Annotated in this window: 54 protein-coding genes (2 of these 54 running past the window's edge); 33 read left to right on the plus strand and 21 right to left on the minus strand. The window is 72.4% G+C overall.

Annotated elements, in window-relative coordinates; translation table 11 throughout:
- The 8 genes from AB0C62_RS02865 to AB0C62_RS02900 form a co-directional block, all read left to right on the plus strand.
- Window positions 1–5,913, plus strand: partial view of a hypothetical protein gene (locus tag AB0C62_RS02865; protein WP_362969302.1) — the end only. 8,382 nt of this gene lie to the left of the window's left edge; 5,913 of the gene's 14,295 nt are visible here — the last part of the coding sequence; the start codon falls outside the window, past its left edge; the stop codon is at window positions 5,911–5,913.
- A 154-nt stretch (window positions 5,914–6,067) separates the two neighbouring features.
- Window positions 6,068–7,159: a hydrogenase expression protein HypE gene (locus AB0C62_RS02870; RefSeq protein WP_362969303.1), complete on the plus strand. Its 1,092-nt coding sequence runs from the start codon at window positions 6,068–6,070 to the stop codon at window positions 7,157–7,159.
- A gap of 50 nt (window positions 7,160–7,209) precedes the next feature.
- The gene (locus AB0C62_RS02875) at window positions 7,210–8,991 is read left to right on the plus strand and encodes a nickel-dependent hydrogenase large subunit (RefSeq protein WP_362969304.1); all 1,782 of its coding nucleotides are present in this window, start codon (window positions 7,210–7,212) and stop codon (window positions 8,989–8,991) included.
- A 25-nt stretch (window positions 8,992–9,016) separates the two neighbouring features.
- On the plus strand, window positions 9,017–9,928 hold the full coding sequence (locus tag AB0C62_RS02880) for a NifU family protein (RefSeq protein ID WP_362969305.1): 912 nt from the start codon (window positions 9,017–9,019) through the stop codon (window positions 9,926–9,928).
- On the plus strand, window positions 9,925–10,620 hold the full coding sequence (locus AB0C62_RS02885) for a DUF5947 family protein (protein WP_362969306.1): 696 nt from the start codon (window positions 9,925–9,927) through the stop codon (window positions 10,618–10,620). Before AB0C62_RS02880 ends, AB0C62_RS02885 begins: the two co-directional genes overlap by 4 nt.
- Window positions 10,617–11,258 carry a DUF6084 family protein gene (locus tag AB0C62_RS02890; RefSeq protein WP_164374715.1) on the plus strand — a complete coding sequence of 214 codons (642 nt, stop codon included), beginning with the start codon at window positions 10,617–10,619 and terminating at the stop codon, window positions 11,256–11,258. The genes AB0C62_RS02885 and AB0C62_RS02890 overlap by 4 nt, the downstream gene beginning before the upstream one ends.
- Window position 11,259: 1 nt before the next feature.
- The gene (locus AB0C62_RS02895; RefSeq protein WP_362969307.1) at window positions 11,260–12,708 is read left to right on the plus strand and encodes a hypothetical protein; all 1,449 of its coding nucleotides are present in this window, start codon (window positions 11,260–11,262) and stop codon (window positions 12,706–12,708) included.
- Window positions 12,705–13,265 (plus strand): hydrogenase maturation protease, encoded by a 561-nt coding sequence (locus AB0C62_RS02900; protein ID WP_362969308.1) that lies wholly within the window; start codon window positions 12,705–12,707, stop codon window positions 13,263–13,265. Before AB0C62_RS02895 ends, AB0C62_RS02900 begins: the two co-directional genes overlap by 4 nt.
- 97 nt (window positions 13,266–13,362) lie before the next feature.
- Here AB0C62_RS02900 and AB0C62_RS02905 read toward each other — a convergent pair whose 3' ends face one another.
- Entirely contained in the window at window positions 13,363–13,803 is a 441-nt protein-coding gene (locus AB0C62_RS02905; RefSeq protein ID WP_362969309.1) for a helix-turn-helix transcriptional regulator, read from the minus strand.
- Between the two features lie 85 nt (window positions 13,804–13,888).
- Between AB0C62_RS02905 and AB0C62_RS02910 the strand changes: the two genes are divergently transcribed.
- The 8 genes from AB0C62_RS02910 to AB0C62_RS02945 all read left to right on the plus strand — a co-directional run bounded on the left by AB0C62_RS02910 (window position 13,889) and on the right by AB0C62_RS02945 (window position 21,996).
- Window positions 13,889–14,326, plus strand: coding sequence for a hydrogenase maturation nickel metallochaperone HypA (locus AB0C62_RS02910; RefSeq protein ID WP_362969310.1), 438 nt, complete (start codon window positions 13,889–13,891; stop codon window positions 14,324–14,326).
- Window positions 14,310–15,176 (plus strand): hydrogenase nickel incorporation protein HypB, encoded by an 867-nt coding sequence (hypB, locus tag AB0C62_RS02915; protein ID WP_362969311.1) that lies wholly within the window; start codon window positions 14,310–14,312, stop codon window positions 15,174–15,176. The genes AB0C62_RS02910 and hypB overlap by 17 nt, the downstream gene beginning before the upstream one ends.
- Entirely contained in the window at window positions 15,173–17,533 is a 2,361-nt protein-coding gene (hypF, locus tag AB0C62_RS02920) for a carbamoyltransferase HypF (protein WP_362969312.1), read from the plus strand. Before hypB ends, hypF begins: the two co-directional genes overlap by 4 nt.
- 13 nt (window positions 17,534–17,546) lie before the next feature.
- Window positions 17,547–17,885, plus strand: a complete 339-nt coding sequence (locus AB0C62_RS02925) for a HypC/HybG/HupF family hydrogenase formation chaperone (protein ID WP_362969313.1) — start codon at window positions 17,547–17,549, stop codon at window positions 17,883–17,885.
- Window positions 17,882–19,000: a hydrogenase formation protein HypD gene (gene hypD / locus AB0C62_RS02930; RefSeq protein ID WP_362969314.1), complete on the plus strand. Its 1,119-nt coding sequence runs from the start codon at window positions 17,882–17,884 to the stop codon at window positions 18,998–19,000. The genes AB0C62_RS02925 and hypD overlap by 4 nt, the downstream gene beginning before the upstream one ends.
- Window positions 18,993–20,063 carry a hydrogenase expression/formation protein HypE gene (gene hypE / locus AB0C62_RS02935; protein ID WP_362969315.1) on the plus strand — a complete coding sequence of 357 codons (1,071 nt, stop codon included), beginning with the start codon at window positions 18,993–18,995 and terminating at the stop codon, window positions 20,061–20,063. Before hypD ends, hypE begins: the two co-directional genes overlap by 8 nt.
- A gap of 262 nt (window positions 20,064–20,325) precedes the next feature.
- Entirely contained in the window at window positions 20,326–20,691 is a 366-nt protein-coding gene (locus tag AB0C62_RS02940) for a DUF779 domain-containing protein (protein WP_362969316.1), read from the plus strand.
- Window positions 20,692–20,766: 75 nt separating this feature from the next.
- Complete coding sequence (locus AB0C62_RS02945; protein WP_362969317.1) at window positions 20,767–21,996, plus strand: phosphodiester glycosidase family protein; 1,230 nt, start codon at window positions 20,767–20,769, stop codon at window positions 21,994–21,996.
- Window positions 21,997–22,050: 54 nt separating this feature from the next.
- Here AB0C62_RS02945 and AB0C62_RS02950 read toward each other — a convergent pair whose 3' ends face one another.
- The 6 genes from AB0C62_RS02950 to AB0C62_RS02975 form a co-directional block, all read right to left on the minus strand.
- Entirely contained in the window at window positions 22,051–22,242 is a 192-nt protein-coding gene (locus AB0C62_RS02950) for a hypothetical protein (RefSeq protein ID WP_081223099.1), read from the minus strand.
- 104 nt (window positions 22,243–22,346) lie between these two features.
- Complete coding sequence (locus tag AB0C62_RS02955; RefSeq protein WP_362969318.1) at window positions 22,347–23,210, minus strand: phosphatidylinositol-specific phospholipase C/glycerophosphodiester phosphodiesterase family protein; 864 nt, start codon at window positions 23,208–23,210, stop codon at window positions 22,347–22,349.
- A gap of 297 nt (window positions 23,211–23,507) precedes the next feature.
- The gene (locus AB0C62_RS02960) at window positions 23,508–24,614 is read right to left on the minus strand and encodes an acyl-CoA dehydrogenase family protein (protein WP_362969319.1); all 1,107 of its coding nucleotides are present in this window, start codon (window positions 24,612–24,614) and stop codon (window positions 23,508–23,510) included.
- Window positions 24,611–25,813, minus strand: a complete 1,203-nt coding sequence (locus AB0C62_RS02965) for an acyl-CoA dehydrogenase family protein (protein WP_362969320.1) — start codon at window positions 25,811–25,813, stop codon at window positions 24,611–24,613. Before AB0C62_RS02965 ends, AB0C62_RS02960 begins: the two co-directional genes overlap by 4 nt.
- Entirely contained in the window at window positions 25,810–26,787 is a 978-nt protein-coding gene (locus AB0C62_RS02970) for an NADPH:quinone oxidoreductase family protein (protein WP_362969321.1), read from the minus strand. Before AB0C62_RS02970 ends, AB0C62_RS02965 begins: the two co-directional genes overlap by 4 nt.
- Before the next feature lie 124 nt (window positions 26,788–26,911).
- Complete coding sequence (locus AB0C62_RS02975) at window positions 26,912–27,634, minus strand: XRE family transcriptional regulator (RefSeq protein ID WP_362969322.1); 723 nt, start codon at window positions 27,632–27,634, stop codon at window positions 26,912–26,914.
- On the opposite strand from AB0C62_RS02975, the gene AB0C62_RS02980 reads away from it, so the two are divergent.
- From AB0C62_RS02980 to AB0C62_RS03000, 5 genes are all read left to right on the plus strand, one after another.
- On the plus strand, window positions 27,633–28,577 hold the full coding sequence (locus AB0C62_RS02980; RefSeq protein ID WP_362969323.1) for an NAD(P)/FAD-dependent oxidoreductase: 945 nt from the start codon (window positions 27,633–27,635) through the stop codon (window positions 28,575–28,577). The genes AB0C62_RS02975 and AB0C62_RS02980 overlap by 2 nt on opposite strands.
- 101 nt (window positions 28,578–28,678) lie before the next feature.
- The gene (locus AB0C62_RS02985) at window positions 28,679–30,217 is read left to right on the plus strand and encodes an ATP-dependent DNA ligase (RefSeq protein WP_362969324.1); all 1,539 of its coding nucleotides are present in this window, start codon (window positions 28,679–28,681) and stop codon (window positions 30,215–30,217) included.
- Window positions 30,214–30,687, plus strand: a complete 474-nt coding sequence (locus AB0C62_RS02990) for an NUDIX domain-containing protein (RefSeq protein WP_362969325.1) — start codon at window positions 30,214–30,216, stop codon at window positions 30,685–30,687. The genes AB0C62_RS02985 and AB0C62_RS02990 overlap by 4 nt, the downstream gene beginning before the upstream one ends.
- Window positions 30,688–30,796: 109 nt before the next feature.
- Window positions 30,797–32,188: an NADP-dependent succinic semialdehyde dehydrogenase gene (locus AB0C62_RS02995; RefSeq protein WP_362969326.1), complete on the plus strand. Its 1,392-nt coding sequence runs from the start codon at window positions 30,797–30,799 to the stop codon at window positions 32,186–32,188.
- 25 nt (window positions 32,189–32,213) lie between these two features.
- Complete coding sequence (locus AB0C62_RS03000; RefSeq protein WP_356434885.1) at window positions 32,214–32,453, plus strand: DUF6213 family protein; 240 nt, start codon at window positions 32,214–32,216, stop codon at window positions 32,451–32,453.
- 88 nt (window positions 32,454–32,541) lie between these two features.
- Here AB0C62_RS03000 and AB0C62_RS03005 read toward each other — a convergent pair whose 3' ends face one another.
- Complete coding sequence (locus AB0C62_RS03005; protein ID WP_362969327.1) at window positions 32,542–33,768, minus strand: acyl-CoA dehydrogenase family protein; 1,227 nt, start codon at window positions 33,766–33,768, stop codon at window positions 32,542–32,544.
- A 169-nt stretch (window positions 33,769–33,937) separates the two neighbouring features.
- Here AB0C62_RS03005 and AB0C62_RS03010 point away from each other — a divergent pair, with 169 nt between their 5' ends.
- On the plus strand, window positions 33,938–34,582 hold the full coding sequence (locus AB0C62_RS03010) for a TetR family transcriptional regulator (RefSeq protein ID WP_081223108.1): 645 nt from the start codon (window positions 33,938–33,940) through the stop codon (window positions 34,580–34,582).
- A 7-nt stretch (window positions 34,583–34,589) separates the two neighbouring features.
- Here AB0C62_RS03010 and def read toward each other — a convergent pair whose 3' ends face one another.
- A complete protein-coding gene (gene def / locus AB0C62_RS03015) occupies window positions 34,590–35,129 on the minus strand; it encodes a peptide deformylase (protein ID WP_362969328.1) in 540 nt (179 codons plus the stop codon).
- Between the two features lie 154 nt (window positions 35,130–35,283).
- On the opposite strand from def, the gene AB0C62_RS03020 reads away from it, so the two are divergent.
- The 5 genes from AB0C62_RS03020 to AB0C62_RS03040 all read left to right on the plus strand — a co-directional run bounded on the left by AB0C62_RS03020 (window position 35,284) and on the right by AB0C62_RS03040 (window position 39,914).
- Window positions 35,284–36,522, plus strand: coding sequence for a MurT ligase domain-containing protein (locus AB0C62_RS03020; protein WP_362969329.1), 1,239 nt, complete (start codon window positions 35,284–35,286; stop codon window positions 36,520–36,522).
- A gap of 19 nt (window positions 36,523–36,541) precedes the next feature.
- Window positions 36,542–37,270 carry a glutamine amidotransferase gene (locus AB0C62_RS03025; protein ID WP_081223111.1) on the plus strand — a complete coding sequence of 243 codons (729 nt, stop codon included), beginning with the start codon at window positions 36,542–36,544 and terminating at the stop codon, window positions 37,268–37,270.
- A 256-nt stretch (window positions 37,271–37,526) separates the two neighbouring features.
- Window positions 37,527–38,552 carry a 6-phosphofructokinase gene (locus AB0C62_RS03030; protein WP_081223112.1) on the plus strand — a complete coding sequence of 342 codons (1,026 nt, stop codon included), beginning with the start codon at window positions 37,527–37,529 and terminating at the stop codon, window positions 38,550–38,552.
- Between the two features lie 138 nt (window positions 38,553–38,690).
- A complete protein-coding gene (locus tag AB0C62_RS03035) occupies window positions 38,691–39,644 on the plus strand; it encodes a cytochrome c oxidase assembly protein (protein WP_362969330.1) in 954 nt (317 codons plus the stop codon).
- Between the two features lie 114 nt (window positions 39,645–39,758).
- Window positions 39,759–39,914 (plus strand): hypothetical protein, encoded by a 156-nt coding sequence (locus tag AB0C62_RS03040; RefSeq protein ID WP_107482888.1) that lies wholly within the window; start codon window positions 39,759–39,761, stop codon window positions 39,912–39,914.
- Between the two features lie 36 nt (window positions 39,915–39,950).
- Here the strand turns inward: AB0C62_RS03040 and AB0C62_RS03045 are convergent, their stop codons facing one another.
- The 4 genes from AB0C62_RS03045 to AB0C62_RS03060 are packed head-to-tail and all read right to left on the minus strand — an operon-like array spanning window position 39,951 to window position 43,994.
- Window positions 39,951–41,156, minus strand: a complete 1,206-nt coding sequence (locus AB0C62_RS03045) for a histidine kinase (RefSeq protein ID WP_362969331.1) — start codon at window positions 41,154–41,156, stop codon at window positions 39,951–39,953.
- Window positions 41,153–42,865, minus strand: coding sequence for a cation acetate symporter (locus AB0C62_RS03050; protein ID WP_362969332.1), 1,713 nt, complete (start codon window positions 42,863–42,865; stop codon window positions 41,153–41,155). Before AB0C62_RS03050 ends, AB0C62_RS03045 begins: the two co-directional genes overlap by 4 nt.
- Before the next feature lie 3 nt (window positions 42,866–42,868).
- Complete coding sequence (locus AB0C62_RS03055) at window positions 42,869–43,228, minus strand: hypothetical protein (protein ID WP_362969333.1); 360 nt, start codon at window positions 43,226–43,228, stop codon at window positions 42,869–42,871.
- Between the two features lie 10 nt (window positions 43,229–43,238).
- Window positions 43,239–43,994, minus strand: coding sequence for a response regulator transcription factor (locus AB0C62_RS03060; RefSeq protein ID WP_362969334.1), 756 nt, complete (start codon window positions 43,992–43,994; stop codon window positions 43,239–43,241).
- Between the two features lie 98 nt (window positions 43,995–44,092).
- Here AB0C62_RS03060 and AB0C62_RS03065 point away from each other — a divergent pair, with 98 nt between their 5' ends.
- The 4 genes from AB0C62_RS03065 (at window position 44,093) to AB0C62_RS03080 (ending at window position 47,604) form a co-directional block, all read left to right on the plus strand.
- Window positions 44,093–44,596, plus strand: coding sequence for an Lrp/AsnC family transcriptional regulator (locus AB0C62_RS03065; RefSeq protein WP_081223118.1), 504 nt, complete (start codon window positions 44,093–44,095; stop codon window positions 44,594–44,596).
- Between the two features lie 125 nt (window positions 44,597–44,721).
- Window positions 44,722–45,534, plus strand: coding sequence for a dimethylargininase (ddaH, locus tag AB0C62_RS03070; protein WP_362969335.1), 813 nt, complete (start codon window positions 44,722–44,724; stop codon window positions 45,532–45,534).
- Entirely contained in the window at window positions 45,531–46,781 is a 1,251-nt protein-coding gene (rocD, locus tag AB0C62_RS03075) for an ornithine--oxo-acid transaminase (protein ID WP_362969336.1), read from the plus strand. Before ddaH ends, rocD begins: the two co-directional genes overlap by 4 nt.
- Before the next feature lie 100 nt (window positions 46,782–46,881).
- Window positions 46,882–47,604: a lysophospholipid acyltransferase family protein gene (locus AB0C62_RS03080; RefSeq protein ID WP_362969337.1), complete on the plus strand. Its 723-nt coding sequence runs from the start codon at window positions 46,882–46,884 to the stop codon at window positions 47,602–47,604.
- A gap of 77 nt (window positions 47,605–47,681) precedes the next feature.
- Here AB0C62_RS03080 and AB0C62_RS03085 read toward each other — a convergent pair whose 3' ends face one another.
- The 8 genes from AB0C62_RS03085 to AB0C62_RS03120 form a co-directional block, all read right to left on the minus strand.
- Complete coding sequence (locus AB0C62_RS03085; RefSeq protein ID WP_362969338.1) at window positions 47,682–49,292, minus strand: alpha/beta hydrolase; 1,611 nt, start codon at window positions 49,290–49,292, stop codon at window positions 47,682–47,684.
- A gap of 168 nt (window positions 49,293–49,460) precedes the next feature.
- Complete coding sequence (locus AB0C62_RS03090) at window positions 49,461–50,219, minus strand: urease accessory protein UreD (RefSeq protein WP_362969339.1); 759 nt, start codon at window positions 50,217–50,219, stop codon at window positions 49,461–49,463.
- Complete coding sequence (gene ureG, locus AB0C62_RS03095; protein WP_362969340.1) at window positions 50,216–50,893, minus strand: urease accessory protein UreG; 678 nt, start codon at window positions 50,891–50,893, stop codon at window positions 50,216–50,218. Before ureG ends, AB0C62_RS03090 begins: the two co-directional genes overlap by 4 nt.
- Window positions 50,894–51,112: 219 nt before the next feature.
- A complete protein-coding gene (locus tag AB0C62_RS03100) occupies window positions 51,113–51,787 on the minus strand; it encodes an urease accessory UreF family protein (protein WP_362969341.1) in 675 nt (224 codons plus the stop codon).
- Window positions 51,787–53,508, minus strand: a complete 1,722-nt coding sequence (locus AB0C62_RS03105) for an urease subunit alpha (protein ID WP_362969342.1) — start codon at window positions 53,506–53,508, stop codon at window positions 51,787–51,789. The genes AB0C62_RS03100 and AB0C62_RS03105 overlap by 1 nt, the downstream gene beginning before the upstream one ends.
- A complete protein-coding gene (locus tag AB0C62_RS03110) occupies window positions 53,501–53,812 on the minus strand; it encodes an urease subunit beta (RefSeq protein ID WP_362969343.1) in 312 nt (103 codons plus the stop codon). Before AB0C62_RS03110 ends, AB0C62_RS03105 begins: the two co-directional genes overlap by 8 nt.
- Before the next feature lie 16 nt (window positions 53,813–53,828).
- A complete protein-coding gene (locus AB0C62_RS03115; protein ID WP_081223127.1) occupies window positions 53,829–54,131 on the minus strand; it encodes an urease subunit gamma in 303 nt (100 codons plus the stop codon).
- A 460-nt stretch (window positions 54,132–54,591) separates the two neighbouring features.
- Window positions 54,592–54,870, minus strand: coding sequence for a type II toxin-antitoxin system Phd/YefM family antitoxin (locus AB0C62_RS03120; protein WP_362969344.1), 279 nt, complete (start codon window positions 54,868–54,870; stop codon window positions 54,592–54,594).
- A 196-nt stretch (window positions 54,871–55,066) separates the two neighbouring features.
- Between AB0C62_RS03120 and AB0C62_RS03125 the strand changes: the two genes are divergently transcribed.
- Together AB0C62_RS03125 and AB0C62_RS03130 are read left to right on the plus strand one after the other, a co-directional pair.
- On the plus strand, window positions 55,067–55,702 hold the full coding sequence (locus AB0C62_RS03125) for an ATP-dependent Clp protease proteolytic subunit (protein WP_362969345.1): 636 nt from the start codon (window positions 55,067–55,069) through the stop codon (window positions 55,700–55,702).
- A 7-nt stretch (window positions 55,703–55,709) separates the two neighbouring features.
- Window positions 55,710–55,712: the beginning of a hypothetical protein gene (locus tag AB0C62_RS03130; RefSeq protein ID WP_081223130.1), read on the plus strand. It continues 303 nt past the right edge of the window; the window shows 3 of its 306 coding nt (coding positions 1–3); its start codon is at window positions 55,710–55,712; its stop codon lies beyond the right edge, outside the window.

Here is a 55,712-nt window from a genome sequence, read left to right on the forward strand (position 1 = left end):
GTCTACCGTGCCACCGCCGAGATGAGCGTCGCGGGGCGGGTCACCGACGCGGCGGGAGTGCCGCACGTCGGGCGTCCGGTCCGGCGCGACCACGAGGTGCTCGTGCTGCTGTCCGACGAGGACGTGGCCCGGCTGCACGCCGGGCCGCCGGTCCCGGACGCCGCCGACCGGACGCAGGGATCGCCCGCGCCGCTGCGGGCCACCCTGCTCGACCAGGGGGTCTCGGGCGGCGCCCTGGTGGAGATCCCGGACACCGACCCCGTCCTGCGGGCGATCGACCACCAGCTGCGCGGCGCCGCCGAGGACGCCGTCCCGGTGGCGGCCCTGCCCTTCGCGGACACCTTCTCGCCGGACGGCCTCGCCGCCCGCTACGACGAACTCGTCGGTCCCGGCGTCCTGGACCGGCACGTCGAGGAGACCCGTGCCGGACGCGTCGTCACGGAGGTGCTGGTACGCGGGATCACGGACGGCTGGCGCGACGACGGCTCGCGTTCGGACCGGCCGCTGACCCGCGACGTGAGCGCGGCCCACACGGTCAAGGGGAAGGCCGCGGGCAAGTGGTCGCTCGGCGCGGAGGCGAACTTCCGTGGCTCCGTGCGGCCCCCGGTCCCGCACATGAACGCGGCCTCGCTGGCTCCCGCCGGTGCCGTCGAGGGTGGTCGGGGCACCGGCGCCGAGTCCGGCGTGACCACGACGGTCGGCCACAAGACCTCGGGCTACGGCGACGCGAACGCCCGCTTCGGTACGCGCATGTCGTTCGAGGTGACGGTCACCCGGCGCACGGAGTGGGGACGCTTCGTCCACCTGGACCGGGGCCCGGAGACCGTCGGCCCGTTCGCGACCACGGCCTGGGTGCCGGAGTCGCTCACCGAGAGCGCGACGGCGGCCCCGCACCCCCGTCTCCCGGACACCCCCGACCCCGCCGTGGCCGCCCGGCCGGACGACCTCGAACTCGGCCTGCTCCCGCGCCGGACCGACGCGACCGACCACGCGGCCTGGCAGGCCGGTCTGGGCGAGGCCCACGACCTGGTCGGCTTCGACAACGCGAAGGCCCTGCACGACACCGCTGTCCGGGCCCAGGCCACCCCCCGGCCGTGGGGCGACGGACTGCTCGGGCAGACCGGCGCGTACTACTCGTGGGCGCTCTCGCGCGGCGCCGACGTGGCCGGGTGGGCGGCACGGTCGACTCTGCCCGAGCCGCTGGTGTCCAGGGGGACGCGGTTGCTCAACACCTTCGTGGCCGACGCGCGCCTCGGCCGGGACCACGACCTGAGCCAGGAGCAACGCCTCAGTCTGGAGGAGCAGTTCGCGATCCGTCAGACGCTCTCCGGGCAGTCCCTGCCGGCGCTGTTCCACCGACTGCAGACGGCCGACGCCCCCTACCGGGTGCCCGGCACGTCCGTCGCCCTGTCCATGGAGGCCACCGGACCCGCGGTGGAGCTGAGCCGCCGTGAATCCGCCGACGACGAACTCACCGTCGCCGTCAAGGGCGAGGACGCCACCACCGCCACCGACACCTACAACTGGACCGTCTCGCCGCTGGACTTCTCCGTCCTCACCAGCGATCCGGTGGTCGCGGTCCCGCTGAACACGGGGCGGATCGCCCGCGACCAGTCGTACGACGCGGCCCGACCGGTCACCCGGATCCCGGGCACCCCCAGCCGTCCGACCCCCGACGCGGCGCTGCCGCACGGCAGGGCGGCCACCGAACCCGGGAAGGCCAAGATCAACGGTCCGGCCGCGCTGATGCGTCAGCCCGTGCGGATCAGCGTGCACAGCCAGGACGAGCAGGGCCGTTACGGCACGCCCCGGACCGTGGCCGGTCACGTCTTCCACTGGTCCACGGTGGCGGCACCGGCCGCACCCGAACATCCCGGCACACCCACCACATCCAGCGCGGCCCCCTCCGTGCACGAGCGGCCGTTCATCTCCCCTCTCCGTGCCCCAGCGCCCGCTCCCCGGAGTCGCGTCGCGGACCTGCGCGCCGACGAACTCAGCCCCCGTGCCCCGCGCACGGCACATCCGTCACCGTCGGCCGTCCCGGAGCACGCGGCTCCCCCGGCCGAGCCGGCACCGGCTGTCATCCGCTCCGTGGGGTTCGCCTCGCAGGACGTGACCGCGCTCGGCCCCGACGAGGTCGCCCATGTGGACACCCTGGCCGCCGAGGTGGCGAAGGGCGCGGCACGGAGCGCCGCCGCCGGGCTGCGGCTGCCGGACGTGACGATCACCGGCCACGGCATCGCGTCCGTGGCGGGCCGGCCCCACTTCGGCAGGTCCGTGCAGATGGGCGCCGAACGCGCCGACGCCGTGGGCGAGTTGTTCGCCCGGCGGCTCGACGCCCATCTGCGGGGCCTCGGATCACCGCTGACGTCCGGCTCGTTGACGATCGTGCGCGAGTCACGGGGCCCCGAGCTGCCGCACGGCACCGACCCGGCGCAGGACACCCCGGCGGCCCGGAGCCGTGCCCTGGTCACCGTGACCCGCCTGCCTGGCGAACAGTCCTCCGTAGCGGCCGACATGGCGCCGGGCGACGACGGCCGGTCGCGCGAGGCCGGGCACGAGAGCCCCTCCGTGCGCGACGAGTTGCCGCCCGCCGGTGGTGAACGGCCTGCCGTGCCGGCCGAGGAGTCAGTGGTAGCGGCCGAGCGGCCCGCCGTGACGGCGGAGCGGATGTCCGTACCGGCTGAGCAGTCGGCCGAACCGGACGCGGCGCCGCCCGCATCGCGCGAGTCCTCGTCCGACCCGCGCGAACCCTCGCCCGTACCCGCGCCGTCGTCCGCCGCCGAGACCGGACGGGCTCCCGTCCGCCCCGGGCAGTGGCGTGGCCGCCGGGAACGGGCGGCGTGGGCCGTGCTGCGCACCGAGCGGTACGACCCGGCCCGCCGCCCCTGGGCGGACCGGCCGGCTCCGGGGATGCTGGCCGGACGGGACGTCGTGGTCCGGACGGCGATCGCCCGTGTCCAGGCCGACGACGGCCGCTGGGTCCGCAACCTGTCACTGCATCTGCCGGTCCGGTTCGGCGCGGGCTTCGGCGCCGACGACCTGGGCTCCTACCGGAACCGGCTCCAGTCGCTGCTCGACACCCATGTCAACGGCGGGCTGCGGCTGCCCGGTTCGGGCGACCACTTGCACATCGACGTGGAGGTGGAGCACCGCCCGGACCACCCGGAGGCCATCGAGATCAGCCGAAGCGACCGACCCGGCCGGGACTGGGACCAGTTCACCTTCCCGCTGGGCACCCGCGAGGGGATCGCCGACGACGCGAGGGCCCTCCACGAGATGCTCCACTACGCGGGGCTGCCGGACCGCTACCACGACCCGTCGACGCTCTTCCGCCGACTGGAGCGGCAGAGCGACCGGCACGGCGTCATGGCGGACATCGACACGATCGAGGTGCCCGAGGCGTACGCGCGGGCCATCGAGGCGGTCACCGACTCCGGTCCCGTCCTGCGCGACCTCCCGAACACCGGGGACGGCGCGCCCGGCCTGAGCCATGACGCCGCCCGCGAGGTGCTGCTCTCCCCGGACGCGGACCGGACAGGCACGGAACGGGCCCCGGGCGCCGCGCCGTTCGCCGGCCGCGACGACGCGTACGTGGAGAACCTGTTCCGCCAGGTACTGCACGAGAACACCCGGACGGACCACGGCCGCAACTGGTCGGGCGCGGGACGGCCCCGGCTGGACGCCACCCGCTACGCGGTGGTCCGCGACGGCGGGGCGAGGGAGACGGCGGCGCTGCCCGCGCACGCGTATGTCGTGACGGCCCGGGCGTCCGAGAGCCACATCATCCTGGATACACCGGGCGGCAAGTTCAGGTTCTCCGATCCCGAGGAGTTCGCCGCGCTGCTGGCGAACGACCCGCACCGGCCCTCCCACGCCGACATCGTGCTCGCCGTGCGCGACCTCCCGGAGGGCGCCCTGGGTCTGCCGCGGGCCCTTCACCAGGTGACCGGGAGCCGGGTCTGGACTCCGGTCGGCGGCACCCTCCAGTTGCGGCACTTCCGGACGACGACCATGAGGGGGGAGCGCATCACCCTGTTCGGGGCGAACCCCCGGTGGGAAGCGACGGGAGAGCCCGACCCGTTCGCCGCGCTGCGGGCGAACCGCCTGGTCACGGACGCGTACACGACCGACGCCTCGGACGGGACGGTGCTGTTCCAGCGGCTTCCCGAGACCCGTTTCGCGACCTTCCACGCCGCCGACCCGGCCCGGAACGACAGCCCCGCCCTGGTGCTGCCCGTCCAGCAGTTCGAGGAGGTACGCGTGGGCGACGCGTCCCGGATCGAGGTGTCGCAGGACCGCACCCTGGCCGTGGACGACAGCGGCAACCTGAGCCGGCACGCGTATGCCACCCAGCGGGCCGTCGACGACGCGAACGCCCGGCTGGCCGCCGCCGGAAGCAAGGTCCGGCTCACCGCCGATCCCGAGGTCACCCTCGTCCCGCGGCACGAGGACGGAACGCCCGGGGAGCCGCTGCTGCGGATCAGCCCGGAGTTCCTCACCCGCTCGGGCCGCTCCGACGAGGAGGCCTGCCGCGACTTCGCGCAGATGGTGTCCGGCGAGGTCCGGGCCTCCCACGCGGTGTTCCGCGTTCCCGGTTCCCGTGTCTCGACCGGCAGGATCAGCGCCCTGGACACGGCGGAGGTCACCGGCACACACCACCTCGCCGAGTCCCTCGTCCAGGTCGCCGACGGGCAGCTGGACCCCGCCCGCACCGGACCGGCGTGGGCCACGGCCCAGCTCGGCCGGGACGACCGGGACGTCGGCGGCCAGGGCGGGGCACCGCTGCCCGGCGAGGAGTACGGGCGGGCGCTGAGCTACGAGCACGTGGACGACCCGCGGCGCGACGCGCTGTCGGCGGCGGCACTGCGGATCGGGGTCAACGAGGGCGCCTGGGCCGAGGTGGGCGAGGGCTACCTCGTCCAGTCCGTCGGTGCGGCCGGTCCCGAGGGGCAGCCGTCCCTCGACGTCAACTACGCGAAGCCGGGCAGCGAGGGCGGCTCGCACTTCGGGTACCACTTCGCCTCCGTCGTGCTGTCCAGCGAGGACGGCCGGTCCCAGCTCACCCTGGAGAACCATGCCCGGGTCAGCAGGACCCGCGCCGAGATGGCGCGGGCGGTCGAGTACAACCTGAGACAGTCGGCCGACGAACTGCGCTCGGTGGGCGAGGCGTTGGGCCGCCGGGCGCGCCGTGCGGAGCAGCGCGGGGCGACCGAGGAGGCGGAGCGGCTCTCGGCGCTGGTCCGACTGGCCGACGCGCTGGTGACGGCGAAGGAGACCCGCGACCGGGGGGCGCCCGAGGAGGAGCAGGACCGCACCCTGCGCCAGGCGGCCACGCGCATGCTGAAGACGGCCCCCATGATCGAGGGCAGGGCACAGTGGTACTTCCGCTCCTACAGCCGCCGCCCCGGCGAGTCCCTGCACGAGACGCACGGCGCGCTGCTGTCCGACCACGCCTCGGCCGAGGCGAACCCGCTGACCCTCGTGGTCCTGCACGGCCACAGCCCGCCGCTGCACCGCTTCATCACCTTCGAGGCGTCGGGAGCGATGGCCGACGGCGGCCAGTTCAAGCTCGGCCAGCTCGCCGAGCACCTGGTCCGGGTCGGGCTGTGGAACCGCGACCACGGCCTGTCGCTGCCCTCGGTGCGGCTGACCGGTCACGGCGACGGTCACGCCCCGCACCGGGACGTACGGCTCACCGGCGAGATGGCGGCCCTCATCCGCGAGGACCTGCGGGGCCGGATCGCCGACCTCCTGCGGGAGCGCGGTTCCGACGCCGACCCGGACGGCTTCCCCATCTCGGTGGCGTCCGGTCTGCGCCGCGACGACGGGGTGACCCGCGGCCCCGAGGTCACCTTCGAGATCGACCACTGGGACAGCACGGACGCCTCGGTGGACGCGGGTGCGCCGTGACCGTACGACGGGCGGGCGCCATCGGCGTCCGCCCGGGTAGTGCGCGAGGACGATAGGGCCCGTTCGCACTTACCTGCGGGCTCCTCGCCGGTCACCATGAGAGAGGCAGTTTGGCCACTTTTGGCTGGATTCAGCCAATTTCCCAGGAGGGCTCATGGACGCCCCGACCGCGACGACGACCGACCCCGTCGCACAGGACGACGCGCAGGACCCGACCGACGACCCCACCGTTCACATCCTCTGGATCAACGCCGGGCTGAGCTGCGACGGCGACTCCGTGTCACTGACCGCCGCGACCCAGCCGAGCATCGAGGAGCTGGCACTCGGCGCTCTGCCCGGGCTGCCCAAGGTCGCGGTGCACTGGCCACTGATCGACTTCGAGTGCGGCCCCGTGGAGGGCGCCGACAATTTCGTCGAGTGGTTCTTCAAGGCCGACCGCGGAGAGCTGGAGCCCTTCGTACTGGTCGTCGAGGGGTCCATTCCGAACGAACGGGTCAAGCCCGAGGGCTACTGGTGCGGCTTCGGCGACGACCCGGAGACGGGTCAGCCGATCACCACCAGTGAGTGGCTGGACCGGCTCACGCCGAAGGCGCTCGCCGTGGTGGCCATCGGGACCTGCGCGACGTACGGCGGTATCCACGCGATGGCCGGCAACCCGACCGGGGCGATGGGCGTGCCGGACTACCTGGGCTGGGAGTGGAAGTCGAAGGCGGGCATCCCCATCGTCTGCATCCCGGGCTGCCCGGTGCACCCGGACAACGCCTCGGAGACCCTGCTCTACCTGCTCTACCAGGCGGCGGGCGCGGCGCCCATGATCCCGCTGGACGAGGAGCTGCGCCCGACCTGGCTCTTCGGCGCCACGGTGCACGAGGGCTGCGACCGGGCCGGGTACTACGAGCAGGGACAGTTCGCGACCGAGTACGGATCCCCGGAGTGCCTGGTCAAGCTCGGCTGCTGGGGTCCGGTGGTCAAGTGCAACGTGCCCAAGCGCGGCTGGATCAACGGCGTGGGCGGCTGCCCGAACGTCGGCGGGATCTGCATCGCCTGCACCATGCCGGGCTTCCCCGACAAGTTCATGCCGTTCATGGACGAGCCGCCGGGCGGCCATGTGTCCGCGACGGCGAGCGGTATCTACGGCTCGGTCGTGCGGCGGTTGCGGCACATCACCGAGAAGACCGTCGAGAAGGAACCCAAGTGGCGCGGGAAGGGCGAGAAGCTCACGACCGGCTACAAGGCCCCGTGGTGACCGCGGTCATCCGCTGAGCAGCACACCCGACAGGAAGGCGGCGCGGCACCATGGCGACGGCGACGAACAAGCCGGCCGGTGACGGCCTCACGGAGATGTCGTGGGACCCGATCACCCGCATCGTGGGCAGTCTCGGCATCCACACCAAGATCGACTTCAAGGCGAAGCGCGTCGCGGAGTGCTACAGCACCTCGTCCGTCTTCCGTGGGTACAGCGTGTTCATGCGCGGCAAGGACCCGCGTGACGCGCACTTCATCACCAGCCGGATCTGCGGCATCTGCGGCGACAACCACGCCACCTGCTCGGTGTACGCGCAGAACATGGCGTACGGGGTCGCGCCCCCGGCTCTCGGCGAGTGGATCATCAACCTCGGCGAGGCCGCGGAGTACATGTTCGACCACAACATCTTCCAGGAGAACCTGGTCGGCGTGGACTACTGCGAACGGATGGTCCGCGAGACCAACCCCGGCGTGCTCGAACTCGCCGAGCGCACCGAGGCCCCGCACGCCGCCGACCACGGCTACCGGACGATCGCCGACATCATGCGCTCGCTGAACCCGCTGGAGGGCGAGTTCTACCGCGAGGCCCTTCAAGTCAGCCGCTACACAAGGGAGATGTTCTGCCTGATGGAGGGCCGCCACGTGCACCCCTCCACGCTCTACCCGGGTGGGGTCGGCACGGTCGCGACCATCCAGCTCTTCACCGACTACCTGACGCGCCTCACCCGCTACGTGGAGTTCATGAAGCGCGTGGTCCCCCTCCACGACGACCTCTTCGACTTCTTCTACGAGGCGCTGCCCGGCTACGAGGAGGTCGGCCGGCGCCGGGTGCTGCTGGGCTGCTGGGGCGCCCTCAACGACCCGGAGTACTGCGACTTCCAGTACGCGCACATGGAGGACTGGGGCCGGCGGATGTTCGTCACCCCGGGAGTCGTCGTCGACGGCAAGCTCGTCACCAACAGCCTGGTGGACATCAACCTCGGCATCCGCATCCTGCTCGGCAGCTCGTACTACGAGGACTGGGCCGGCATGGGGAAGTTCGTCGAGCGGGACCCGCTGGGCAACCCCGTCGACGAGCGGCACCCGTGGAACCAGCACACCATCCCGGCGCCCCAGAAGCGCGACTTCGACGACAAGTACAGCTGGGTGATGTCACCGCGCTGGTTCGACGGCAAGGACCACCTCGCCCTGGACACCGGCGGCGGCCCGATCGCCAGGCTGTGGTCCACGGCCCTGTCCGGACTCGTCGACATCGGCTACATCAAGGCCACCGGGCACAGCGTGCAGATCAACCTGCCGCGCACCATGACCAAGCCGGAGATGGCCCTGGAGTGGAAGATCCCGCAGTGGAGCAACGCCCTCGAACGCAACAGGGCCCGCACCTACTTCCAGGCGTACGCCGCCGCGGCCGCCCTCTACTTCGCCGAGCAGGCGATGGAGGAGATCCGCGCCGGACGCACCCAGACCTGGGAGAAGTTCGACGTGCCGGACGAGTCGATCGGCTGCGGCTTCACCGAGGCGGTCCGGGGCGTGCTGTCCCACCACATGGTGATCAGGGACGGCAAGATCGCCAACTACCACCCGTATCCGCCGACGCCGTGGAACGGCAGCGTGCGCGACAGCTACGGCACACCGGGCCCGTACGAGGACGCGGTGCAGAACACCCCCATCTTCGAGGAGAACCCGCCCGAGACCTTCAAGGGCATCGACATCATGCGGGCCGTCCGCAGCTTCGACCCGTGTCTGCCGTGCGGCGTGCACATGTACGTCGGCGGCGGGCGGACCGTCGAGGAGACGCACATGCCGACCGGGCTGAGCGGACTGGCGGTCTGACCTTCCTCAGGAGAGGTGCTTGCCGATGGCCGGACAGGAGACGGGCGAGCGGATCGAGACGCTGCTCGACGAACTGGCACAGCAGGCGGGACCGGAGGCACGCGACACCGCGGACGAACTGGTGCGCTCTCTGGTGGAGTTCTACGGCGAGGGCCTGGAACGTGCGGTACGGCTGCTGGGCGCCGCACCGCACGGCGCGGACCCGCTGGCCGTGCTCACCGCCGACGAACTGGTCAGCGATCTGCTGATCCTGCACGACCTGCATCCCGAGGACACCGCGACCCGGGTGGGCCGGGCCCTCGACAAGGTCCGGCCCTATCTCGGCTCGCACGCGGGCGATGTCGAGGTGGCCGGGCTCGACCTGGAGGCGGAGGACGGCCCCACGCTGCGGCTGAGACTGCGCGGCAGCTGCGACGGCTGCCCCTCCTCCACCCAGACCGTGCGCTGGACGATCGAGGAGGCGGTCGCCCGGATCGCCCCCGAGGTCGCGCACATCGAGGTCGAGGGCGTGACCGACGAGGAGGCGCAGCCGAACCTGCTCCAGATCCTCCCGCACCGCCCGGACGACGCGCCGGGCGCCGCGGGGCCGCCGCGCAACGCGGACGACCCGGCCGGCTGGTACGTCGTGGGCCCCGGCGCTCTGCCCTCGGGGGAGCCGTCCACCGGCGTCACCGAGGTGTCCGGCCGTGCTCTGCTCCTCGTCCGGCTGCCGGGCCAGTTGTACGCCTACCGCGACCGCTGCCCGGTGTGTGCCACGAGCCTCGCCCCCGCGGTGCTCGACGGCGAGTCGCTGCGCTGCGCGGAGTGCGCGGCCACCTTCGACGTGCACCGGGCGGGACGGGGCGACCGGGCCCATCTGGAACCCGTGCCGCTGCTGGAGGAGAACGGCGAGGTGCGGGTGGCGCTGCCCGGCGAGCTGCTGGGGGCGGGACCGTGACCGCCGACGTGCTGAAGCAGTTCACCCGCCGGCCGCCCCCGGCCGGTGAGCGCTGCGACCTGTGCGGTGAGCCGCTGCCGGCCGAGCACCGGCATCTCGTCGACACCACCCGGCGATCCCTGAAGTGCGCCTGTCCGCCCTGCCACCTGCTGTTCACCCGGCCCGGCGCGGGACAGGGCCGCTTCCGGGCCGTCCCCGCCCGGTACCTCACCGATCCCGGGTTCGAGCTGGAGGAGGCGGACTGGAACCGGTTGCAGATCCCCGTCGCGCTCGCCTTCTTCTTCCGCAATTCCGACCTCGACCGGCTGGCGGCCTTCTACCCGAGTCCGGCGGGCGCTACCGAGAGCGAACTCGACCCGCAGACCTGGGACGCGGTCCTCGGGCGCAGCCGGCTCGCCGACGTCCTCGAACCGGACGTGGAGGCACTGCTGCTGCACCACGAGCGAGGCACCCCGGTCACGTGCACGCTCGTTCCGGTCGACGTCTGCTACGAACTCGTGGGGCGGATGCGGCTGCACTGGAAGGGCTTCGACGGCGGCGCGGAGGCACGGGCGGACATCGCGGAGTTCTTCGAGCGGATCACGGCGGCCGCGCGGCCGTTGGAGCCGGACCGCTCGACAGCCGCCGGCTCCGGGTCGCCCGCCACGGCGGAGTCCGGGACCACGGCCACGCACTCCGGGGGCACGCCGTGACCGATCTCCGCTTCACCTGCACCGGGGTGCGCCCCGAACCCTTCGGCGCCGGACCCACGCTGCTGTTCGGGCTCCGCATCGAGGAGGCCGACCACCAGCCGGTACACGCCGTCGCGCTGCGCTGCCAGATCCGTATCGAGCCGGCGGGACGCGCCTACGACCCGGACGAGGTCGGCATGCTGGGCGACCTGTTCGGCGAACCGGACCGCTGGAGCAGCACGCTCAAGCCGCTCCAGTTCGCCCACGCCTCCATCACCGTGCCGGGGTTCACCGGCGCGACGGAGGTCGACCTCCCGGTGCCGTGCACCTACGACACCGAGGTGGCCTCGGCCTCGTACTTCCGGGCACTGTCCCGCGGCGAGATCCCGTTGCTGCTGCTCTTCTCCGGCACGGTGTTCACCGGCCGGGACGGCTTCCGGGCCGAGCCGGTGCCCTGGCACAAGGAGACCGCGTACCGGATGCCGGTGGACGTGTGGCGGAACATGATCGAGCAGTACTTCCCCAACTCGGGCTGGCTGCGCGTCCGGCTCGACGTGCTGGACGCGCTGCGCCGCTACCGGTCCTCGCGCGCGCTGCCGTCCTGGGAAAGGGTCTTCGAGGAACTCCTCGCGAGCACCGAGGCGAAGGGGGTCGAGTGAGATGAGGAACCCCCTGGAGTACGGCTTCGAACAGGCCCGCGCGGTGGCGGACGCGGTGCTCTTCGAGGGGTACGTCCTCTACCCGTACCGCGCGTCGGCGGCGAAGAACCAACTGCGCTGGCAGTTCGGCGTCCTGGTGCCGCCGGCCTGGACCGCCACCACCGGGGAGCACGCCGTGCAGCGCACCGAGTGCCTGCTGGAGCCCCGCGACGGCGACCGGCTGCACGCCGAACTGCGCTTCCTGCACGTCCGGCGGCGTACGGTCGAGCGGCTCGACCCGGACGGCGGCTACACCGAGGTCCCCGAACTGGAGCTGCCCGACCGGGTGTTGGTGCCCTGGGACGAAGGGCACGAGGAGCGCGTCCTGGTCCACGAGACCTTCGCCGAACTGACGGGTGATCAGGCTGCCCTGCACGCGGTGCGGTTCGACCTGCCGGCCGCTGTCGAGCACGAACCGGTGACCGACGCCGAGGGCCGGACGGTGGGCCGACTGGTGCGGCACAGACAGCGGCTGACCGGTGAACTGCGGCCACGCACCGAGGAGTTGCCCGGACCTTACCGGGTGCTTCGGCTGACGGTGAGCGTGCACAACACCACCGCGGCGGAGGAGGGCGCCGGGACCGACCGGGAGACGGCCCTCGCGCACAGCATGATCGGCGCCCATCTGCTGCTCGGTGTGCCCGGCGGACGGTTCCTCTCGCTGACCGACCCGCCCGAGTGGGCCCGGCTCCTCGTCGCGGCCTGCTCGAACGACCACACGTGGCCGGTGCTCGCGGGACCGCCCGGCACCGAGGACGTCATCCTGTCCTCGCCGATCATCCTGGAGGACCATCCCGCCGTCGCCGACGAGAGCCCCGGCCCCCTCTACGACGCCACCGAGATCGACGAGATCCTCTCCCTGCGCACGGCCGCGCTCACCGAGCGGGAGAAGCGCGAGGCCCGCGGCACGGACGCACGGGCCGCGGAGGTCATCGATCTCGTCGACGACATGCCGGAAGCCGTCCGGGAACGCCTGCACGGGGCGATCCGGGGCCTGCGCGACATCACCGGACAGGACACTCCGGGCGAGCCGCCGGACGGTCCGGAGAGCGGGCTGAGCCTGCCGGAGGGCCCCGGGCACCCCTGGTGGGACCCCGCGCGGGACCCCGACGGCCCGGAGGTGCCGGACGGCGTGGTCATCGACGGCGAGACCGTACGGGCCGGCAGCAGGGTCCTGCTCACGCCCGGCGCCCGCCGCTCCGACGCCCAGGACTCCTTCCTCGTCGGCCGGCACGCCACGGTCGAGGCCGTGGTCGGCGACCTCGACGGCGAGACCCACCTCGCCGTCGTCGTGGACGACGACCCCGGAACCGACCTGCGGCGCGCCCAGGGCCGCTTCCTCTACTTCAAGCCCGACGAGGTGGCTCCTCTCGGGGACGAGCTCCAGGACGGGAAGGAGGCGGCGCCATGACCGGAAGCGACCACACGGAACCGGCCGGCGCGGCCGAGCCCGACGGCACCGGGCGGGTGCTCGTGGCCGGGGTCGGCAACGTGTTCCTCCAGGACGACGGATTCGGCGTCGAGACCGTACGGCGCCTCTCCGCGCGCATGCCCGAACTGCCTCCCGGCGTCGAGCTGATGGACGTCGGCATCCGCGGGGTGCACCTCGCCTACCGGCTGCTGGAGGGCTACCGGACCCTCGTCCTGGTGGACCTCGTCGGCCGGGGCGGCACGCCGGGCACCCTCTACACGATCGACGTCGGCCCGCAGGCCCCGTCGGAGCGTCCCGGACCGGGCCCGCTGGACACCCACGCGATGGACCCGGCCACCGTGCTGGCGCTGCTGCACGACCTGCACGCCGGAGCGGGCGGCACCCTTCCCGACGAGGTGTACGTCATCGGCTGCGAGCCCGGCGCGACGGACGAGGGCATGGGTCTGACGCCCCCGGTCGCCGCGGTCGTGGACGCCGCCGCCGACCTGGTGCTGAACCTGGTGCGCCGCGACAGCGCCGTACCGCAGAGGAGCTGACGACGATGGAGGCAGCCATGGAATGGACATGGATCGGCGTGGCCGCGGGACTCGTGGTGGCCTACGGGGTCGCCCGGAACCTGTCGGACATCCGCCGCTACTTGCGCATGCGGCGCATGTGATCCGGCGTGCGCGCGTGATCGGGCGAACCACCGCCTGCGGCACCCGGGGCCCCGCCCTCGCGGCCCGGGCGGCCGGCGACGCCGTCGAGCTGCACGTACCGCTCCAGGAAGAGGTGCAGGGTGCCGTGGAGGTCGCCGAGGCGGACGAACCACAGGGCGAGGTTCATGGCGCCCTGCTGGGTGATCGCGTAGACCCTGCGGGCGGGACCGCTCTCCGAGGCGTGCCAGTGCGAGGTGACCTCACCGCTGCTCTCCATGCCCCGCAGCAGCCGGTACACGTGGGCCGGGTCGGCCTCGGCGCAGCCGAACGCGCCCAGGCGCTGAACGAGCTCGTAACCGTGGCCTTGGCGTTCGGCCAGCAGCAGGAGCAGCACCGGGGTCAGCAGCGCGCGTCGCTCGACCTCGTGGCCAGTCATCGTCTTCTCAGAGTAGCCAGCGACGCGCTCGCCACCCACCCGGGAGCGACGCCGGGCCGGACGGCGGTCACAGGGGGTGACGGCCGTGCATGAACTGTCGATCGCCGTGGCCGTCGCCGAGCAGGTCGAGGAGGCCGTGCGGGACCAGGGCCGCGCGGTGGCGTCCCTGACCCTGCGGATCGGTGAACTCGCGGGGGTGGTGCCCGAGGCGCTGGACTTCGCGTTCGCCCTGGCGACGGAGGGGACCGCGCTGGCGGGGGCCCGGCTGCTGATCGACACTGTCGAGGGGCGCGGGCGCTGCGAGGGCTGCGGCCGCGAGGCGCCGACCGGGATGCCTCCGGTGCTCTGGTGCACCGTGTGCGGGGCGACGCTGACCCTGCTCTGCGGCCGGGAACTGGAGATCGTCCGGGTGGTGCTCGCCGACGGGCCGCCGGGCGCGGAGAGCGCGGAGGACGGGCCACGGCCCGCGGCGGCCGGGCTGCCGACACGCAACGAGGAGGCGGGCCATGTGCCGCACCGTTGATCTGCATCAGGCCGTGCTGGCGAGGAACGACGAGAACGCGCTGGCCCTGCGGGGCTATCTGGGTGACCGGGGCACGGTGGCGGTCAATCTGCTCTCCAGCCCGGGCAGCGGCAAGACGGCCCTGCTCGAACAGCTGCTCGCCCGGGCGGTGGCGGGCGGCATCACGGCCGCGGCGGTGACCGCCGACCTGGCGACGGAGAACGACGCGACCCGGCTGGCCCGCTCGGGCGCCCCGGTCCAGCAGATCCTCACCGACGGGCTGTGCCACCTGGAGGCGGGCATGCTCCGGCGCAGGCTGGAGGGCTGGATGCCCGAGGGCACCCGACTGCTGTTCGTCGAGAACGTCGGCAACCTCGTCTGCCCCGCCTCGTACGACCTGGGCGAGACGCTGCGCATCGCGCTCGCGTCGGTGACCGAGGGCGAGGACAAGCCGGTGAAGTACCCGACGGCCTTCGGCCTCGCGCAGCTGGTCGTGATCACCAAGACGGACATCGCTGACGCCGTCGGCTTCGACCGGGAGGCGTTCCTGCGCGGTGTCGAGCAGGTCAACCCCGGAGTGCCGGTCCTGGAGACCTCGGCCCGCACCGGCGAGGGGGTGGACGCGCTGCTGGCCCACGTCCTGCGCGCCGCGGACGGCGAGGAGGCGCACGTCCCCGTCCTGGCCCGGCAGCACGAGCGGTACCTGCACAGCCACGAGCACGGCGACGGGACCGGCCCGCACGTTCACGGCGGCGACGGCGGCCACGATCACGGCGACGGGCGGGGACCCGCGTCGGGCGGGGAACGCCGGCACGACGGGGTGCCCGGAGCCGCCCCGGTCCCCGCCGAGGTACGGGGCAACGCGCCGTGAGCGGGATTCCGGGACGCGAGCGCCGGCACGTCACCGTCACGGGGGTCGTGCAGGGGGTGGGCTTCAGGCCGTTCGTCTACACCCTCGCCGAGGAACACGGCCTGTCCGGCTGGGTCACCAACAACGCGGGCGGTGTCGAGGCCGAGGTGGAGGGCACGGCGGCCGCCGTGGCCGCGTTCTGCGACCGGATCGGGACCCGGCCGCCGCCGCTCGCGGTGGTCGAGTCCGTCGAGGAACGTGCCGTGCCCCCGAAGAACGACGGCTCGGTGTTCACCATCCGCCCCTCCTCCGGCGGACCGGGTCGCACGCTGGTCTCCCCCGACACCGCCACCTGCGACGCCTGCATGAGCGAGCTGGCCGACCCCGCCGACCGGCGCCACCGGCACCCGTTCATCACCTGCACGCACTGCGGTCCCCGCTTCACCGTCGTCACGGCGCTGCCCTACGACCGCGCCAACACCACCATGGCGGGCTTCCCGATGTGCGCGGACTGCGCCCGTGAGTACGCCGACCCGGCCGACCGGCGCTTCCACGCCCAGCCGATCGCCTGCCGCGCCTGCGGTCCCCGGCTCACGCTGCGCACCGGGCCCGGCGACCTCCGCGCGCCGCGCGACGACGAGGCGCTGGCCGAGGCCCGGCGGCTGCTCGCCGACGGTGCCGTGGTGGCGGTCAAGGGGATCGGCGGCTACCACCTGGCCTGCGACGCGGGCGATCCCGCGGCCGTCCGCGCCCTGCGCAAGCGCAAGAACCGGGGCGGCAAGCCCTTCGCGGTACTCGCCGACTCCCCGGAGACCGTGCGGCGCCTCGCCCACCTCGGCCCCGCCGAGGAGGAACTGTTGCTCGGACCGCGCAGGCCCGTGGTCCTGCTGCGGCGCCGGGACACCACCCTCGACGCCATCGCGCCGGGGGTCGCGCCCGGCAGCCCCGACCTCGGCCTCCTGCTCCCGTACACGCCGCTGCACCGGCTGCTGCTGGGTCTGCCGGGCGATCCGCCGGGCCCCACCATCCTCGTCATGACCAGCGGGAACCGCTCGGGCGAGCCCATCGTGACCGACGACGAGGAGGCGCTGACCCGGCTGGCGGGACTCGCCGACGCCTGGCTCACGCACGACCGCCCCATCCACGTGCCCTGCGACGACTCGGTGGTCCGGGTCTGCGCCGGCGCCGAACTGCCGGTGCGCCGATCGCGCGGCTACGCCCCCTTCCCGGTCGCGCTGCCGGTCCCGGTGCTGCCGGCGCTGGCCGTGGGCGGCGACCTGAAGAACACCTTCTGCGCCGGTGACGGCCGCTACGCCTGGCTGTCCGCGCACGTCGGGGACATGGACGACCTCGCCACGCTGACCGCGTTCGAACGAGCCACCGGACACCTCACGGACCTCACCGCCGTCGCGCCGCGCCTGCTGGTCGCCGACCGGCACCCCGGCTACCGCTCAGCCCAGTGGGCGGTACGCGCCGCCGCGGCACGCGGGCTGCCGCTGCGCCGGGTGCAGCACCACCACGCCCATGTCGCCTCCTGCATGGCCGAGCACGGTCTCGACGGCTCGGCACCGGTGATCGGCCTGGCCTTCGACGGGACGGGATACGGCGACGACGGCGCGGTGTGGGGCGGTGAGGTGCTGCTCGCCGACTACGACGGATACCGGCGGTTCGCCCATCTGCGCTACGTGCCGCTGCCGGGCGGCGACGCGGCCGTGCGCAACCCGTACCGGATGGCGCTGTCCCATCTGCGGGCGGCGGACCTGCCCTGGACGGTCGAGCTGCCGTGCGCCGCCGCCGCGACGCCCGAGGAGCGCCGGCTGCTCGCACGTCAGCTGGAGCGGGACCTCAACTGTGTGCCCACTTCCAGCATGGGCCGCCTGTTCGACGCGGTGTCCTCGCTCGCGGGGGTCTGCCACCGGGTCGAGTACGAGGCACAGGCGGCGATGGAGCTGGAGAACGCCGCCCTGGGCGACCTGACCGGCCCGCTCGCCGACGACGAGCGCGACGACGCGTACCGGTTCATCCTGAGAACGGACCGCCAGGACCCCGCGGCGCCCTTGATCGCCGATCCGGGGCCGGTCCTGGCCGCCGCCGCGGCGGACGTCCGGGACGGCGTCGCGGCCGGGCCGGTGGCCCGCCGGTTCCACCGGGCGGTGGTCGCCCTGGTCCAGGAGGTGTGCGCGGTGGCACGAGACCGCACCGGAATCCGCACGGTGGCCCTCAGCGGCGGAGTGTTCTGCAACGCCCTGCTCACCGAGGGCTGCGCAGCCGTCCTCGAACGGGACGCCTTCACCGTACTGCGGCACCGCAGGGTTCCCCCCAACGACGGCGGTCTTGCCCTCGGGCAGCTGATCGTCGCCGCCCGAGCACAGGACTAGCGAGGAGCGCGTCATGTGTCTGGCCGTACCCGGCCGAGTGCTGGAGATCGAGGAACGCGACGCGACGCGGATGGCCAAGGTGGACTTCGGCGGAGTCGTCAAGGACGTGTGTCTGGAGTACGTGCCGGACATGCAGGTCGGGGACTACGCCATCGTCCACGTCGGGTTCGCCCTGCAACGGCTGGACGAGGAGTCGGCGAAACAGACCCTGGAGCTGTTCGAGAACCTCGGGGTGCTGGAGGAGGAGTTCGGCGACGCCTGGGGCAAGGCGGCCCGGGACGCCGGCGCCGAACGCCCCGCCGGAACCGGACGGCCGCCCACGGGCGGCGTCGAGAAGGAGGCGCGGCCATGAAGTACCTGGACGAGTTCAGCGACCCGGTCCTCGCCAAACGGCTCTTCGACGACATCAGGGCCATCACCACACGGCCCTGGGCGCTCATGGAGGTCTGCGGCGGCCAGACGCACTCGATCATCCGGCACGGTATCGACCAGCTCCTGCCCGAGGAGATCCAGCTGATCCACGGACCGGGCTGCCCGGTCTGCGTGACCCCGCTGGAGATCATCGACAAGGCGCTGGAGATCGCCTCCCGGCCCGACGTGATCTTCTGCTCGTTCGGCGACATGCTGCGGGTGCCGGGCAGCGGACGCGACCTGTTCAAGGTCAAGAGCGAGGGCGCGGACGTACGCGTCGTCTACTCGCCGCTGGACGCGCTGAAGATCGCCCAGGAGAACCCCGACCGGCAGGTCGTGTTCTTCGGCATCGGCTTCGAGACGACCGCCCCGCCCAACGCGATGACCGTCTACCAGGCCAAGAAGCTGGGCATCGCCAACTTCAGCCTGCTCGTCTCGCACGTCCGGGTACCGCCGGCCATCGACGCGATCATGCGCTCGCCGGACTGCCGGGTCCAGGGCTTCCTCGCCGCCGGACACGTCTGCACGGTGATGGGCATGGCCGAGTACCCCGAACTCGCCGAGGAGCACCGGGTGCCGATCGTGGTGACCGGGTTCGAGCCGCTCGACATCCTGGAGGGCATCCGGCGCGCGGTACGGCAGCTGGAGGCGGGTGAGCACACCGTGGAGAACGCCTATCCGCGCGCGGTGACGGCCGAGGGCAGTCCCGCGGCCAAGGCCATGCTGGCCGACGTGTTCGAGGTGACCGACCGGGCCTGGCGCGGGATCGGCATGATCCCGGCGAGCGGCTGGCGGCTCTCGCCCAAGTACCGCGAGTACGACGCCGAGCACCGCTTCTCGGTCACCGGCATCGACACACAGGAGTCGACCGTCTGCCGCAGCGGCGAGGTGCTCCAGGGGCTCATCAAGCCGCACGAGTGCGCCGCGTTCGGCAAGGAGTGCACCCCGCGCAACCCGCTGGGCGCGACCATGGTCTCCAGTGAGGGCGCGTGTGCCGCGTACTACCTGTACCGGCGGCTGGAGACCCCGGACAAGGAGGCGAGTTCCGTTGGCTGACTCCGCGTCGGCTCCGGTCGACTTCTCGTCCTGGACCTGTCCCGCGCCGCTGCGCGACCACGACAGGATCGTCATGGGGCACGGTGGGGGCGGCACGCTCTCCGCCGAGCTGGTGGAGCACCTGTTCGCCCCCGCCTTCGGCGGGGACGTGCTCGCCGAGCTGGGCGACTCCGCGCACCTGACCATGGGCGGCGCCCGGCTCGCCTTCTCCACCGACTCCTTCGTCGTGCGGCCGTTGTTCTTCCCCGGCGGCAGCATCGGCGACCTGGCCGTGAACGGCACGGTCAACGACCTGGCCATGGCGGGCGCCGTACCCGCCTACCTGTCCTGCGGGTTCATCCTCGAAGAGGGCATCGAACTGTCCGTCGTGGGCCGGGTGGCCGAGGCCCTGGGCGAGGCGGCCCGCACCGCCGGCGTGGTCGTCGCCACCGGCGACACCAAGGTGGTCGACGCCGGACACGGCGACGGCATCTTCATCAACACCGCCGGGATCGGCCTGATCCCGGACGGCGTCGACATCCGCCCGCAGCGCGCGGCACCCGGCGACGTGGTCCTGGTCAGCGGGCCGATCGGGGTGCACGGCGTGGCCATCATGAGCGTGCGGGAGGGGCTGGAGTTCGGTGTCGAGATCCAGAGCGACACCGCCTCGCTGGCCGGACTCGTGGCGGACATGCTGGCCGCCTGCCGTGACCTCCACGTGCTGCGCGACCCGACCCGGGGCGGCCTCGCCACCTCGCTGAACGAGATCGCCGCGGCGTCGGGCGTCGGCATCACGCTCGACGAACGGTCGCTGCCGATCCCGGAAACGGTCGCCAACGCCTGCGCCTTCCTCGGTCTCGACCCGCTGTACGTGGCCAACGAGGGCAAGCTGGTGGCGTTCGTGCCGCCCGAGCACGCCGACGCCGTCCTCGCGGCGATGCGCGCGCATCCGCTGGGCAAGGAGTCCGTGGTGATCGGCCACTGCGTACCCGACCACCCCGGCATGGTGGTCGCGGCAACCGGCCTGGGCGGCACCCGCGTGGTCGACATGCCGCTCGGCGAACAGCTGCCGCGCATCTGCTGACCGGACACGCCCACTCCCCCGTCGCCCGCCCCGCCCGGACCCGACCACCCGCAACCGCGCACACCCGGGCCGGCCCCGGTGACGCCCCGCATCCCGCGGGCGTCACCGGGGCCGGTTCTTCGCGCCCCGCGGGTGCAACCCCGTCGCAACGTCCCGGGTGGTGTGCTGGTCCACGCCCCGCGCCGGCTCTCGCCCGGCACGCGGTCCCGCCACCCGCGGGAGAGCCGTGAGACCCGAGCCGTGACACCGACGGGAAGTACCGATGGACGACGACCACGACGTCGCGCGCGTGGGGCTGACCCCCGCGGCAGCCGACCTGCTGCGACGGCTGCACGACCTGCACGGGCCCCTGATGTTCCACCAGTCGGGCGGCTGCTGCGACGGCAGCGCGCCCATGTGCTACCCGGCGGGCGAGTTCCGCACCGGAGGCTCCGACGTGCTGCTGGCCGAGCTGGAGGTCGAGGGCGTCGAGGAACCGGTGACGTTCTGGATGTCGAAGAGCCAGTACGAGCTGTGGTCCCACACACGCCTCACCGTCGACGTCGTGCCGGGCCGGGGCAGCGGCTTCTCCCTCGAAGCACCCGAAGGAGTGCGTTTTCTGATCCGTTCCCGGGTCGTCGGCCGCTAGCCACCGGCCCGGGCACCGTCCTCTGGTGCAATCCCCCCGAGTCCTGGGAAAGTTGACGAGACATCAGGGGGCACAGTGACGCGTCGCGACGGACGGTTCAGATCGGCACTGGCGGTCTTCACGGCATGCGGAGCGCTGGCCGGCGCCGCCCTGGTGGGGGCGGCACCGGCCAGCGGCGCGGAGGACACCGGGACCATCGCGCCCGGGGTCGAGTACAGACAGCTGGACATCCCCGCCGCGAAGGGTGTGGCCCACGCGCACGTCCTGACCGTCGACCTGCGCAATCCCCACGTGCGCGTCGACCTGCTGCACCCCGGAGCCGTGGCGTCACGCGAGCCCGTGTCCCTGCTGGCCGGCGGGCAGGGAGCCGTGGCCGGCGTCAACGGCGACTTCTTCAACATCGAGGAGTCCCAGCATCCGGGTGTCGAGGCCACGGGTGCGACCGTGGGGCCCGCGATCGCGAGCGGTCACGCGCTCAAGGCCGCGGTTCCGGACGGCCAGCGGTTCGGGCCCGCGCTGCCGACGGGCACGCACACCGACGACGTGTTCGGGGTGGGTGTCGACCGCCGGGCGCGGCTGGACGGCCTGGACCTCGACGGATCCGTCCGCAGCGAGGACGGCACCTGGCCGCTCGGCGGCTTCAACCAGTACGCGCTCCCGGTCGGCTCCGTCGGCGCGTTCACCTCGGACTGGGGCGCCGCGTCCCGGCTGCGCGCCACCTGCGGCACGGACACCGAGCGTGCCGCGCCGTGCAGCGCCGACACCTACGAGGTGACGGTCCGGGGCGGCCGGGTCGCGTCCGTCGCCGACACCCCGGGCGGTGGCGGCATCGCGCCGGGCACGACCGTCCTGGTGGGCCGGGAGGCGGGCGCCGGGCTGTTGCGGACGCTGTCGGTCGGCGAGCGCGTCCTCGTGCGGCACAGGCTGGTGGCCGGGTCGTCCCGGGTGCCGTACCGCTTCGCGGTGGGCGGCTATCCGATGATGTCCGGCGGGGTGCCCCTGCCGGGCCTGGACGACAGGACCTCGGCCGTACGGACCGCCGTGGGCTTCTCCGACCACGGGCACCGGCTGCAGCTCCTCGCCCTGGACGGTGCCCCGGAGTTCCGCAGCGGACTCACCATCGCCGAAGTGGCATCCGCGATGCGGCAGTTGGGATCGCAGGACGCTTTCAGTCTGGACGGCGGCGGGTCCACCACGATGGTCGCCCGGCAGCCGGGCTCCGACACCGTCAGCGTCCTCAACCATCCGACCGGCGGCGCGGAGCGCCCCGTGCCGAACGGCATCGGGGTGTTCTCCCGCCCGTGACGCACCGGCACGTCGATGGCTCCGGGGCGGGTCCCGACGGACCGCCCCGGAGCGTCACGGCGTGAGGCTGCCGACGATGTCCGCCGTGGCGGTGAGTCCGCTGTGGATCGTCGGCGCCATGCTCGTGCTGGCCAGCAGGAACCCCAGCAGGGCGCAGACCAGTGCGTGGGAGAACTTCAGCCCGTTGCGCAGGAAGATCACCGCCAGCACCAGGAGCAGCAGCACCGCAGAGATGGAAATGGCCATCGTCAACCTCCTCCGCCACGTCCGCTTCGCGGCGTTCGGCCGCAAGTGTGGCCCAGCGGGGAGTGCGTCCGGGCGGCTGACGTGTCCGCCGAACGAGTGGTGTTCTAGGTGCGGTCGTGGGCGTCCAGGAACTCCTGGAGACCGCCCAGGTCATCGGTGTTGAGGTAGTCGACGTCGGCCGCGAGGAGTTCGCGCCACAGGGCCTCGCGTGTCGGGCCCGCCACGTCGGGCGTCGCCCAGAACCTGACCTTCTGCCGGTTCCGGTGCACGGTTGCCGTGATGGCGCGCAGCTTGGCCCGTTCGGCGTCCGGGAAGGGTCCCGCGCCCAGCCAGCTGAAGTTGAGCGTCCAGTTGTCGCTGATCAGCGGGACGAAGGAGGCGGGCGCGGCGCTGCCGAGGTCGGTGAGCCGGCCGTCGTAGAAGGCGTGCCGGACGGTCTGCGCCTCCATGGGGGCCCGGGCCGCGCGGTCCCCGGAGATCACGACGGTGACGGGCCCGGGGCGCACCCGACCGTGCGCGTAGGTCGTGAACAGGTGGCGGTGGCGGCGCAGCCGGCGGTCGAGTTCGAGGTAGGTCGAGGAGCCCTCGGTCTTGATGTCGACGAGGAGTTGCAGCGGGGCGCGGTGTCCCCGGTAGACCGAGCCGTGCTGGGCGCGGACGCGGGCGGCGAGCGGGGCGAGGTAGAGGGATTCGAGGGTGCGGGTGGGGTCGAGGTCCACGGGGTCGTGGGCGACGAGGAGTTGGTCGCCGACGAGGTAGATGTCGGCCTCGACGCTGCCGAAACGGTGGTCGAGGGCGTCGAGAAGGGGGCGCGGGTGGTCGTAGTCGTTGTGGGCGTGGGCGCGCCACAGCGGACGGGTGCGGGGCTTCGCGTCGGCGGCCAGGGCCTGCGACGCGAGCGGCGCGACCGAGGTCGCGAGGGCGGCGCCGAGGGCGCCGAGTGCTCTGCGGCGGGTGGTGAGGGCCATGCTCTGCCTCCCTTGGGGGTGCCGTACGGGACCTCAGGGAGTATGCGGTCCGGCAGCGGCCAGGAAACCCTGCCGTTGCGGGAGTTGGCCGGACCGCCGTGGCACGTTCACCTCACCGGATCCGGGCATTCCGCGGTGAATCGCGCGGTCGGTGACGCCCCGTCATCCGCCCGGCCGGTTCCCTCGGACGGGAGGACGGGCTCACGGGAAAGGCCCGCCCCGAGCGGGGCGGACCTTTCCGGACTGCTCTCGGGTTCCTCTCGGAACCGGTACTCGGGTCGGTCAGGTCAGCTCAGGTCAGGGCGCCTGGAGGTCCACCAGTTCCGCCAGTGCGGCGCGATGCGCGCCCGCCGTGCCGTACGCGATCGAGTCGGCCTTGGCGCGCTTCAGGTACAGGTGCGCCGGGTGCTCCCACGTCATGCCGATACCACCGTGCAGCTGGAGGGCCTCCTCGGCCGCGTGGACGGCGGCGGGTGCCGCGTAGGCCTGGGCGACGGCCACGGCGATGTCGCCGTCGGAGCTTCCGGTGGCCAGCGCGTCGGCCGCGTTCCTGGCTGCGGCACGGGTGTTGACGACCTCCAGCCACACCTGGGCCAGCCGGTGCTTGAGTGCCTGGAAGCCGCCCACCGGCCGGTTGAACTGCTTGCGCTCCTTGAGGTAGCGGACGGTCTCCGTCAACGACCAGTCGGCGAGGCCGAGTTGCTCGGAGGCGAGCAGTCCGGCACCGGCCCGCAGCGCGCGCCGGACCGCGCTCGGCGCGTCGTCGGTGAGCAGTCGGGCCGGCGCTCCGTCGAAAGTGACCCGGGCGAGCGGCCTGGTCGGGTCGAGGCAGACCTGGGGGGTGACCGTGACGGCGTCCGCGTCGACGGCGTACAGCCCGCCGTCGTCGGCCGGCACGAGCAGGACGTGGGCGGCCGCCGCGTCCGCGATGCCCGTCAACTCCCCCTGCAGGGTGCCGTCTTCCTGCCGGACGGTCCGATGGGCGGCGCCGGGCCCGACGCTGAGCGGGACGGCGAGGGCGCCCACCGTACGACCGGAGGCGAGCGCGGCGAGCAGCTCGGCGGTGTTCGCTCCCGTGCAGGCCAGCAGGGCCTCGGTGGCGACGACGGCGCTCGTCAGATAGGGCACGGGCGCGACCGCGCGGCCCAGCTCCTCCAGGACCACGGCGGCCTCACGGTGGGTGGCACCCTGGCCCCCCTGGTCCTCGGGCACCAGGAGTCCGGCGAGGCCCATGCCGTCGGCGAGGGCCTTCCACAGTTCGGGGTCGTGCGGGGTGGCGGACTCGCTGCGGGTGATGACGTCGGCGGCGGCGCAGCGGTCGGTGAGGAGGTCGCGGACGGCGGCGCGCAGCGCCTCTTCCTCCTCCGTGTAGAGCAGATCGGGCTCGGTGCTCACCTGGCTCATCGGGCGAGGTCCTTCCATGCGACGTCCTTGTCGGTGCGCGGCTCGGACGGCAGGCCGAGGACGCGTTCGGCGACGATGTTCAGCAGGACCTCGCTGGTCCCGCCCTCGATGCTGTTGCCCTTGGAGCGGAGGTAGCGGTATCCGGCGTCCCGGCCGGTGAAGTCGACCAGTTCCGGTCGGCGCATCGTCCAGTCCTCGTACAAGAGGCCTTCCTCGCCGAGGAGTTCGACCTCCAGGCCGCTGATCTCCTGGTTGAGGCGTGCGAAGCCCAGCTTCATGCCGGAGCCCTCGTGGCCGGGCTGCCCCTGGGCGAGCTGCTGACGCAGACGTTCGCCGGAGAGCCGCGCGACCTCGGCCTCGACCCACAGCTTCAGGAGGCGCTGGTGCGTGTCGTGGGTGCGCAGTTCGGGCCGCTCGCGCCAGGTCTTCGAGACGGGGCCGATCATGCCGCCCTCGCGCGGGATGCGCATGCCGCCGATGGACACGCGCTCGTTCATCAGCGTGGTCTGGGCGACCCGCCAGCCGTCGCCGACCTCGCCGAGGCGGTGCGCGTCGGGGATACGGACGTCGGTGAGGAAGACCTCGTTGAACTCCGCCTCGCCGGTGATCTGGCGCAGCGGCCGCACCTCGACGCCGGGGTCGCTCATGTCGCAGATGAAGTACGTGATGCCCCGGTGCTTGGGCACGTCCGGGTCGGTGCGGGCGATGAGGATGGCCCAGCGGGCGAGGTGGGCGCTGGACGTCCACACCTTCTGCCCGTTGATCACCCAGTCGCCGCCGCCCTCGGCTGCGTCGGCGTCGGTGCGGACGGCGCGGGTGCCGAGCGCGGCGAGGTCCGAGCCGGCGCCGGGCTCGCTGAAGAGCTGGCACCACACCTCCTCGCCGACCCACAGGGGCCGCAGGAAGCGCCGCTTCTGCTCCTCGGTGCCGAAGCCGAGGATCGTCGGCGCGGCCATGCCGAGGCCGATGCCGATGCGCCGGGGGTCGTTGTCGGGCGCGCCCGCGGCGGCCAGTTCGGCGTCCACCACGGCCTGGAGGCGGCGCGGTGCGCCGAGTCCGCCGAGGCCCTCCGGGTAGTGCACCCAGGCGAGTCCGGCGTCGAAGCGGGCCTTGAGGAAGTCCAGACGGTCGGTTTCCCCGGGCGGGTGCGCGGCCAGCAACTCCTGGGTGCGGCGGCGCAGTTCGGCTGCGTCAGTCATGCGGCGGCTCCGTTCTCCAGTGCGGGCACCACGGCGATCCGCCCGGTGGTGACCCCGTCGGCGACCCGCTGCACGGCGGCGGCGGCCCCGCTCAGCGGTACCCGCTCGCTCACCAGCGGCTTGATCGCGCCGCGCGTGGCCAGCTCGGTGAGCTGTTCGTGGCAGTGCTGGACGAGCTTCGGGTTCTTGGTGTTGTACAGGCCCCAGTGCAGGCCGAGGATCGCGTAGTTCTTCACGAGGGCGTGGTTGAGGGCCGGGCTCGGGATGCTGCCGCTCGCGAAGCCGACGACCACGATCCTGCCCTCGAAGGCGACGACCTTGGTGGACTGGGTGTAGGCGTCGCCGCCGACCGGGTCGTAGATCACGTCCGCGCCGCGTCCGCCGGTCGCCTCCTTGACCGCGCCGATGACGTCCTCGGCGCGCCGGTCGATGACGACGTCACAGCCCAGTTCCCGTGCCACGGCGACCTTGTCGGCGCCGCCGACGACGCCGATGACGGTCGCGCCGGCCGCCTTGCCGAGCTGTACGGCGGCGCTGCCGACCCCGCCGGCCGCGGCGTGCACGAGCAGCGTCTCGCCGGCTTCCAGCCGGGCGCGGCGGTGCAGGCCGAACCAGCCCGTCTGGTAGCCGATGTGCAGGGCGGCGGCCTCGGCGTCGTCGAGGGCTTCGGGGGCCGGCAGCAGGGCCGCGGCATCCGCGACCGCGTACTCGGCGAATCCGCCGTACGGCAGGACGGGGTTGGCGATCACCCGGCGTCCGTCCTCGGTCTCGCCGCAGATCTCCACGCCGGGCGTGAAGGGCAGCGGCGGCCTGACCTGGTACTGGCCGCGGCACAGCAGCGCGTCCGGGAAGTTGATGTTGGCGGCGCGGACCGTGAGCAGGACCTGGCCGTCACCGGGCGTCGGCCGGTCCACCTCCTGGAGGCGCATCGCCTCCGCGGGCTCGCCGTTCTGGTGCACTTGCCATGCCTGCATGCGGGGCCTCCAGGGGACTGCGTCGTCTGACCGGGGTCGATCGCATACTAAGCGGTCGCTTGCCCACCTGGGAACAGGGGACGCCCGTCGTCTTCACCACTCCCTGGTGGAGCCGTCCCGGCGGTCAGATCTCCTGGCCGCGCACCTTCGGCCGGGCCCGCACGTGCATCCGCTCCCCCTGCGGCCCGAACAGGCTCAGGAACTCGACGGGCCCCTCCCCCGTCGACCCGAACCAGTGCGGCACCCGCGTGTCGAACTCTGCCGCCTCCCCGGGCCCGAGCACCACGTCGTGCTCGCCGAGCACCAGGCGCAGCCGCCCGGACATCACGTACAGCCACTCGTAGCCCTCGTGGGTCCGCGGGTCCGGGGCCAGGGACCGCTGGGGTTCGAGCACCTTGTAGGCCTGGAGGCCGCCGGGCTGGCGGGTCAGCGGCCAATGCGTGCGGCCGCCCCGCACGATGGGCTCGGCCCGGACCCGGGGGTCGCCGACCGGCGGGGCGCCGACCAGCTCGTCGAGCGGCACCTGGTGCGCCCGCGCGATGGGCAGCAGCAGCTCCAGGCTGGGCTTGCGCAGTCCCGACTCCAGCCGTGACAGCGTGCTCACCGAGATGCCGGTCGCCTCGGACAGTCCGGCCAGCGTCGCGCCGCGGTCCTTGCGGATCCGGCGCAGCCGGGGACCCACCTCGGCCAGCACCTCGTCCGTCCCGGCGTCCCCGGTCGCTCCCGGCCGGTTCGCTTCGTTCGCCCCCACGGGTGTCTCCTCGCTCATCCCCACATTGCAGAATCGGCAAGGCCATTTGTCAATCCGGTGGGCATCGGCGACGTTCGGGGAGGAGGTGGTCACCATGACCGAGACATACGAAGTGGTCGTCGTCGGCGGCGGCACGGCCGGGCTGTCAGCCGCGCTGGTCCTCGGCCGGGCGCGGCGCCGCACCCTCGTCGTCGACGCGGGCGAACCGCGCAACGCGCCCGCCGCGCACCTGCAGGGCTATCTGACCCGGGACGGCATGCCGCCCGCCGCGTTCCTCGCGGAGGGCCGCCGGGAGGTCGAGGGCTACGGGGTGGAGATCGTCCGTGACCACGCGGTGGACGTGGTCCGCGACGGCGCCGGGGAGTTCGCCGTCACGTTCGGAACCGGGCGCACGGTGCACGCTCGTCGGCTGATCGTCACCACGGGCCTGGCCGACGAGCTGCCCGCGGTGCCCGGCGTCGCCGAGCGCTTCGGACGCGATGTGCTGCACTGCCCGTACTGCCACGGCTGGGAGGTCCGCGACGAGGCCTTCGGCGTGCTGGCCGCGACGCCGATGAGCGTGCACCAGGCGCTGATGGTGACCCAGTGGTCGAAGGACGTCACGCTGTTCCTGCACACGGTCGCCGAGGACGAGCTCGCCGACGAGGATCTGCGCCGCCTCGCCGCCGCAGGGGTCGCCGTGGTGCCCGGCGAGGTCGCGGATCTGATGGTGGACGCCGACCGGCTCACCGGCGTCCGTCTCACCGACGGGTCCACGCACGCGCGCTCGGTGCTGTTCGTGGCCCCCCGGCCCGTGCCGCGGACCGGCCTGCTCGAACGGCTGGGCGCCGAGCTGGCCGAGACCCCGTTCGGCTCCTACCCGGTGATCGACCCGACCGGGCTGACGAGCGTGCCCGGCGTCTGGGCCGCGGGCAACGCGGCCGGCTTCGCCGAGCAGGTCGTGAACGCGGCGAGCGGCGGCTACCGCGCGGCGGCCACCCTCAACGGCGAACTGCTCTTCACCGACCTGGACGCGGCCGTGGCACGGGGCCGGCGGTAGGCGCCCCGGCCACCCGGACAGCTCCTGGCCACCGCACCGCGGGATCACCGTCCCGCGCCCGTACGGGTGTGAACCCGGCGTCCGCGTAGCACCATGGCTGCATGCTGCTGAGCCGGCTCGCCCATGTGTCCCAGGAGGTCGCCGCCACCTCGGCGCGGTCCCGGAAGACAGCTCTGCTCGCCGAGCTGTTCCGGGACGCCGAGCCGGACGACGTGCCGATCGTGATCCCGTATCTGGCGGGCCGGCTGCCGCAGGGGCGGCTCGGTATCGGCTGGAAGGTGCTGAGCAACCGGGTCCCGCCCGCCGCCGAGCCCTCCCTCACGGTGCGCGAGGTGGATGCCCGCCTCACCGCCCTCGGCCAGGTGTCCGGCACCGGATCGCAGGCCGAACGGGCCCGACTGGTCGGCGAGTTGATGGGGGCGGCCACCGAGGAGGAACAGCGCTTCCTGTTCGGGCTGCTCACCGGGGAGGTGCGCCAAGGCGCCCTGGACGCGGTCGCCGTGGAGGGGCTCGCCCAGGCGACCGGCGCACCCGCCGGGGACGTACGGCGGGCGGTGATGCTCGCCGGTTCGCTCCGGACGGTGGCGCGGGCCCTGCTCGCCGACGGTCCGGAGGCGCTGTCCGGGTTCCGGCTCACGGTCGGCCGGCCCGTGCTCCCGATGCTGGCGCACAGCGCCGCGTCGGTGTCCGAGGCGGTCGGCAAGCTCGGCGCCTGCGCGGTGGAGGAGAAACTCGACGGCATCCGGGTGCAGGTGCACCGCGACGGCGAGGAGGTGCGCGTCTACACCCGCACGCTCGACGACATCACCGACCGCCTTCCCGAACTGACCACCGCCGCAAGGGAGTTGCCTGGCGAGCGGTTCATCCTGGACGGTGAGGTGATCGCGCTGGACGAGCGGGGCCGACCGCGTTCCTTCCAGGAGACGGCAGGGCGCGTGGGCTCCCGCGTGGACGTGACGACGGCCGCGAAGGCGGTGCCCGTCTCCCCCGTCTTCTTCGACGCCCTCTCGGTGGACGGCCAGGACCTGCTGGACCTGCCGTTCACGGAACGGCACACGGAGCTGGCCCGTCTCGTGCCCGAACCGATGCGGGTCCGGCGGACGCTGGTGGCGGGACCGGAGGACGCCGACGACGCCGAGCGTTTCCTCGCCGACTCACTGGCGCGCGGCCACGAGGGTGTCGTGGTGAAGGCGCTCGACGCCCCCTACAGCGCGGGCCGGCGCGGTGCCTCCTGGCTGAAGGTCAAGCCCGTGCACACCCTCGACCTGGTGGTCCTCGCGGCGGAGTGGGGGCACGGCCGTCGCACCGGCAGACTCTCCAACCTGCACCTGGGGGCCCGCACCGGCGACGGCTCCTTCGCGATGCTCGGCAAGACGTTCAAGGGCATGACCGACGTGATGCTCGCCTGGCAGACTGAACGGCTCCGGGAACTGGCGGTCGAGGACGACGGACACGTGGTGACCGTACGGCCCGAACTGGTCGTGGAGATCGCCTACGACGGTCTGCAGCGGTCCACGCGCTATCCGGCCGGCGTCACCCTCCGCTTCGCGCGGGTGGTCCGCTACCGCGAGGACAAGCGCCCGGCCGAGGCCGACACGGTCGACACCCTGTTCGCCGCCCACCCGGAGGTGACGGCGTGAGCGGCAAGAGGGTCAGGCGGAGCGCGGGCCTGCTGCTGTTCCGGCGCACCGATCACGGCCTCGAGGTCCTCCTCGGCCACATGGGCGGCCCCTTCTTCGCCCGGCGGGACGCCGGGGCCTGGACGGTCCCGAAGGGTGAGTACGAGCCCGACGAGACCGCCTGGGACGCGGCCCGCCGCGAGTTCCGTGAGGAGCTCGGGCTGCCGCCGCCCGACGGAGAGGCCGTCACGCTCGGTGAGGTCACCCAGACGAACGGCAAGGTCGTCACGGCCTGGGCGATCGAGGCCGACCTCGATCCGGCGGCGATCGTCCCCGGCGCCTTCACGATGGAATGGCCGCCGAAATCGGGCCGCCACCAGGAGTTTCCCGAACTGGACCGGGTGGAGTGGATGACCCCGGACCGGGCCCGGACGCTCATCGTGTCCGCCCAGGCGACGTTTCTCGACCGGCTGGTGGAGCACTCGGCCTGAGAGCCGGCGTTCGGCCACGTGCGCCGGCTCCCACAGCAGCCTTCCGCGTTGCGGCGGACTCCGTCGCGCGGGAGGGTCGAGGAACAGTCCGCTTCCAGGAGGTCGGCCCATGGCCATCGCGACGGTGAACCCGGCGAACGGCGAGACGCTCAAGACGTACGACGCGCTCGGCGCCGAGGAGATCGAGCGCAGGCTCGCTGCCGCAGAGGCCACGTTCCGCACGTATCGCACGACCTCGTTCGCCGAGCGGGCGCGGCTGATGCACCGGGCCGCCGATCTCCTGGAGCAGGACCAGGACGAGATCGGCCGGGTGATGACGGTCGAGATGGGCAAGCCCGTCAAGCAGGCCCGCGCGGAGGCCGCGAAGTGCGCCAAGGCGATGCGCTGGTACGCCGACCGCGCCGAGGGGCTGCTCGCCGACGAGCACCCGGACGCGGCGGACGCGAAGGACTCCGGCGCCTCCCGCGTCCTCGTGCGCTACCGGCCGCTCGGCCCGGTGCTCGCCGTGATGCCGTGGAACTTCCCGCTCTGGCAGGTGGTCCGGTTCGCCGCGCCCGCCCTGATGGCCGGCAACGTGGGCCTGCTCAAGCACGCCTCGAACGTGCCGCAGACGGCGCTCTATCTGGAGGACCTGTTCCGTAGGGCGGGCTTCCCCGAGGGCTGCTTCCAGACGCTGCTGATCGGCTCGGGGGCGGTCGAGGACATCCTGCGCGACCCGCGCGTCAAGGCGGCCACGCTCACCGGCAGCGAACCGGCGGGCCGGGCGGTCGCCTCGGTGGCCGGTGACGAGGTGAAGAAGACCGTGCTGGAGCTGGGCGGCAGCGACCCGTACGTCGTGATGCCCTCCGCGGACGTCGAGCGTGCCGCACGGACCGCCGTGACCGCGCGGGTGCAGAACAACGGACAGTCCTGCATCGCCGCCAAGCGGTTCATCGTGCACACCGACGTGTTCGACACCTTCGCGGAGCACTTCGCCGAGGGGATGCGGGCCCTGAAGGTCGGCGATCCGCTCGACGAGGACACCGAGGTGGGACCGCTCTCGACCGAGCAGGGCCGCAGCGACCTGGAGGAGCTCGTCGACGACGCCGTGGAGAACGGGGCGACCGTCCTGTGCGGCGGCGAACGCCCCGACGGGTTCTCGGACGGGTGGTACTACGCGCCGACGGTGCTGACCGACATCACCCCGGAGATGCGCGTCCACCAGGAGGAGACGTTCGGCCCGGTCGCCACGCTCTACCGGGCGGCCGACCTGGACGAGGCGGTCGCCATCGCCAACGACACCCCGTTCGGGCTGAGCTCGAACGTGTGGACGCGTGACGAGGCCGAGGTGGAGCGGTTCGTGCGGGACATGGAGGCCGGCGGCGTCTTCTTCAACGGGATGACGGCCTCGCACCCGGCGTTCCCCTTCGGCGGGGAGAAGCGGTCCGGCTACGGACGTGAGCTGTCGGAGCACGGAATCCGCGAGTTCTGCAACATCACCACCGTATGGCACGGAGCGTGAGCGTTCCGCAGCTACGATCCCCTCTGTGAACCGCGAAGTGACCCTCCCCCTGATCGTCGACGACCGCGGCACGTTGCAGGTGGCGGCCGCCGACGTCAGCAAGCTGCTGCGCACGGTGGGCGGCCGGTGGCTGCATCTGGTGGAGGCCGGCCAGGACGGGCTCGACGAGGACACGGTGGCCGCGCTCACCATCGAGTTGGCCAAGCTGGCCGACCGGATCGACGTCGCCTGCATCGCGCACAGCAGCGGGACGACCGGCGACTGAACGCCCGGACGGCGCGAGCACCGCTCCGGGCCGGACCGGCCCCGGGCGGGCCGTCCCACGGACCGGCCGCCGGCCCCCTCGCCTCCGCCTAGCGGATCGCCATGCCCGACAGCGTCCGGGCGATCACCAGACGCTGGATCTCGCTGGTGCCCTCGAAGATCGTGTAGATCGCGGCGTCACGGTGCATGCGCTCCACCGGGTACTCGCGGGTGTAGCCGTTGCCCCCGAGGATCTGGATCGCCTGGCCGGTGACCTTCTTCGCCGTCTCGCTGGCGAACAGCTTCGACATCGAGCCCTCGGCGGCGGTGAACCGCTTGCCGTTGATCGCCATCCAGGACGCCCGCCACACCAGCAGCCGCGCGGCGTCGATCGACGTGCGCATGTCGGCGAGCTGGAAGGCGACGCCCTGGTTGTCGATGATCGGGCGGCCGAACTGCTCGCGCGTCTTGGCGTAGTCGAGGGCGACCTCATACGCCGCCCGGGCGGTGCCGACGGCCATCGCGCCGACGGCGGGACGGCTGGCCTCGAAGGTGGCCATGGCCGCGTTCTTCACGCGCTCACCGCCGGTCCTGGCCCGCTCCCGGGAGCGGGCGAGACGCTCGTCGAGCTTGTCCTTGCCGCCGAGCAGGCAGGAGCCGGGGATCCGCACGTTCTCCAGGACGACCTCGGCGGTGTGCGAGGCGCGGATGCCGTGCTTCTTGAACTTCTGGCCCTGGGAGAGACCGGGGGTGCCGGGCGGCACGATGAAGGAGGCGTGGCCCTTGGAACCGAGCTCGGGGTCGACAGCCGCGACCACGACGTGGACGTTGGCGATACCGCCGTTGGTCGCCCAGGTCTTCGTGCCGTTCAGGACCCACTCGTCCTTGGCCTCGTCGTAGACGGCGCGCGTGCGCAGCGAGGCGACGTCGGAGCCGGCGTCGGGCTCGGAGGAGCAGAAGGCCGCGACCTTGACGTCGTTGGCGTCGCCGTACATCTGGGGGATCCAGGTGCCGATCTGTTCCTCGGTGCCGTTGGCGAGGACGCCCACGGCGGCGAGGCCGGTGCCGACGATGGACAGGGCGATGCCCGCGTCGCCCCAGAACAGCTCCTCCATGGCCATGGGGATGCCGAGGCCGGTGGGGTCGAAGTACTGCTGGGCGTAGAAGTCCAGGGAGTAGATGCCGACCTTGGCGGCTTCCTGGATGACCGGCCAGGGAGTCTCTTCGCGCTCGTCCCATTCGGCGGCCGCGGGGCGGATGACATCGGCGGCGAAGCCGTGCAGCCAGTCCCGGACCTCCTTCTGTTCGTCGTTGAGCTCCATGGTGAACTCGGCCATGTCCCCTCCAGCGCTGCACTGATATGTTACTTGCGGTAACTGGAGTCTGTTACCGCCCAGTAGGAAAAGTCAACTCCCGGGTCCCGCCCGGCAGCCCGTTCGATCCCCGTGCGCCGAACAGTGTTAGTTTGCGCAGGCGTCACCGAATCACCACGGGTGGGGAGAGCACATGGACACCACACAGCGGACCGACCAGCAGAGGTCCGCGGACCGCCGCCGGCGCGAGCTGCTGGAGGCCGCGGACAGAGTGGTGCTCCGCGACGGCCCCGGGGCCTCCATGAACGCCATCGCCGCCGAGGCCGGTATCACCAAGCCCATCCTGTACCGCCACTTCGGCGACAAGGGCGGCCTGTACGCCGCGCTCGCCAAGCGGCACACGGACGCACTCCTCGGAGCGCTGCGGGCGGCACTGGACGCTCCGGCCGGCCGGCGTGAGCGCGTCGAGGCGACGCTCGACACCTATCTGGCCGCCATCGAGGCCCGCCCCCAGGTGTACCGCTTCCTCATGCATCCGTCGGAGGGCGGTCAGCCGGGCGACCCGGGCTTCGACGTCGGCAAGTACTCCGCGCCGGTGCTGCGCCGCATGGGCGAGGAACTGGCCGAGGTCATCGAGGAGCGGGTGGACCTCGGTCCGGGCAGCCAGCAGCTCGCGCGGGTCTGGGGTCACGGGATCGTCGGCATGATGCACGCGGCCGGCGACTGGTGGCTCGGCGAACGGCCCTGCACACGCGCCGAGTTGGTGCGCAGCCTGGCCGACCTGCTGTGGGGCCGGCTCGCCGCGGCGGGCGACCGCGTCGGCGGCCCCGGCTTCTGACCCCGCCTCATCCGCTCCAGGACGCCCGGCCCACCTGACGCAGGATCCTCTTCCTGCGCCATCCGGTGAGCCGGTCGGCGTACACCAGGCCGTCGAGGTGGTCGCACTCGTGCTGGAGGCAGCGGGCGAACCAGCCCGTGCCCTCGACGGTCACGGGATCGCCGGTGACGGTGACCCCCTCGACGACGGCACGGTCGAAGCGCTCGGTGCCCGCCTCCAGCCCCGGCAGCGAGAGACAGCCCTCGGGCCCGCGCAGGACCACACCGTCCGCCGCGACGAGCCGAGGGTTCACCACATACCCGACATGGCGGACATCATCGTCGTCGGGACAGTCGTATACGAAGACCCGGCGTCCCACGCCGATCTGGTTCGCGGCGAGACCGACGCCCTCGGCCGCGTACATCGTCGCGAACATGTCCTCGACGAGAGAAGCGAGTTGGGGACCGAAGTCGGTGACCTCCGCGCACGCCGTGCGCAGCACGGGGTCGCCGAGCAGAGTGAGGGGCCGAACGCGCCCGTGGGTGCCCGGGATGGAGCTCTGTCGCATGGCGGCAAGGGTACGGTCCTGGGAGGCGCGCGCATGTCGCGCGGGCACCCAGGTGGTGCCGCGATTCGGGCACGTGAGTGGATCTCGATAGGCTGAGGCCCACACGGTGCCGGGGGCAGGGGCGCGGCGCGTACGCAAGGAGGATCGAGAAACGATGTCAGGCAACTCGGACCCGCTGACGCCGCGGGCCAAGCTGGCCGTGACGGCGGGCAAGGCGGCGGCGGCCGTCTCGCGAGCCGCCGGACGCGGCAGCGGATCGGTGATCGGCGGCCGGGTGGCTCTCAAGCTCGACCCCGACCTGCTGGCGAGGCTGGCCACACACCTGGACGTGATCCTGGTGTCGGCGACCAACGGCAAGACCACGACGACCCGACTGATCGCGGAGGCACTGGGCGCCGCGGGCCCGGTCGTGTCCAACGCGCTCGGCGCCAACATGCCAGCGGGCATCACCTCGGCGCTCGCCGGGGGTTCGGACGCCAAGTTCGCGGTCATCGAGGTCGACGAGAAGTACCTCTCGGGTGTGGCCCGGGACACGGACCCGAAGTGCATCGCGCTGCTGAACCTCTCGCGCGACCAGCTCGACCGGGCCGCCGAGACCCGGATGATGGCCGAGCACTGGCGCGAGGGGCTCGCCGGTTCCAAGGCCGTCGTGGTCGCCAACGCCGACGACCCGCTGGTCGTCTGGGCCGCGTCCTCCTCCCCGAACGTCATGTGGGTGGCGGCCGGTCAGATGTGGAAGGACGACGCCTGGTCCTGCCCGTCCTGCGGCGGTGTGATGCAGCGTCCCGGCGACGACTGGTTCTGCGGGGACTGCGGTTTCCGCCGGCCGACGCCGACCTGGGCCCTGTCCGGGGACCACGTGCTCGACCCGCACGGCTCCGCCTGGCCGATCCACCTCCAGCTGCCGGGCCGCGCCAACAAGGCGAACGCCGCCTCGTCGGCCGCCGTCGCCGCCGTCTTCGGGGTGCCGCCGCAGGTCGCCCTGGAGCGCATGTACAAGGTGCAGGCCGTCGCCGGACGCTACGACGTGGTGCAGTTCATGCAGCGCGACCTGCGTCTGCTGCTCGCCAAGAACCCGGCGGGCTGGCTGGAGACGTTCTCGCTGATCGACCCGCCGCCGACCCCGGTCATCCTGTCGGTGAACGCGCGCGGTGCCGACGGCACGGACACGTCCTGGCTGTGGGACGTCGACTACACCCGCCTGACCGGGCACCCGATCTTCGTCCTCGGCGACCGCAAGCTGGACCTCGCCGTACGCCTCGAAGTCGCCAACCAGCAGTTCCAGGTATGCGAGAACCTCGACCAGGCCGTGCAGATGGCTCCGCCCGGACGCATCGAGGTCATCGCCAACTACACCGCTTTCCAGGACTTGAGGCGTCGTGTCGGCAACTGAGCCACGGAGGACGAAGAGAATGAGTGACAACAGCCTGCGTCTGGTGTGGATCTATCCGGACCTGCTGAGCACCTACGGCGACCAGGGCAACGCCCTCGTCGTGGAGCGCAGGGCCCGCCAGCGCGGCCTCGACGTGGCCCGTCTCGACGTGCGCAGCGACCAGCCGATCCCCACCTCAGGTGACATCTACCTCATCGGTGGCGGCGAGGACCGGCCGCAGCGGCTCGCTGCCGAGCGGCTGCGCCGCGACGGCGGTCTGCACCGCGCGGTGGGCAACGGCGCGATCGTCTTCTCGGTGTGCGCCGGCTACCAGATCCTCGGGCACGAGTTCATCAACGACCTCGGCCAGCGCGAGCCGGGACTCGGCCTGCTCGACGTGGTCTCCACGCGGGGCGAGGGCGAGCGGTGCGTCGGCGACGTCCTCGCGGACATCGACCCGCGGCTCGGCCTGCCCCAGCTGACCGGCTTCGAGAACCACCAGGGCGTCACCCACCTCGGCCCCACCGCCCGCCCGTTCGCGAACGTGCGGCTCGGCAAGGGCAACGGCACGGGTGACGGCACGGAGGGCGCGTACAACGACACCGTGTTCGGTACGTACATGCACGGGCCCGTCCTCGCGCGCAACCCGCTGATCGCCGACCTGCTGCTGAAGCTGGCGCTCGACGTGAACGCGCTGCCGCCGATCGACGACCGCTGGTACGAGGCGCTGCGCTCCGAGCGCATCGCGGCGGCCACCCAGCCCGCCTAGGCGCACCGGCCCGCCGGACGGCGGGCCGGCCGAGAGGAACCGTTCCGGGGAGGAACGGTTCCTCTCGGCGTTTGCGGGGGTACGGAGCCGGCGCGGCCCCGGGGCCCGTCTGACACCGCTTCCGCACAGGTGAGCGGGCACGTCCAGCTGGCGGACGCACGGTGCGGTTCCGCCCCCTCCCGCCGGTAGGGTGGCGGGGATCCTGCCGGACAACGTGGTCCGGTCCCCGGCCCACGTTGAGAAGGTATTTCGGGCTATGCGCATTGGTGTCCTCACGTCCGGCGGCGACTGCCCCGGCCTGAACGCCGTCATCCGGTCCGTCGTACACCGTGCCGTCGTCGACCACGGCGACGAGGTCATCGGCTTCCGCGACGGCTGGAAGGGACTGCTGGAGTGCGACTACCTCAAGCTCGACCTCGACGCGGTGAGCGGCATCCTGGCTCGCGGCGGCACCATGCTCGGCTCCTCCCGGGTCCAGCCGGCGCATCTGCGTGACGGTGTGGAGCGGGCCCGCGGGCACGTCGAGGAACTCGGGCTCGACGCGATCATCCCGATCGGCGGTGAGGGCACGCTCAAGGCCGCCCGCCTGCTGTCGGACGCCGGCCTGCCGATCGTCGGCGTGCCCAAGACCATCGACAACGACATCGCCGTCACGGACGTCACCTTCGGCTTCGACACGGCCGTCGGCGTCGCGACCGAGGCCCTCGACCGGCTGAAGACCACCGCCGAGTCGCACCAGCGCGTGCTGATCGTGGAGGTCATGGGCCGCCACACCGGCTGGATCGCGCTGCACTCCGGCATGGCGGCGGGCGCGCACGCCATCGTCGTACCGGAGCGGCCCTTCGACATCGAGGAACTGGCCGCCAAGGTCGGCGAACGGTTCGCGGCCGGCAAGCGCTTCGCCATCGTCGTCGCCGCCGAGGGCGCCAAGCCCCGCGAGGGCTCCATGGAGTACGACGAGGGCGGCAAGGACGTCTACGGCCACGAGCGCTTCGCGGGCATCGCCCGGCAGCTCTCCATCGAGCTGGAGGAGCGCCTCGGCAAGGAGGCCCGGCCGGTCATCCTCGGGCACGTGCAGCGTGGCGGCACACCGACGGCGTACGACCGTGTCCTCGCGACCCGGTTCGGCTGGCACGCCGTGGAGGCCGTGCACCGCGGCGAGTTCGGGAACATGACCGCGCTGCGCGGGACCGACATCGTGATGGTGTCGCTCGCGGAGGCGGTGGAGACCCTCAAGACGGTCCCGGACGAGCGCTACGCCGAGGCGGAGTGCGTGCTCTGAGACGTTCACATCTGGAACTGCCCCCGGTCGCGAGTGCGGCCGGGGGCAGTTCTAGTCTGGTGCGGACAGAGCGCGCACAACCCTCCCGCACTGCCTTAAAAGGGCCCGGGAGGCACCCTCAGAAACAGGAGCCGGTGGATGGATCACAGCGGGCACGGCATGACCATGGATCTGCCGCCGTTCACGCTGGGACGGGGGCTCACGTGGTCCACGGACCCGTTCTTCCTCGTCGCGTGTCTGCTCGGACTCGGACTGTACGGCTGGGGCGTGGTGCGGCTCGCACGACGCGGCGACAGCTGGTCGTGGGGCCGGACCGTCTCCTTCGTCATCGGTGTGCTGACCGTCCTGCTCATGATGTGCACCCGACTGAACGACTACGGCATGGTCATGTTCAGCGTGCACATGGTGCAGCACATGGTCATCAGCATGCTGTCGCCGATCCTGATCCTGCTCGGCGCGCCGATCACGCTGGCCCTGCGGGCGCTGCCGGTGGCGGCGAAGCGGGGCAACAAGGGGCCGCGTGAGCTGCTGCTGATGTTCCTGCACAGCCGGTACATGCGGATCATCACCCACCCCGCGTTCACCATCCCGCTGTTCATCGCGAGCCTGTACGCGCTGTACTTCTCCCCGATCTTCGACTTCCTGATGGGCTCCAGGGCGGGCCACATCGCGATGATGTGCCACTTCCTCGCCGTCGGGCTGGTGTTCTTCTGGCCGATCATGGGCGTGGACCCCGGCCCGCACCGGCCGGGTTATCTGATGCGGATGCTGGAGCTGTTCGCGGGGATGCCGTTCCACGCGTTCTTCGGCATCGCGCTGATGATGGCCTCGCAGCCGATGGTCGAGACGTACAAGAACCCGCCCGCCTCCCTCGGCATCGACGCGCTCGCCGACCAGACCGCCGCGGGCGGCATCGCCTGGGCGTTCAGTGAGATCCCCTCCGTTCTCGTCCTGCTCGCCCTGCTCTTCCAGTGGTACGGGTCGGAGCAGCGGCAGGCCAAGCGCCAGGACCGGGCCGCGGACCGTGACGGTGACAAGGAGCTGGAGGCGTACAACGCCTACCTGGCCTCGCTCGACGCACGCAGTCGCTGACCGGCGTCGGACGCCGGAAGTCGTCCCGCCCCTGGCGAACCGCGTCCCTCCGGGTGAAAATGGCCCCAAAGGCCACGGCCCGCGCTGCGGGCCAGCCTGGAGGAGGGTGTCGCGATGCCCGGTACGACGAAGACGATGGGGGTGCTCACCGTGGGCGGGCTCGTCATGGTGACGGCCTACACGGTGGCGCTGGGCAGCAACGGCTGGCTGTGGTTCGGCTGGGTCGTGCTCGGTCTGATCACGCTGGGGATGGTGGTCTCCCACGCCTGACCCCGGCGCGAGGCACCCGGCCCCGGTCCGAACCGGTCACTGCCGGGGGCGTCGGGCCGCCGAGTGGACGCCCGGCTGGTACTTGGGCAGCCGTGCGGTGATCTTCATTCCGGCGCCCTCGGCGGTCTCGATGACGAGGCCGTGGTCGTCGCCGTAGACCTGGCGCAGCCGCTCGTCGACGTTGGAGAGGCCGATCCCGCCGGACGGGCTGACCTCGCCGGACAGGATGCGGCGCAACCGGTCGGGGTCCATGCCGACCCCGTTGTCCTCGATGACGACGAGGGCCTCGGCGCCCGCGTCCTGAGCCGTGATGCTGATGTGGCTCTTGTCGGTCTTGCCCTCAAGACCGTGCTTGACGGCGTTCTCCACCAGCGGCTGGAGACAGAGGAAGGGCAGCGCCACCGGCAGCACCTCGGGCGCGATCTGCAGGGTGACGGAGAGCCGCTCGCCGAAGCGGGCGCGGACGAGCGCCAGGTAGTGGTCGATGGCGTGGAGTTCGTCGGCGAGGGTGGTGAAGTCGCCGTGCCTGCGGAACGAGTAGCGGGTGAAGTCGGCGAACTCCAGGAGGAGCTCGCGGGCGCGCTCCGGGTCGGTGCGCACGAACGAGGCGATCACGGCGAGCGAGTTGAAGATGAAGTGCGGGGATATCTGGGCGCGCAGGGCCCTGATCTCGGCCTCGATGAGCCGGGTCCGCGACTGGTCGAGGTCAGCCAGCTCCAGTTGGACGGAGACCCAGCGCGCGACCTCGCCGGCCGCGCGCACGAGGACGGCCGACTCGCGGGGAGCGCAGACGACGAGCGCTCCGTGCACCCGTTCCTCCACGGTGAGCGGGGCGACGACGGCCCAGCGGAGCGTGCAGGAGGGCTCCTCGCAGTGCAGCCGGAAGGCCTCGCCGCGGCCGGTGTCCAGCGGGCCGCCGAGCCGTTCCATGATCTCGGCGCGGTGGTGGGAGCCGACGCCGTCCCAGGCGAGGACCGTCTCCTGGTCGGTGAGGCAGAGCGCGTCGGTGCCGAGCAGGGTGCGCAGCCGCCGCGCGGAGCGGCGGGCCGTCTCCTCGGTGAGACCGGCGCGCAGCGGGGGCGCGGCGAGCGAGGCGGTGTGCAGGGTCTCGAAGGTGGCGTGCTCGACGGGCGTGCCGAGACCGCCGAGGTTCTGCGGCCGCGCGGTGCGTCTGCCGATCCAGAACCCGGCGGCGAGGAGCGGCAGCGCGGCGACGCAGAGGCCGGCGAGGAACCCGCTCACCGGCCTGCCGCCTCGGTGAGTTCCTCCGGGAGGTGGAAGCGGGCGAGGATCGCGGCCGTCCCCGCCGGTACGCGGGCGGCGGTGGCCAGCGACACGAGCACCATGGTGACGAAGCCGAGCGGCACGGACCAGAGGGCCGGCCAGGCGAGCAGGGCGTGCAGCGAGCCGGTGCGCGGATAGCCGGCCATGGTGGCGCCGACGGCGACGAGGGCCGCGCCGCCGCCGACGAGCATCCCGGCGGCGGCGCCGGGCGGGGTGAGCCGGCGCCACCAGATGCCGAGGACGAGCAGCGGGCAGAACGAGGACGCCGACACGGCGAACGCGAGCCCGACCGCGTCGGCGACGGGCAGCCCGCCGACCAGCACGCTCGCGGCGAGGGGTACGGCCATCGCGAGGACGGTGCCGAGCCGGAAGTGCCGTACGCCGCGGGAGGGCAGCACGTCCTGGGTGAGTACTCCGGCGACCGCCATCGTCAGTCCGGAGGCCGTGGACAGGAACGCGGCGAAGGCTCCGCCCGCGACGAGCGCGCCCAGCAGGTTCCCGCCGGCTCCGCCGATCATCCGGTCGGGCAGCAGGAGTACGGCGGCGTCCGCGTCGCCGCTGAGGCTGAGTTCGGGGGTGTACAGCCGGCCGAGCGCTCCGTAGACGGGCGGCAGGAGGTAGAAGGCGCCGATGAGGCCGAGCACGGCGACGGTGGTGCGGCGGGCGGCGACGCCGTGCGGGCTGGTGTAGAAGCGGACGACGACGTGGGGCAGGCCCATGGTGCCGAGGAAGGTGGCGAGGATCAGTCCGTACGTCGCGTAGAGGGGGCGTTCCTCGCGCCCGGCCGCCAGCGAGGTCGACATCCCGCCGTTGCTGCCGCGGTCGGCCGCGGGGACCGGGGCGCCGCGGTCGAAGGTCAGCCGGGTGCCGCGCTCGACATGGTGGGTGCCGGGCGGGAGCCGGAGCCGCGCGGCGTCGTAGCGGCGGCCGTCCACGGTGCCGGTCGCGGTGACGGTGAGCGGCCGGGCGAGGTTCAGGTCGACGGTGTCGTCGATCCGCACGAGGCGCTGCTCACGGAACGTCGGCGGTTCGTCGAAGGCGTGGCGGGGTGCGCCGTGGGACTGCCAGGCGAGGACGAGGAAGAGCGCCGGGACGAGCAGGGCGGTGAGCTTGAGCCAGTACTGGAAGGCCTGCACGAAGGTGATGCTGCGCATGCCGCCCGCGGCGACCGTGGCGACCACGACGACGGCGACGAGGACGCCGCCGAACCAGTCGGGCGCGTCCGTCATGACCGCCAGCGTCAGGCCAGCGCCCTGGAGTTGGGGCAGCAGGTACAGCCAGCCGACGCCGACGACGAAGGCGCCGGCGAGCCGCCGCACCGCCTGCGAGCCGAGGCGCGCCTCCGCGAAGTCGGGCAGCGTGTAGGCGCCGGAGCGGCGCAGCGGCGCCGCGACGAACAGGAGCAGCACGAGGTAGCCCGCGGTGTAGCCCACGGGGTACCAGAGCATGTCGGGTCCCTGGACGAGGACCAGACCGGCGATACCGAGGAAGGAGGCGGCGGAGAGGTACTCGCCGCTGATCGCGGCGGCGTTGAGGCGGGGGCCGACGGTGCGTGAGGCGACGTAGAAGTCGGAGGTGGTCCGGGAGATGCGCAGACCGAACGCACCGACCAGGACGGTCGCGACGACGACGAGGGCGACCGCGGGGACGGCGTAGTTCTGGTTCACGGGTCAACGGTCCTCGACGAGCCGCACGAAGTCGCGCTCGTTGCGTTCGGCCCGGCGGACGTACCAGCGGGCGAGCAGGACCAGCGGCGGGTAGACGCAGAAGCCGAGGACGGCCCACTCCAGTCCGGCGCGGTCCGGCATCGCGGCGAAGAACAGCGGCAGCGGGGCGACGAGCAGTACCAGGACGGCGAACACGGCCAGCGCCACCCGGAGTTGGCTGCGCATCAGGGAGCGTACGTAGGTGTGACCGAGGGTGGTCTGTTCGTCGATCTCGGTCCGTGGCCGGTAGTAGCCGGACGTCTGGCCGGCGCGCCTGGGTGCTCCGGTGACGACCACACGGCGTTCGGCGGGGTCCTGCGGCACGCCGTCCTCCTCAGCTCGTGGTCCGGCGCAGCAGCAGGTCGCGCAGCTGTCGCGCGTGGCGGCGGCTGACCTGGAGTTCGACGGCGTCGACGAGGACGCTGACGGTGCCCGCGTCCAGGCGGAGTTCGGCTATGTGGCGCAGGGCGACGAGGTGGCGGCGGTGGATGCGGACGAAGCCGCGGGAACGCCAGCGTTCTTCGAGGGTGGACAGCGGAATGCGCACCAGGTGGCTCCCCTGCGCGGTGTGCAGCCGGGCGTAGTCGCCGTGGGCCTCGACGTGGGTGATGTCCTCGACGGCCACGAAGCGGGTGACGCCGCCGAGTTCGACGGAGAGGTGGTCGGGGTCGGGCTCGTGGACGGGGATCCGCGGTGCGGTGTCGCGGAGTTGGGCCGCCCGGCGGATCGCCTCGGCGAGCCGTTCGCGCCGTACGGGCTTGAGGACGTAGTCGACGGCCTTGAGGTCGAAGGCCTGGACGGCGAAGCCCTCGTGGGCGGTCACGAACACGACGAGCGGCGGCTGCGCGAACCCGCCGAGCAGCCGGGCCAGGTCGAGTCCGTCGAGGCCCGGCATGTGGATGTCGAGGAAGACGACGTCGATCGCCTCGGGGCCGCCCGGTCCGGACTCCAGGGCACGGTTGATGCGGCGCAATGCCTCGGTCGCGTCGCCGGCTCCCTCGGCGCTGCCGATCCGGGGATCGGCGTTGAGGAGGTACAGGAGTTCCTCCAGGGAGGGTTGCTCGTCGTCGACGGCGAGGGCGCGCAGCATGAGAGTGGAGTGTAGGAGCGATTCACGCGGCTGGACACGTGCGGGACATGGCCGTCGTACCCGGCGGGGTGGTGCCCGCCGCTGGATACAGTGCCGCCATGAACAGCAAGCCCGCGATGTTCGACGAGCTCGACCGCAAGATCATCACCGCTCTGATGGCCAACGCCCGGACGAGCTTCGCGGAGATCGGCGCGGCGATCGGCCTGTCCGCCACGGCGGTCAAGCGCCGGGTCGACCGACTGCGCGAGACGGGCGTGATCACCGGGTTCACCGCCACGGTGAAGCCGGTCGCGCTCGGCTGGCGCACGGAGGCGTACGTCGAGGTGTACTGCGAGGGGGCGGCCCCGCCGCGGCGGCTCGCGGAGGTGGTGCGCAACCATCCGGAGATCACCGCGGCGATGACGGTGACCGGGGGCGCGGACGCGCTGCTGCACGTGCGGGCGGTGGACGTGGAGCACTTCGAGGAGGTGCTGGAGCGCATCCGGGTGGAACCGTTCATCCGGAAGACGATCAGCTACATGGTGCTGTCCCACCTGCTGCCCGAGGCACCGGAGGCGGGGGCGACTCACGCGGCCCCGGACGACGCAGGAAACGTGCGCTGACCCAGCCGATCACGCAGCGATGGTGCGCGTACACGCAGCTCTCATCGCTTGTCGCCCGTATCCCCCGTTTCCTACCGTTGAGGTATCCACCCAGCCGACACCGCAGGAAGCGGAGGGACCCCTCTGTGCCCGACAGCCGTGTGCCGCGCCCCCGGCGCTTTCTCGTCTGCGAACCCAGACACTTCGCCGTGCAGTACGCGATCAATCCCTGGATGCATCCCGACACCCCCGTGGATGTGGATCTCGCGCGCGATCAGTGGAAGGCGCTGATCAGCGCCTACCGCGCGCACGGCCACTCCGTCGACTCCGTCGAGCCGGTCGCCGGCCTGCCCGACATGGTCTTCGCCGCGAACTCCGCGCTCGTCATCGCGGGCCGGGTCTTCGGCTCGTACTTCCACGCGCCGGAGCGGCGCCCCGAGTCCACCGCCTACGACACCTGGTTCAAGACGGCCGGGTTCGACGTCTACCGTCCCGAGTCGGTCTGCGAGGGCGAGGGCGACCTCGTCCCGACCCGCCACTACGTCCTGGCGGGCACCGGCTTCCGTACGACGCCCGAGGCGCATCGCGAGGTCCAGGAGTTCTTCGGCGTCCCGGTGATCACGCTGCGTCTGACCGACCCACGGTTCTACCACCTCGACACCGCGCTGTTCGTCCTGGACGACGAGAACATCGCCTACTACCCGGAGGCCTTCTCGCCGGGCAGCCGCGAGGTGCTGGCCCGGCTGTTCCCGGACGCGGTGGTCGCGACCCGCGAGGACGCCTTCGCCTTCGGACTCAACTCCGTGTCCGACGGCCGTCACGTCTTCATCGCGCCCCGCGCCGAGGCCCTGGCCGGTCGGCTCGACCGGCACGGCTACGTTCCCGTCCCCGTCGACCTCTCGGAGTTCCAGAAGGCCGGCGGCGGCATCAAGTGCTGCACTCAGGAGATCCGCTCATGACCGCTCCCGCCCGTGTGAGCAACTCCGCCGTCGACGCTGCGCGCGGCTCCGCCGAACTGATCCGCGCGGAGGCGCCCGTCCTGGCGCACAACTACCACCCGCTGCCCGTGGTCGTCGCGCACGCCGAGGGCGCCTGGGTCGAGGACGTCGAGGGGCGCCGCTACCTCGACATGCTGGCCGGCTACTCCGCCCTCAACTTCGGCCACCGCAACCCGGTGCTGATCGAGGCGGCGCACCGCCAGCTCGACCGGCTCACCCTCACCTCACGGGCGTTCCACAACGACCGGCTGGCCGGATTCGCCGAGTCCCTGGCCGAGTTGACCGGCCAGGACATGGTCCTGCCGATGAACACCGGCGCGGAGGCGGTGGAGAGCGCCATCAAGGTGGCCCGCAAGTGGGCGTACGAGGTGAAGGGTGTCGAGCCCGGCCGGGCGACGATCGTGGTGGCCGCGGACAACTTCCACGGGCGCACCACGACCATCGTCAGCTTCTCGACGGACGAGACGGCGCGGGCCGGCTTCGGTCCCTTCACACCCGGCTTCCGCGTCGTCCCGTACAACGACCTGGCCGCGCTGGAGGCGGCGATCGACGAGACCACCGCCGCGGTACTGATCGAACCCATCCAGGGCGAGGCCGGTGTGGTCATCCCGGACGACGGCTATCTCGCCGGTGTCCGCGAGCTCACCCTGCGCACCAACTGCCTCTTCGTCGCGGACGAGATCCAGTCGGGGCTCGGCCGCACGGGGACCACCCTGGCGGTGGACCACGAGTCCGTCGTCCCCGACCTGGTGCTGCTCGGCAAGGCCCTGGGCGGGGGCATCGTGCCGGTCTCCGCGGTCGTCGGGCGCCGGGACGTCATGGAGGTGCTGCGTCCGGGCGAGCACGGCTCCACGTTCGGCGGCAACCCGCTCGCCGCGGCGGTGGGCTCCGCGGTCGTCGGCCTGCTGAGGACCGGCGCGTACCAACGCCGGGCCGCCGCGCTGGGCGTGCTCCTGCGGGACGGTCTGACGACGCTGGTGGGCCGCGGCGTGGTGGGTTTCCGCTCGCGCGGGCTGTGGGCGGGCGTCGACATCGACCCGTCCATCGGCACGGGCCGTGAGATCAGCCAGGCGCTGATGGGCGAGGGGATCCTCGTCAAGGACACCCACGGCTCGACCATCCGTCTGGCACCACCGCTCACCATCACGGAGGACGAACTCGGGACGGCTGTCGGGGCCCTGGAGAAGGTTCTGACGCAAGGGGTCTGATACCGGCCAAGGGGCCACAGAGGGTGACTCCGGAACGGTTACGCCCGGCGACGGCCGCGCCTACACTGATCGCTCCCCCGGGGAAATGAGGAGCGCTCCAGTGTTCTATTACGTGCTCAAGTACGTTCTTCTTGGTCCGCTGTTGAGACTGGTCTTCCGGCCTCGGATCGAGGGCCTCGAGCACGTACCGTCGTCGGGCGCGGCCATCGTGGCCGGCAATCATCTGTCCTTCTCGGACCACTTCCTGATGCCGGCGATCCTGAAGCGCCGGATCACCTTCCTCGCGAAGGCCGAGTACTTCACCGGGCCGGGGATCAAGGGCCGGCTGACGGCCGCGTTCTTCCGCAGCGCGGGGCAGATCCCGGTCGACCGCTCGGGCAAGGAGGCCGGACAGGCCGCGATCCGCGAGGGCCTCGGCGTCCTCGCCAAGGACGAGCTGCTCGGCATCTACCCGGAGGGCACCCGGTCGCACGACGGCCGCCTCTACAAGGGCAAGGTCGGCGTGGCGGTGATGGCGCTGCGCGCCGAGGCGCCCGTGATCCCCTGCGCGATGATCGGCACGTTCGAGGCGCAGCCCCCGGGCCGGAAGCTTCCGCGGATCCACCCGGTGTCGATCCGCTTCGGCGAGCCCCTCGACTTCTCGCGCTACGCCGGGATGGAGAACGAGAAGACCGTCCTGCGCGCCATCACCGACGAGATCATGTACGCCATCCTCACCCTCTCCGAGCAGGAGTACGTCGACCGGTACGCGGCCGACGTCAAGAAGGAGGAGGCCAAGAAGGCGGAGTCGCGGCGCCCGTTCCGCCGCACGCCGTCGAGTTGAGCGGCCCCGGCGACCGGCCGGGAAGACGGGAAGGGGGCGGCCGGTAGGAACCGGCCGCCCCCTTCCCGTGGTGGGTGCTACGGCTGCGGAGTGGCGTGCGGCGTGCACGTCACGTCGGCCGCGTCCGTCTTCCCGGTGAGCAGGTAGGAGTCCACCCGCCCGTTGATGCAGGGGTTGAGCAGACCGGTCACACCGTGCGAACCGGCGCCCTTCTCGGTGATGAGCCGGGAGCCCTTGAAGCGCTTGTGCAGTTCGACGGCACCCGCGTACGGCGTGGCGGCGTCGTTCGTGGACTGCACGATCAGGACGGCCGGCAGACCCTTGCCGGTCCTCACCTCGACCGGCGACTGCTGCTTGACCGGCCAGGTGGCGCACGGCAGGTTCATCCACGCGTTGGCCCACGTCATGAACGGGTAGTCCTTGTGCAGCCGGGAGTTGTCCCGGTCCCACTTCTGCCAGCTGGTCGGCCACTTGGCGTCGGTGCACTCGACGGCCGTGTAGACGGCGTTGCCGTTCTCCGCGGAGGCGTTGCCCGCGGTGTCGGACAGGTCGGGCGCGGCGGCGTCGACGATCGCCTGGGTGTCACCGGCGACGTACTTGCTGAACACCGTGGCGACCGGCACCCACGAGGAGTCGTAGTACGGGGCGCTCTGGAAGAAGGAGATCAGCTCGGCGGGGCCGACGACACCGCCCAGCGGGCTCTTCTTCGCGGCGGCGCGCAGCTTCAGCCACTGGTTCTGGACCTTGGCGCGGGTGTCGCCGAGGTGGAAGGCGGCGTCGTTCTTGGCGACCCAGGCCTCCCAGTCCTTCCAGCGGCCCTCGAAGGCCACGTCCTGGCCCAGGTTGGCCTCGTACCAGATGTTCTCGCGCGCGGGGTTGACGACGCTGTCGACGACCATGCGGCGCACGTGGCCCGGGAAGAGGGTGCCGTAGACGGCGCCGAGGTAGGTGCCGTACGAGACGCCCAGGTAGTTGAGCTTCTTCTCACCGAGCGCGGCGCGGATGACGTCCAGGTCGCGGGCCGTGTTGGGCGTGGTCATCTGCTGCAGCACGGCCTTGCCGCTGCGCTCGGCGCAGCCGTCGGCGTACTCGGCGGCCAGCTTGCGCTGGGCGCGCTTGTCCGCCTCGCTGTCCGGGACCGGGTCCGCCTTGGGCGCCTTCACGAACTCCTGCGGGTCGATGCAGGAGATCGGGGCGGAGTGGCCGACACCGCGCGGGTCGAAGCCGACGAAGTCGTAGGCCTTGGAGGTGTTCACCCAGAGCGGGTTCTTGCCGGTGACCCGGGTCGGGAAGCGCATGCCGGAGCCGCCGGGGCCGCCCGGGTTGTAGACGAGGGCGCCCTGGCGCTCCTCCTTCGTCCCGGTGCTGCCGATCCGGTCGACGGCGAGCTTGATCTGCTTGCCGTGCGGGTGGGCGTAGTCCAGCGGCACGCTGACCCAGCCGCACTGGATGGGCTTCACGAAGCCCCAGTCGGCCGGGCAGTCCTGCCAGTCGATCCCCGCCTTGGCGGCCCGGTCCGCGGCGACGGCGGCACCGCGCTGCTCACGGCTCTGCCCGTGGCTCCAGCCGTGACGCGAGTCGGCGGTGGCCGACGGGGCCGCCACGGCTCCGGCTATCAGGGTCGCCGTGACGAGCACGCCGGCCGAACCGAACGCCGTCACCCGCTTCGTCGGTCTCTTGGACCTCAAGTGGGACCTCCCCGTACATCGTTGCGATTGGTACGGGGATCCTTGCGGCTGTGAGGTCCCTGAGAACAGATGTGACCGGCGTTCTTTACCATTCCGATAGCCGGTACGCCGTGCTCCGTTGAGCGGTGAGGTTGGCGCGAACCAGCCCTTGTCCAGCGGTTTCTGACGTCATGTGAGGTCGCGCAGTGCCTCGTCCATGATCCGGCGCAGCAGCAGGGCGTCGGGGGCGAGCGCGGTGACGAGCACGGCGGGCCCGGCGAGCGGGGTGAGTGCGGCGTACTCCCCCAGCAGGCGGGCCGGCGGCGGTTCATCCTCGAACTCCGGTCGCACGACGACGAGCTGGCCGAGGGCCCGGCGTCCCGCGAGGACGGCGGGCCCGTCCCAGCCGCCCGGCGCGCCGGGGCCGCACGCCAGCTCCTGGTCCAGCAGGGTCCGTCCGTCGTGGCGCACGGTGAGCCGGCTGGTGAGGCGTCCCGGGTCCTCGGCAACCCGCCCGAGGACCTGCTCCTCCCGGAAGACGAGCCGGGCGCCGCGCCGCAGGTCGATGCGCGAGGTGACGGACAGCTCGCTGCCGCCCGCGGAGATCAACTGCTCGGGAAGCCAGTGCAGTTCACCGTCCTCGGCGACGTCGAGGCGCACGTCGTAGCGTGCCTCGCCCCGGGACTGTCCGGGCAGGGCGATGGTGGCGGCGGCCGACCCGACGCGCAGGTACGCGTCCGGTCCCACCCGTGCCTCCACGGTGAGGTGGTCGCCGCCGAGCGGTCCGCTCATCGCGCCGACCAGCGTCACCCGCGCCTCGGTGCCGCTGCTGCGGGTGCGGCGCAGGGCGAGCGGGCCCTCGCCGTCGAGCACGGGCAGTGCCGTCCCGCCCCGGCCGTCGGCCCGGGCCTCGATCCGTGCGGTGGCGCGCACGCCCTGGGTGGTCATGCCGTCCATGCGGCGAGCCGGCCGCGCACCCAGCCGGCGACGTCCGCGACCCCGGCCTCGGTCCGCAACGACTGGAAGACCACGGGCAGTTCGTCGCGCTGCGCCTTGGCGTCGGCGGCCATGCGTCCGAGGTCGGAGCCGACGTAGGGCGCCAGGTCGGTCTTGTTCACCACGAGCAGGTCGGCGGTGGTGACGCCCGGTCCGCCCTTGCGCGGGATGTCGTCCCCACCCGCGACGTCGATCACGAAGATCTGCGCGTCGACGAGTCCCCTGGAGAAGGTCGCCGTGAGGTTGTCCCCGCCGGACTCCACGAGGATCAGGTCAAGCGGCCCGACCTCGTCCTCCAGGTCCTCGACCGCTTCGAGGTTCGCGGAGATGTCGTCGCGGATCGCGGTGTGCGGGCAGGCCCCCGTCTCCACGGCGGTGATCCGCTCGGGCGGCAGGACCGCCTCCCGCAGCAGGAACTCGGCGTCCTCACGGGTGTAGATGTCGTTGGTGACGACGGCGAGGGACAGTTCGTCGCGCAGGGCCCGGCAGAGGGCGGCGACGGTGGCGGTCTTGCCCGATCCGACGGGTCCGCCGAGTCCGATGCGCAGGGCGCGGCGTCGGCCGTCGGGACGGTGGGCGTCGGCACTGACCGCGGCGGGGCCGCCGTGGGAGTGGTCGAGATGCATGACAGGTCTCCTGTTTCTTCCGGTCCGCTTCGGCTCGGCCGGCCTGTCCGGCGTCGGCCGGTCAGGCGCTCCGGACCAGGAGCGGGTGTGAGGGTGCTCTCTCCCCCTGGGCGTGGGTCGCCCGGCCGCGACGGTCCGAGGCCTTCGGGAGAGGTGGGGCGACCGTGTCCGGCGGTGGTCCGCCCCGCTGGGTCCGCTTCCGGTGCGCGACGCGTCCCGCTAGGACGCGAAGAGGCGGACGGGCCAGGCGGCGTGCGCCTCCGCGCTGATCTCCAGCAGGGGTGCCGACGCCGCGGGCAGCGCCTCGACCCCTTCGTCGAGGACCCGCCGTGCCGCGCTCGCCGCCGCGTGCGCGACGACGTCCAGCTCCGGTGCCAGCCGGGCCAGTACGGCCGTCGCGTCGAACGGATCGAGGCTCAGCAGCCGTACCGTCGCGGACGCCGGACCGCTGACGCACTCGTACGCGGAGCAGTACGCGGCGTCCTCGGGTCCGAGTCCCGCCGCCCGTGCCGCCACGCCGAGCACGACCGGCTGGTGGGCTCCCTTGGGGAACTCCTTGGCCAGCTGGTCGAGTTCGGCGCAGGGCCAGGTGGCGCGGGCGGCTCGCATGAGCTGCCGCCCCAGCCGGCGCGCCACACCCCGCAGCGCGAGGGAGGGGGTCCGGGCGTCGGCGGCGGCGTCCAGCGCCACCGGGTCACTGCCGAGCGCGGCCGCCGCGGCCAGCGAGGCCGCGACGAGTCCGGTCGTGTGCAGCCGGCCCCGGCAGAACTCCTCCAGGCTCGCCGCCCCGGTGATCCGCCCGGCCTTGACGGCGGCCTCGGCCCCGCCGGAGTGCGCGTGCCCTCCGGCGGGGAACCGGCCGTCGGCCAGGACGAGCAGTGCTGCGCGGGACATCAGAAGAGGAAGTAACGCTGGGCCATGGGCAGTTCGGCGGCCGGAGTCGCCTCGACGAGCTCGCCGTCGATGTGCACGGCGAAGCTGTCGGGGTCGATCCGCACCTGCGGCCGTGCGTCGTTCTCCCGCATGTCGGCCTTGGTGACCGCCCGCGTGGAGTCGATGGCCACGAACCGCTTGCCGAGCGAGAGGCGTTCCGGCAGCCCGTCCTCGATGGCGAGCGGAGCCACGAAGTTGAACGAGTTCGCGGCCGGCGCCCGCCCGATCGCCCCGAACATGGGGCGGGGCAGGATCGGCTGCGGCGTCGGGATCGACGCGTTGGCGTCGCCCATCTGCGCGTACGCGATCATTCCGCCCTTGATGACGAGGTGCGGCTTGACCCCGAAGAACGCGGGCTCCCACAGCACCAGGTCGGCGAGCTTGCCGGTCTCGACGGAGCCGATCTCCCGTGCGAGGCCCTGCGCGAGCGCCGGGTTGATGGTGTATTTGGCGACATAGCGACGGACCCGGTGGTTGTCGGCGCGGCCGTCCCCGGGCAGCGCGCCCCGGCGCCGCTTCATCACGTGGGCGGTCTGCCAGGTCCGCATGATCACCTCACCGACCCGGCCCATGGCCTGGGAGTCGGAGGAGATGATCGAGATGGCGCCGAGGTCGTGCAGTATGTCCTCGGCGCCGATGGTCGAGGGCCGGATGCGGGACTCGGCGAAGGCCAGGTCCTCGGGCACCGCCGGGTTCAGGTGGTGGCACACCATCAGCATGTCGAGGTGCTCCTCGGCGGTGTTGACGGTGTAGGGCCGGGTCGGGTTGGTCGAGCTGGGGAGCACGTACGACTCGGAGACCACGGACATGATGTCCGGCGCGTGCCCGCCGCCCGCACCCTCGGTGTGGTACGCGTGGATGCCGCGTCCGCCGATCGCCGCGAGGGTGTCGGCGACGAACCCCGCCTCGTTGAGGGTGTCGGTGTGGATGGCGACCTGGATGCCCGTGCGGTCGGCCACCGTGAGGGCGGCGTCGATCGCGGCGGGCGTCGAGCCCCAGTCCTCGTGGATCTTCAGGCCGAGCGCACCGCCGCGGATCTGCGACAGCATCGCGTCGTGCGAGACGGTGTTGCCCTTGCCGAGCAGACCGAAGTTGAGGGGGTAGCCCTCCATCGACTCCAGCATCCGGGCCAGGTGCCAGGGGCCGGGCGTCACGGTGGTCGCCTTGGAGCCCTCGGCGGGCCCGGTGCCGCCGCCGACGAGGGTGGTGATGCCGGAGGCCAGCGCCTCGTCGGCGATCTGCGGGCAGATCAGATGGACGTGGGCGTCGATGGCGCCCGCGGTCAGGATGCGCCCGTTGCCCGCGATGATCTCGGTCTCGGGGCCGATCACCAGATCGGGGTGGACCCCGTCCATGGTGTCGGGGTTGCCCGCCTTGCCGATGCCGGTGATCCGGCCGTCCCGGATGCCGACGTCGGCCTTGACGATCCCCCAGTGGTCGATGATCACGACCCCGGTGACGACCGTGTCCGGTGTGCCCTCGGCGCGGGTGGCGCGCGACTGGCCCATGGACTCGCGGATGACCTTGCCGCCGCCGAACACCGCCTCGTCACCGGCGAGTCCGGGGCCGCCGGAGCGGTCCTCCTCGATCTCGACCAGCAGATCGGTGTCGGCGAGGCGGATCCGGTCGCCGGTGGTGGGGCCGAACAGGTCGGCGTACTGGGCGCGCGAGATCTCAGGCATCGAGGGCACCTCCGGTCTCGCCGCGCAGACCGGGCACCACACGGGCACCGGCGAGCGGGACGAGTTCGACGTCGACGGGGATTCCGGGCTCGAAGCGCACGGCGGTGCCGGCGGCGACGTTGAGCCGCTTGCCGCGTGCGGCGCCGCGGTCGAAGTCCAGTCCGGGGTTGGCCTCGGCGAAGTGGTAGTGGGAGCCGACCTGGACGGGGCGGTCGGCGGCGTTCAGGACGGTCAGGCGGGTGACCTCGCGGCCCTCGTTGTAGCGGACGGGCCCGTCGGCGAAGAGGATCTCTCCGGGAATCATGGCGCGTGCTCCCCCGTCAGACGATCGGGTCGTGGACGGTGACGAGCTTGGTCCCGTCGGGGAAGGTCGCCTCGACCTGGACGTCGTGGATCATCTCGGGGATGCCCTCCATGACGTCGTCACGGGTGAGGATCTTGCGTCCGGAGGACATCAGCTCGGCGACGGTGCGGCCGTCCCGGGCGCCTTCCAGGATGTGCGACGTGATCAGCGCGATCGCTTCCGGATGGTTCAGTCTCACTCCGCGGGCCCGGCGCTTCTCGGCCACGTCGGCGGCCACGTGGATCAGCAGCCTCTCCTGCTCGTGCGGGGTCAGTTGCACGGCTTCCCACCTCACAGTCCTCGCTCCGGACCGTGCGGGGCCCGGGGTGCCGCAACCATCGCGACGAGATAGATGTAACACACCGACACTTGTCGCGTTCTTGGCGAATCCGGGCACAAGAACCCCTGGCGGCGTGGATCGGCAGGTTAGTTGGACGGAGTTTCAACTACGTTAACCAGTCCTTGATCCACTCATGACCGGCACCTGGCCGGCCGCATACCCGGCCCGCGAGGCGGCCTCGGCCGCACCACCTCCGGGCAGGGATCGGACGGCAGGCACCGCCATCATGGCCGCCGGGCCACGCCCGCGCGGGGTGCGACACCGCGGCGCGGGCGACGGACCGTATACGGCGGGAGCGCGGCGCGGCGCGCCGCGGGGCGCACCCACAAAGCCGTGTGCCCCGTACCGACGTACGGGGCACACGCCTCACGATGCGGGGAGGCTCCCTCCCGTCACGCGGTCAGGAGGCGTTGGGGCCTAGGTGCTCGGCGGCGATGCCGAAGCGCTGACGCTCGCGGGGCGCCGAGGCCACGTCGCGGACGCTGGACAGGGAGCTGACCACCGACTCGTCGGCGGAACCGTGGAGTTCTTCGAGGCGTTCGAGGTCGGCGGCGGAGACGAGGGCGACGAGCGGCTTGCCGTGCCGTGTCACGACGACGCGCTCGCCGCCGTAGACGACGCGGTTGATCAGCTCGGCCAGCTCGGCTCTGGCTTGGGTCACCGGAATCTCGTAGGCCATGAGCCCAGCTTAGACCGGTCGCACCGGCTTCCGGAGAGCGACAAATCCCCGCGGAAGGCGGCGCGAGGCACACCCTGGACTGCTCCCGGCCGCCTGACAAGGCCCTTTCGCTGTCAGCAGGGACCCCTTCCCGGGCGACGTACGTCCTGTACATTTTTTACAGATGTCGATCCATCGACCGCGAGGAGGCGTGCCCATGCACCGCTCGTCCGCCCGCCACGTCCTGCCCGAGTTCACCGAACGCGCCGGCGCGGGACACCGGACGCTGGATCCGTACACGAAGCTGCTCGACGAACGGATCGTGTTCCTCGGGACGCCCATCGACGACACGTCGGCGAACGACGTGATGGCGCAGTTCATGCACCTCGAACACCACGACCCCGACCGGGACATCTCCCTGTACATCAACTCGCCCGGCGGCTCGTTCAGCGCCATGACCGCCGTCCACGACACGATGCGCTTCGTCACCTGCGACGTGGAGACGGTCTGCCTCGGCCAGGCGGCGTCCGCCGCGGCCGTCCTGCTGGCGGCCGGCACCCCGGGCAAGCGGCTGGCACTCCCCGGGGCGCGGGTCCTCCTGCACCAGCCGTCGGCCCCGGACCCGGTCCGGGGACAGGCGAGCGATCCGATCGTCCACGCCGAGGAGTTGGCGCGCACCCGCGCGGTCCTGGCGGAGATGCTCGTGCGGCACACGGGGCAGAGCGCCGAGCGGATCGCCGCGGACATCGAGCGGGACCTCTTCCTCGACGCGCCCGCGGCTCTGGAGTACGGGCTCGTCGACCGGATCGTGCCGAGCCGCAAGGCCTCATCCGGCGCGCCCGGCGCGAGGTGAGCGGCCGATG

Source organism: Streptomyces sp. NPDC048643 (assembly GCF_040650615.1).
Lineage (GTDB): Bacteria > Actinomycetota > Actinomycetes > Streptomycetales > Streptomycetaceae > Streptomyces.

Bases quoted from the DNA above. Each gene is read 5' to 3' on its own strand.
- AB0C62_RS03090 (WP_362969339.1), bottom strand. From the start codon at position 50,219: ATGACCACCCAGGGCGTGCGCGCCACCGCACGGATCGAGGCCCGGGCC.
- AB0C62_RS03025 (WP_081223111.1), top strand. From the start codon at position 36,542: ATGAGTGACAACAGCCTGCGTCTGGTGTGGATCTATCCGGACCTGCTG.
- AB0C62_RS03110 (WP_362969343.1), bottom strand. From the start codon at position 53,812: ATGATTCCCGGAGAGATCCTCTTCGCCGACGGGCCCGTCCGCTACAAC.
- AB0C62_RS02955 (WP_362969318.1), bottom strand. From the start codon at position 23,210: ATGGCCCTCACCACCCGCCGCAGAGCACTCGGCGCCCTCGGCGCCGCC.
- AB0C62_RS02875 (WP_362969304.1), top strand. From the start codon at position 7,210: ATGGCGACGGCGACGAACAAGCCGGCCGGTGACGGCCTCACGGAGATG.
- AB0C62_RS02925 (WP_362969313.1), top strand. From the start codon at position 17,547: ATGTGTCTGGCCGTACCCGGCCGAGTGCTGGAGATCGAGGAACGCGAC.
- AB0C62_RS03020 (WP_362969329.1), top strand. From the start codon at position 35,284: ATGTCAGGCAACTCGGACCCGCTGACGCCGCGGGCCAAGCTGGCCGTG.
- AB0C62_RS03105 (WP_362969342.1), bottom strand. From the start codon at position 53,508: ATGCCTGAGATCTCGCGCGCCCAGTACGCCGACCTGTTCGGCCCCACC.
- AB0C62_RS02970 (WP_362969321.1), bottom strand. From the start codon at position 26,787: ATGCAGGCATGGCAAGTGCACCAGAACGGCGAGCCCGCGGAGGCGATG.
- AB0C62_RS02905 (WP_362969309.1), bottom strand. From the start codon at position 13,803: ATGACTGGCCACGAGGTCGAGCGACGCGCGCTGCTGACCCCGGTGCTG.
- AB0C62_RS03005 (WP_362969327.1), bottom strand. From the start codon at position 33,768: ATGGCCGAGTTCACCATGGAGCTCAACGACGAACAGAAGGAGGTCCGG.
- AB0C62_RS03125 (WP_362969345.1), top strand. From the start codon at position 55,067: ATGCACCGCTCGTCCGCCCGCCACGTCCTGCCCGAGTTCACCGAACGC.
- AB0C62_RS02975 (WP_362969322.1), bottom strand. From the start codon at position 27,634: ATGGTGACCACCTCCTCCCCGAACGTCGCCGATGCCCACCGGATTGAC.
- AB0C62_RS03040 (WP_107482888.1), top strand. From the start codon at position 39,759: ATGCCCGGTACGACGAAGACGATGGGGGTGCTCACCGTGGGCGGGCTC.
- AB0C62_RS02880 (WP_362969305.1), top strand. From the start codon at position 9,017: ATGGCCGGACAGGAGACGGGCGAGCGGATCGAGACGCTGCTCGACGAA.
- def (WP_362969328.1), bottom strand. From the start codon at position 35,129: ATGCGACAGAGCTCCATCCCGGGCACCCACGGGCGCGTTCGGCCCCTC.
- hypB (WP_362969311.1), top strand. From the start codon at position 14,310: ATGTGCCGCACCGTTGATCTGCATCAGGCCGTGCTGGCGAGGAACGAC.
- AB0C62_RS02940 (WP_362969316.1), top strand. From the start codon at position 20,326: ATGGACGACGACCACGACGTCGCGCGCGTGGGGCTGACCCCCGCGGCA.
- hypD (WP_362969314.1), top strand. From the start codon at position 17,882: ATGAAGTACCTGGACGAGTTCAGCGACCCGGTCCTCGCCAAACGGCTC.
- AB0C62_RS02985 (WP_362969324.1), top strand. From the start codon at position 28,679: ATGCTGCTGAGCCGGCTCGCCCATGTGTCCCAGGAGGTCGCCGCCACC.
- rocD (WP_362969336.1), top strand. From the start codon at position 45,531: ATGACCGCTCCCGCCCGTGTGAGCAACTCCGCCGTCGACGCTGCGCGC.
- AB0C62_RS02965 (WP_362969320.1), bottom strand. From the start codon at position 25,813: ATGACTGACGCAGCCGAACTGCGCCGCCGCACCCAGGAGTTGCTGGCC.
- AB0C62_RS02900 (WP_362969308.1), top strand. From the start codon at position 12,705: ATGACCGGAAGCGACCACACGGAACCGGCCGGCGCGGCCGAGCCCGAC.
- AB0C62_RS02995 (WP_362969326.1), top strand. From the start codon at position 30,797: ATGGCCATCGCGACGGTGAACCCGGCGAACGGCGAGACGCTCAAGACG.
- AB0C62_RS03120 (WP_362969344.1), bottom strand. From the start codon at position 54,870: ATGGCCTACGAGATTCCGGTGACCCAAGCCAGAGCCGAGCTGGCCGAG.
- ureG (WP_362969340.1), bottom strand. From the start codon at position 50,893: ATGCATCTCGACCACTCCCACGGCGGCCCCGCCGCGGTCAGTGCCGAC.
- AB0C62_RS03035 (WP_362969330.1), top strand. From the start codon at position 38,691: ATGGATCACAGCGGGCACGGCATGACCATGGATCTGCCGCCGTTCACG.
- AB0C62_RS02950 (WP_081223099.1), bottom strand. From the start codon at position 22,242: ATGGCCATTTCCATCTCTGCGGTGCTGCTGCTCCTGGTGCTGGCGGTG.
- AB0C62_RS02895 (WP_362969307.1), top strand. From the start codon at position 11,260: ATGAGGAACCCCCTGGAGTACGGCTTCGAACAGGCCCGCGCGGTGGCG.
- AB0C62_RS03065 (WP_081223118.1), top strand. From the start codon at position 44,093: ATGAACAGCAAGCCCGCGATGTTCGACGAGCTCGACCGCAAGATCATC.
- AB0C62_RS03030 (WP_081223112.1), top strand. From the start codon at position 37,527: ATGCGCATTGGTGTCCTCACGTCCGGCGGCGACTGCCCCGGCCTGAAC.
- AB0C62_RS02980 (WP_362969323.1), top strand. From the start codon at position 27,633: ATGACCGAGACATACGAAGTGGTCGTCGTCGGCGGCGGCACGGCCGGG.
- AB0C62_RS03060 (WP_362969334.1), bottom strand. From the start codon at position 43,994: ATGCTGCGCGCCCTCGCCGTCGACGACGAGCAACCCTCCCTGGAGGAA.
- AB0C62_RS02960 (WP_362969319.1), bottom strand. From the start codon at position 24,614: ATGAGCCAGGTGAGCACCGAGCCCGATCTGCTCTACACGGAGGAGGAA.
- AB0C62_RS03010 (WP_081223108.1), top strand. From the start codon at position 33,938: ATGGACACCACACAGCGGACCGACCAGCAGAGGTCCGCGGACCGCCGC.
- AB0C62_RS02870 (WP_362969303.1), top strand. From the start codon at position 6,068: ATGGACGCCCCGACCGCGACGACGACCGACCCCGTCGCACAGGACGAC.
- AB0C62_RS03100 (WP_362969341.1), bottom strand. From the start codon at position 51,787: ATGTCCCGCGCAGCACTGCTCGTCCTGGCCGACGGCCGGTTCCCCGCC.